Below are 57,671 nucleotides of genomic sequence, written 5' to 3' on the forward strand. Positions count from 1 at the left end.
CCGCAACATAACAACCACGCAAGCCGTCAATTACCCTAGTAATTGATGCGGTCGCCGTTATGATGCCCGTATTACCAAAAAACTGTCTTATAAAAAACTGTCTTGTTAAATAATGTCTTATTAAATAATGCCTAATTAAATAATAATGAAATACCAAAGTGAGCACTAACTGTCAGTTTGAATATTAACTAAAGTATGAGATTGTAAAAAGAAAAAAATGACCCGTCAATCTACACTTGTCATATTAACAATATTGTAGTTTTTTTAAAAATATGGCTCATTAAGCCTCACATCATTACTGTTTATTTTTATTTAACAAAGTGAAAATATTTCTCAATCCAAGTAGTCACACAAATCAAACAAGTTAGCTTACCGCTGTCATTTAAGCATGCTAAAATTCTTAAAAAACCCTCGTTGTTTTTGATGCAGTTACTTTTACCAAAGCAGTTACTTTTACCAAATAAGTACCGCACTTAGCTACAATCCCAATTTAAAAAATAGTGAAATCGCTGAAGACTTTCGACTAAGTAATCCAGTTAAACTTATACCTTAATGATGAATCAACTCGCTCAAACCCCCCTTGCCCAACGTGTCCGCCCAAAATCGCTTGACGAGGTAATCGGACAAACCCATTTGCTCGGTGCCAATGCACCGATTCGCCGTATTGTTGAGCAAGGTTACTTACCCTCGATTATTTTGCATGGCGAAGCAGGCATCGGCAAAACCACCTTAGCCATGCTATTAGCCGATGCGGTGGGTCGTCCTTTTCGCCCGCTCTCGGCTATCAATGCAGGGGTGAAAGAACTGCGTGAAGTACTGGCAAAAGATGATGGCTTGTTTGGCGAGCCGCCGGTGGTATTTGTCGATGAGATTCATCGGTTTAACAAAGCCCAGCAAGATGCACTCCTCGGCGCGGTTGAGTCAGGGGACATTACTTTAATTGGTGCGACCACCGAAAATCCCTCGTTTAGTGTCAACAATGCGCTATTGTCCCGTTGCCAAGTATATCGGCTCAGCCCCTTGAGCGAAGATGAAATCAGCCAAGTACTACAACGTGCCATTGACGATGATGTAGTTTTTAAACAATTTAAGATTGAAATACAATCAAGCCAAGCGATTTTTGCTCTATCGCAAGGCGATGCGCGTAAGGCGTTAAATTTACTTGAACTCGCCATTCAATCGAGCCCCAATTTTAAGCCAGGTAGCCAATCACCGATTGTGGTGACTGATGACAGTGTCATCGCCGTGGCAGGTGCAAGCCTGGTACGCTACGACAAATCAGGTGATGGTCATTATGACCTAGTGTCAGCGATGATTAAATCAGTCCGCGGCAGTGACCCTGATGCGGCACTGTATTGGATGGCGCGGATGCTGACAGCGGGCGAAGACCCTGCCTTTATTGCGCGGCGGTTGGTGATTTTGGCAAGTGAAGATATCGGACTTGCCAATCCCAATGCGTTACTACTTGCCGATACCGCACTGCGAAGTGTGCAGAGCATCGGTATGCCTGAAGCGCGGATTATTTTGGGGCAAGTGGTGGTGTATTTGGCGACATCGCCGAAGTCCAATTCTAGTTATCAGGCCATCAATAAAGCGATGCGACTGGCTGAAAATGACCAATCGCCTGTACCGCTACATTTGCGTAATGGCGTCACCAAGCTGATGCGCGCCGAAGGTTATGGCGCCAATTATATCTATCCTCATGACTACCCCAACCATTACCACCCACAGCAGTATCTGCCTGATAATTTGATGGGCACACGGTTGTTTGACTTTGCTGATAATGCCAAAGAACAGCAAACATATGCCTTTATACAGTGGTTAAAGAGCGGCGACTAAAGGGCAATCATTGAAGGGCGATGATTAAAGCGCGCCGGCTAAAAAACCCGTCAAAGCAGACAATGGATGATTTAGCGCAGCCAAATGAACCCTATTCTGTAATACCCAGTATATCACCAGCAATAAAAACACCAACAAAAACCCAAGCTGAATCCACAAAAAATAGCGATGCTTAAAGCCCAAGCGGCGCAGCTTGGCATGGTTATAACTGCCCTTATCAAAGTTGGTATGTTGATGCCTTTGCCATTTGCCCGAACGATAATAGTTTTCTACATCCGCAAGTAACCTTGGTACACTGGCGCTATCAAATTGCGCAGTTTCAAAATAGCCTAGCAAGGGGCTGATATCATCGATATCATCCATATCGTTGACGTTATCTAAATTGATGCAGTGCATTTTCCAGTGCCCAAACAGCGCATTGGGCGCCTGTCCCTGTTCAATAACGTGAATATTTTTGTGTCTTTTATCGGCTTTGATTTTGTCAAATAGCTGGGTGATAGTGCGCTCACTACCTTCCATATATTGTAGAAAGTTGCCTTGCTTGAGAAATAGTACGCTATTGACATTTGCCTGGGTGTTGCACGCGAATGACTGACGATAGATATCAGGCAACGTCATCGTATGCAAACTTGCTTGCAAGGTAATTTTGCTCGTGTAGATAAGATAAAAGACTGACATCACAGGATCCTTAGATAAGTAAATCGGTTAGACGTCTATGACTTTTTAATAGCGTTTTTAAAACGTATTAAGAATGTAATTTTTATTAATTATTAAGTAATAATATACCAGTTTTTTTTAATTTTTGCTCAAAAATTATACAAAATCACCCCTTTTTGTTAATTTTTTCAACCAATTTACCCTAACCTTATATTTGCATGCGCTACCAACGCGTATGGCTATCAATATTTCGCTGCTTAGACTCACTGAGTTAATGCTATAATAGCGCGCAAATAAGAAATGGGCGCCCATACTAGCTTCACCCAATTTGATGAGGTGATTGTTAAGGTTGGTTTGGACAATAGTTTGAAAAATACTAGCTGATAGCGCTTATTTTCTGTCCCTATTTTTCAATCAGTTTTTTAATCAATGTTATTCCAATAAATCGCTAACAAAGGCACTCTTATGGCATTTAATACAACGGCAGAAATTATCGATGACATCCGTGCAGGCAAAATGGTCGTTTTGATGGATGATGAAGACCGTGAAAACGAAGGCGACTTGGTGATGGCAGCCACCCATGTGCGCCCAGAAGATATTAATTTTATGATTACCCATGCGCGTGGCTTGGTGTGTTTGACCATCACTGCTGACCGCAGTGAACAGCTCAATTTACCGCTCATGTCGGATAAAAATGGCGCTAAATTTAGCACCAACTTCACAGTATCGATTGAAGCGGCAGAAGGGGTCACCACAGGTATCTCAGCAGCGGATCGCGCCAGAACCATCCAAACAGCGGTGTCTTCGACTGCCAAACCCGAAGACATCGTACAACCGGGACATGTATTCCCGATCGTGGCACAAAATGGCGGTGTGCTACACCGTGCCGGTCATACTGAAGCCGGCTGTGACCTAACACGCTTGGCAGGACTTGAACCTGCGGCGGTGATTTGTGAAATTATCAAAGAAGATGGCGAAATGGCGCGCCGTGATGACCTAGAGATTTTTGCCAAAGAACATGGCTTAAAAATCGGCACCATCGCTGATTTGATTAATTACCGTATTGCCAATGAGCAAACGGTAGAAGCCATCGCTAATTATCCTATGCAAACTGAGTTTGGTGAGTTTACTGCTTATCGTTTTAAAGAAAAAAATTCAGAGGATACCCATTTGGCACTGGTCAAGGGCAACCCACAAGAAGGCGTGAGCACTGTGCGGGTGCATAGCTTCCAGCCATTGCGCGATTTATTCACCGTGCAGCTACCCAACAGCGGTAAGAGTAACTGGGATATCCATGCCTCACTCAAAGAAATTAGCCAATCAGAGCGTGGCGTGTTTGTCTGGATTGGGCATCAGCAAGCGATTGATATAGGCGAAGCACTCGATAACTTTATGGCTGACAAACCCAATTCACCGCTTAAACACCAACCCTACCGCAGCATTGGGGTTGGCTCACAGATTTTACGTTATTTGGGCGTGCGTGATATGCGTTTGCTGTCATCACCGCTCAAATTCAACGCGTTATCAGGATTTGACCTAAACTTGGTGGAAACCGTTGCTAACCCAGACCACAAAGCGTGATTTACGAGATAGCAATTTATCAAACAAAAAAAGCCACGAGCATTGCAACTTGTGGCTTTTTTAACAATTTTAGTAATAGTTAAACACTATAACTTTTAAACCGTATGACTTTCTAACTCGGCAAGTTGTTGGCGCTGACCATCAGAAATCGGTTGTTTATTTTTGCCGGTTTGGTCAAAAAACACAATGACGGACGATGCGGTAGCGACGACTTTTTGCTGGGCAGTGCTAAAGTAAACATAGTCATGGGTCAGACTGGTATTGCCTATTTTTTTGGCACGAATGCCAATCCAAAGCACATCGGGGAAAGTGACCGAATTTAAATATTGGCAAGATGACGAAGCGAGCACGGTGTAAGTTTTTAAGTTAAACATATCAACTTGTTGAAGGTAGTGGATACGTGCGCGCTGGGCATAATTGTAATACACCACGTTATTGACGTGATTGAACGCATCCATATCGCCCCATTCCACTTTTTGCTCATAGATAACAGCAAAGCCTTTTAATGGGTGATTGTCTTGTTGGGCGATGTCATGGCGAGTGGCATCACTAATTGGGGGATTGGACATATTTTTCTCTCTCATACGGTTACTGTTTAATACAAGGTAAAAATTATTGAATCACTAGCGCAGTCGCATTAGCCCTTGCTGCTGGGTTGTGGCGACCAATTTGCCATTTTGCCAAAATTGACCGTGGTTTAGGCTTTTTGACTGTGACGTGGTATCGCACCACATGTTGTAGAGTAACCAATCATTCATATCAAATGGGCGGTGAAAATGCATACTATGGTCGATACTTGCCGCTTGCAACCCTTTAGTCATAAAGCTAATCCCGTGTGGCATCAGCCCCGTACCAATCAAATAAAAATCAGAAGAAAATGCGAGCAGTGCCTGTTGCACTTGAATTGACTGTTTACCCAGCTGCGGAATACGTAGCCAGTTGGCTTGGCTAGGTTCCATGATTTTTGGATGAATGGGGTCACGCGGCTGTACTGGCTTGATTTCGATATGACGCTGGCGCATAAAGCGCGCTTTTAGGGCATCAGGTATTTTGCCTACCACTTGGTCTTTGAGCTGCTGCTCGGTCAGCAACACATCTGGCGCAGGATACGTTGGCATCGCTTGTTGATACTCAAGCCCTTCTTCAAACGGTGAAAAAGACGCCATCATGGTAAAAATAATGCTCGGTTGGTTATCGTCATCATATTGGCGTGCTGTCACTTGACGTGAAGCAAGGCTACGACCATCACGTAATTTCTCGACTTGGTAATATACAGGCTTATTGATATCGCCACCGCGCAAAAAATAGCCATGAAATGAGTGGCAAGGTTTTGCATGCTCCACGGTATGGCTGGCTGCCATCAATGCTTGTCCCAGTACTTGCCCGCCAAAAATACGCGCACCGACATAGTCGTGGCTTTGCCCAATAAATACACTGTCTTGATACGGTACGAGGGTTAAGGTTTCCAATAACTGCGTGACTAATTGCTGCCAACTCGCTTGCTGCTCAAGCTGCTGCGTTACGGCTGTTACGGGCACCTGGGGTTGGTGAGTGATATCAATGGTATGGGTATGGTTTATATCTTGCTGGCTTGCCATAGACACTCTTATGATTAAAGTTATTTTGGGTAGATAAAATGGATTAAAGTCACTCATTATACAAGAATTTTTGAGTGATAAGGTTTAGAAATTCATCAATCTATGGCATGATAAGACATATTTTAAACCTTGTATTTATCTTTAAAAAACTTACGAAAAACTCACGCAATCACTAGGCATACTATGAATCACGTAGGGAAAAATTCAGGCACTACCGAAGCGAACAGCAAAGGTACCCATCCTGCTGCGACCCCGCTGTTAAAAAATCTATACCGACAAGTCTCTGGCAAACTATTGGGACTCGCCGTCAAATCCAAACTTATCGGCGACATCCCCAATATTAGCGAAGCCAGGAACCAGGTTAGCGATGATAAGCTACCGCCAGCAAGCGATAGCGATACCTCAAGCCAGCGACTCACCTTTTATGTGCTCAAAGAGTATTCTCGTAGCAATAGTATTTTAATTGACCTAGAAACCAAACAATATGACCTACCCCCTGCCCTAGCCAATGTCATCGATCGGGCGCATGGTATTGATGAAAATACCGCAATGATTTTTTTGCATCATCATAAAACAGAAAAACTGTCTGATAACAGCGCCGTATTTTCACCTCGCCTACTACGTTTGATTGAAGCCGTCGAGCGATACCCAACGATACACATTGATTTTATCCCTGTCACTATCTTGTGGGGTCGCGCGCCAGAAAAAGAAGATTCGCTGTTTAACCTCCTCACGGCTGATGAATGGCAAGTACCAAGTATCAGCAAACAGCTATTTAATATCGGGGTCAAAGGGCGGGATACCTATGTGCAGTTTCACTCACCCAAAGATCTGCGTGGCATTATCGAAGATGAGATTAGCAAAAACCCTGCGCTGCAAGCCGATAGCGTGGCACCCACTGATACTGCTAGTAACGACCGCCATCATTTACACACCATCACTGCACGGGTACAGCAGCGTTTAGAAGGTTATCTAGATAAACAACAAGAAGCCATCTTAGGTCCTGACTTATCAGACCGTCGCAATGTGGTCGATAAAATTCTGTATACGCCTGCTATTCAGCATGCCGTGAATGTCGATAGCAAAGAAAACTCGCGTGAACTCGCCAAAAGCCGAAAACTGGCGCGTGGGTATTTGAACGAGATTGCCAGTGATTACTCGTATGCAACCGTGCGCTTTTTTGACCGATTTTTGACCTGGCTATGGACACAGTTGTATGACGGGGTTGAGGTGGCGCACTTTGAGCGGGTACGCCAACTGGCATCCGACCATGAAATCATCTATGTGCCTTGCCACCGCAGTCACATGGACTATCTGTTGCTGTCATACGTAATTTATAAACGTGGGTTACGGGTGCCCTACGTTGCCGCAGGCGAGAACCTAAACATCCCCGTGCTAGGTCAAATATTACGCAATGGCGGCGCTTTCTTTATGCGTCGCAGTTTTAAAGGCAATCCGCTTTACTCTGCGGTGTTTCGTGAATACGTGCATAGTATGCTGATGCGCAACACGCCGATTGAGTACTTCATTGAAGGTGGTCGCTCGCGCTCAGGTCGCTTGTTGCCGCCCAAAAAAGGAATGCTAGCGATGACGGTACAAAGCCATCTACGCCAAGCGGGCAAACCGATTGTCTTTATCCCGACCTACATCGGTTATGAACGCATTATGGAAGGCGGCACTTATGTGGGTGAGCTTAAAGGTAAACCCAAAGAATCTGAGTCGCTACTAGGTCTATTAAAAGCCAGCCGAAAAATCGAGCGTATCTTCGGTCATGTGCACGTCAGTTTTGGTCAGCCGCTTTATCTGGCTGATTTTATGAAAAAATTTGACGTTGCCCCAAATACCCTACCCAAAGACCGTACCGATAGTGATATGCCCGCCAATGTCACCCACATGATTGACAATTTGGGCATCAAAATCATGCAGCGTATCAACCGCTCTGCGGTGCTTAATCCAGTGACTTTGCTATCTTTGGTACTGCTCGACACGCCGCATGGCGCACTCGATGAGCAAAGCTGTCGTGAACAGTTGGCGCTGTATCAACGTATCGCAGAAAAAATCCCGTATGATGATGATGTATCAATCACCCAGCAAAGCCCAGAAGCCATTATTAACTATGGTGTCAAGCTTAAACTCATCGAGCGCACCCCACATGTGCTCGGTGACTTGATTCGTATTGCGGACGGTCAAGCGCCGCTACTGAGCTATTTTCGCAACAATATTTTGCATATTTATATCATCGCGTCACTGTGTGCCTCATTGATACAGCGTAATGGCACCATGAGCCTAAACACGATTGAGCGGGTGGTGGGTATCATGTATCCCTTCTTGCAAGCAGAGTTGTTTTTGAAATACCCCCTGCGCACCCTAAATGACACTTTGCGTGAGCATATTGATACTTTGGTCGAAGAAAACATCATCGTGGACAAAGGGGTGAATGCGGACGGTCATCGCATCCTGACCACGCCAGAGCCGAATACCCGTAGCTATCAGCAGTTGACAGTGCTTGCCAACTCAGTCGAGCAAAGTCTAGAGCGCTACTTTATGGTACTTGCGCTGCTGAGTCAGCAAGGCTCAGGCAAACTTACCAAAGATCAAGTGATTGATTTGGGTCATCTGCTCGGTCAGCGTCTATCCGTGCTATACGAAGATGATATGCCAGATTTTTTTGACCGTGCCTTGTTTACTAGCTTTATGGATGCGCTCGAGCGTCTAGGCTATATTACGGTGTCGGCTAGTGGGGTGATTGAGTTTGATGCTCGCATTCATACCATGGCAAAAAGCGCGCGATTTATCCTTAATATGGACGTGATGCATATCTTACAGCAAATTTCACAACTGACTGATGAAGAGATCAAACGCACCTTGACTGAACTGCAAAACAAAAAGCAACGCAAATTTAGTCGTAAAAAAGCTTAATTCTACCCAACAATAAAAAACCGTGTTGCGATAACACGGTTTTTTTACATGCAAATCAGCCTAGCGACGCTGCTCGACAATCAGTGAATCAATGCGGCTATTTTGTAGTTGGCGTTGGGCTTGTGCCGCCATCTCTGGGCTACTCATGGCGCGAGAGATGACTTGATAGACGGTTTGGTCATTATTTAAGCGTTTTTTGACGATTTGGGCATCCACCCCCGCCATTAGCACTTCAGCACGGCGTTTATCCGCATCATCGGCATTGTCAAAGCTATTGATTTGCAAGATATAAGTCCGCGTAGGCTCCTCATTACCAATGACAATGGCATCGGCACTGCTTTTGTCATCGGCAGCGGTGCTGGTATCTATCGTACTATTGTTGGCTGAAGTGCGTGGTTTGGTTCCGTTATCATCAGACAACAACGGATTATCGACCACGCTGACATTCGCTGATTTGGTCGCACTGGTGCTGTCAGCCTGGGTCAACACCACATCAGGCTGCGCCGAGACTGGCTGACTAGCAGCAGCCTCATCGGGGACTGCACTGACCTGCTGTTCTTTGAGTAAGTCATAGAACTCGTAGTTATTGGTTTTGGGTTTGTCTTGCACCTTTGGCTGCACCATCGGCGCTTCGTCGCTTGTGGTTTTGCCTTGGTTAAATGGATTCCACAAATAAACAAACAGACCAATCCCCACGGTCAATATCATGCCCACCAACATGGCAGCAAAAAACGACATCGTGCTTGGCGCTTTACGCGGGGTCGCTCCTTTGGGTCTTGCCATCATCATCTCCTACGACATGGGATACGGTAATATTACCGCGTTTTTAGCGTATCTTAATCATATCACATACTGGTTGGTGCCGTTAATCCGAGCAAAATTAAGCCATTTTGAATCACTTGGCGTACTGACTTTGATAACCGCAGACGCGCCTGCATCAAGTCAAGCTCATCTTGGGTTGGGGTTTCGCCATCTTTGGGTAAGATACGGTTATCGTTGTACCAACCGTGGAACAAACTTGCCAAATCTTTGAGGTAATTGGTCAATAAATGCGGCTCATAGTTGACCGCAGCACGGCGTAGCACTTCAGGGTAAGAAGCCAGCAAGCTCAATAAATCCGTTTCGACAGATTGGGTCAACAGATGCTGGTGGGCTTTGCCGGCTTTGTCATCGACCTTGATACCGCGCTCTTCAGTACGCTCAAGCACACGGCAAATACGCGCATGCGCATATTGAATATAATATACCGCATTATCTTTGGTATGGGATTTGGCAAGTTCTAAGTCAAAGTCAATGTGCTGTTCTGGTTTACGCGCGACATAATAAAAGCGCGCGGCATCATTGCCGACTTCTTGACGCAGCTCACGTAAGGTCACAAACTGACCTGAGCGTGATGACATCTGGATTTGCTCTGTACCACGCCATAGGGTGACAAACTGCACCAAAATCACATCCATACGCTGGGCATCGTAGCCCATCGCCGTCAATGCCGCTTTCACGCGTTTGATGTAGCCGTGGTGGTCTGAGCCCCATACATCAATAATTTTGTCATAGCCGCGGTCAAGCTTGTCTTTGTGGTAGGCGATATCCGAGGCAAAATAAGTAAATTGGCCATTGGCACGGCGGACAACACGGTCTTTTTCATCGCCAAATTCGGTGGATTTAAACCACAAATTACCGTCTTTTTGGTATAAAAACCCCCGCTGCTCTAATAACTCTAAAGCAGGCACAATGGCATCTTGGATTGATTTTTCGCTAAACCATTGGTCAAAATGGACGTTAAAATCCGCCAAATCATCTTGGATATCTGCCAAAATGGTACTAAGTGCGGCTTCATGAAAAATCTGATAATTATCGCCCAAATTGGCTTTGGCATTGGCAATCAGCCCGTCAATATGGGCTTCTTTATCACCTGAGACACATACTTTTTCGCCGTTGGCATCGATTTGGTACTGGGCATCGGCAGGTACATTGAGTAGCATATGTTCCCAAGCGGTTTTTAGGCTATCGCCATGCTGTTTTTTGATGGGTTTGGCAATATCTTTGACATAATCGCCTTGGTAGGCATTGGTGGGAAATACAATTGGCTCACCGCACAGCTCAAGGTAGCGCAAATAGGTACTGGTTGCCAAAATATCCATCTGACGACCCGCATCATTGACATAATATTCCCGCCCGACTTGGTAGCCAACCGCCTCTAGTAAATTGGCCACGCTCATGCCAAACGCAGCGCCTCGACCGTGACCCACGTGTAGGCTTGAGGTTGGGTTGGCAGAGACAAACTCAACTTGGATTTTTTGACCGGCAAATTCTTCGGATGTACCAAAGTCGCCTTTTTGCTCCATAATGGTGTCTAAGATAGCAAAACGCGCGTTATCATCTAAGAAAAAGTTAATAAACCCCGGTCCTGCAATCTCAACTTTGCTAATCATGTCCGAGGCAGGCAACATCGCCACGATGGTTTGCGCCAGTTCACGCGGGTTTTTCTTGGCAGTCTTGGCAGCTATCATGGCAAGGTTACTAGCAAAATCGCCGTGCGCTTGGTCTTTGGTGCGGCTGATGGTACTGTTATCAACCCAATCGATTGGCAAAATTTGCTGTTGTTTTAGTGATTCCACCACTAATGCTAAGGCTTGCGAAATGACGGGTTGTTGTTCTGACATGGAAATTCTCTTTGTTGGCTCACAGGTTTTGTTGCAGGATTGATAGCTAAAAAAGCACGATAAATCAATGAATCACCATCGATTTGAGGCTATCACTCGCTCACAATCGAGGGAGATTGATTTTGGCGTTCAATATACCAATTTTTGATGGCTTTTTCATTATAATCCTGTCAAAAGATACATGCCATTACAAGGAAACGCGGTTTTTTGGCGTATAATACGGGCTAAAATTTTGTAATGTCTGATGACAATCATAGGATAATAACATGTTTGTTTTAGTCTCTAGTGAGTTAATCACCAAACTTGGCATGTATGTGCTGCTGCCTATCTTTATCGCGTTTTTATTTTTTATCATGTACGATATTTCAAAGAAAAACAATGCAGGCAAGCAAGGCACATTTTGGATTTTTTTGGCACTGGGCGGCGGTTTTTTTGGCTTTCTTATCAAAATGGTCTTGGAGTGGTATTTTAGTAGGACGCTTTAAACTACCCGGCTCTAAACCTTGCTAGCCTAAAACGCCATTACCCCAAACCGCACTACCCATGTTACTTGTTCATGTTACCGTTACGGTCGTTTGGCTATCATCACCGCACGGGTCGGGCGTTGATAGCCCTCGATGGTTTTGCTGCTATCATTGGGGTCAAGAAAATCGCTTAAAGATTGATAATCCATCCAGTCGGTTTTGCGTTGTTCATCCGTCGATGTCACATCCACATCGACACAGCGCACCGCCACAAAGCCTACTTTGTACAGCCATAGCGACAGTGCCGCAACCGAGGGGATAAAATACACGTTATTCATCTGTGCATAGCGCTCGCTTGGCACTAACACGGATGTCGCATCCCCTTCAATCACTAGGGTTTCTAGTACCAATTCTCCGCCTTTTGCTAGCTGATTGTATAATTGCTCAAGATGCTCAAACGGTGACGCGCGGTGATACAGAACGCCCATACTAAACACGGTATGAAACAGACCTGCTTGCCCGCTAGTCAAGCTAGGATTGGGCAAGGCTTCAAGTGGTACAGGCACATAGTGCACCCTGTTGCGTCCAAAATCGTTACGGTCAGCCTGCCCCACAAAATGGCGAATCGCCATAAACTGGTGATAAAACAGACACGATGGGTCAATCACAATCACCGTGCTTGCCCCTGCGCCCGCCATACGCCAGCCGTGATAACCCGAACCGCCACCCACGTCTAGCACGCGTTTGCCGTGAAGTGGGCTGATATGTGGCAACACCCTATCCCATTTCCAGTCACTGCGCCATTCGGTATCAATATGGATTTGCAGGTCACCTCCGCCCAGTAAAAAACCGCCTTTGCGCCACGGCATCAAACGTTTGAGTAGCGCATGGGTTTTTTTGTATTCACTGTCTTGCCAGTCAAACGCTGCGGTGATACAGGGTTGATTTAAGTCTACTTGCACGTTGTCAACCACGGGCAAGCGCTCAATAAGCGATTGATAAAATGGCGCATGGGCGTAGCGTGATTTGTCTTTGATAGTAGCCAGCCAGTTGGGCAACTGGGCAAGCCATTCATTGGCAACTGGGTATTTTTCCGCCAATTGCAGCAAGGTAAGATAGACGTCGGTTTCGGCAGTTTTGATGGTAGCATTCATGGTTGACTCTTTTAGCAATGACAGGTTTTTATTGTTTAAGGGCAATCATCACTTAAACGCAATAATCGACGCAAAGTTTAAAAACTGAAACCACGTCAAATGGCGGTCAAACCCCACTGTTGCTAGCCGCTGATGATGAAAATCGAGGGTATCGGTGATAAGTACATTCTCCAGTGCATTGCGTTTACCACTGATTTCCATCTCACTATAGCCATTGGCGCGTTTAAAATCATAATACCGCTCAACGCGCCAGGCATCGTCCGCTTCATCGAGCAAGTGGGTTTTTTCAGTCAAAATCAAAATACCGCCTTCAACCAACGCATCATAACAGCGTTTGAGTAACTGCTCGCGCTTGTCAGGAGATAAAAACTGCAAGGTTAAATTAAGCACAATCATATCGCACCGCTCAAACGCCACCTCACACACATCAGCGCAAATCAGCTCGATATCATGCTCAGGATAATGCGGTATCAGTACACTTTGCGCTTTGGCAATCATCGGCTCTGAGATATCAATGGCTTTGATTTGCAGATCTTGCGGCGCAAACTCGCCTGCGAGCGCAAAACTCACCGCCCCGAGTGAACAGCCCAAGTCATAGACGCGGCTGACTTTATTGCCGTCGCTATTGGTTTGGCGAAACTGGCAATGGCGTTTGGCAAAAATCGGCAACATGGCGAGCATCTGCCCATAGCCAGGCACACTACGACGAATCATATCGGGAAAACAAGCCACCACTTGCTCATCAAAGCTAAACCGCGCATTGGCATCTAGCGGCGTGGTAAATAAGGTATCGTGGGGTGGTTTGGCTTGGGGCTGACTCATGCGGCTGACTCACTATGGCTGATTGAGCGTTACTAAGACTCAGTATCGCTGACTTAGTATCGCTGACAGTTTTATGATCGCTTCAACAATAAAATGCTTAAGGAACGCTTAAGAAACGCTTAAACTGTCAGGTTTTTAAATAGCGGAAACTTGGTTTACATTGCCTAACTTGAATGGCGAGTAAACTTTGCTATTCTAACATTTTCACCCGTTTTACTTTTAATAATTTATTTTAACCCTTATATCAAACCAATGAAATAACCATAAAAAGGTACTATTATGCAAACGATTATTTTAGGCGGTGGCTGTTTTTGGTGTACCGAATCCGTATTTAGTCATGTCAAAGGTGTGACCGATGTCACATCAGGCTATATGGGCGGTGATGAAGTAAGCGCCAACTACAAAGCCGTCTGTGGCGGCGATACCGGTCATGTCGAAGTGATTAAAGTCGATTTTGATGAGACCATTATTCCGCTTGAGACGGTATTGGATATTTTCTTTGCCACCCATGATCCAACGACACAAGACCGTCAAGGTAATGATGTCGGCAGACAATATGCCTCTGTGGTGTTTTACACCGATGAAGCGCAGCAAAAACCGACCATTGACCGTGTGATTGGTGAGCTTCGTGATGAGCAAGGCATCAAGGTGGTGACCGAAGTGCATCCTGCTGCGCAGTTTTTCGTTGCCGAGGACTATCACCAAGATTATTACGCCAACAACCCGACCCAAAGCTATTGCAATTTTGTGATTCCGCCCAAGCTTGCCAAGCTTAAACAATATTTTAGCGGTTTTATGATTGAACAATGACCCGTATCGATACCATGTTGATACTATATTAATGCTTTCAAAATTGGGCTTTACACCGTTAATGCCCAATTTTTTCGCGTTAAATAATTGGACTTACTATAACCGTGCAAAAATTAACGCTTTATCACCCAATGTGAAAAAATGTAATTAAATGCATTTACTCCTTTCACTAAGTGGGCTTTTTTTATACCCTTGAATCAGTCAAAATTCATCCCGTTTGTTGATGTTTTTATCTGTCACTATTCAAGGTTTGTTATGCGTTTACTTCCGATTTTTATGGCGCTGGCAGGCGTGGCGATGATTAGCCAAGCCAATGCCGCACCGACACCGCCTAATCTTAGCAATGCCCAGTTTCAACAGTGTTTATCCAATCTCAAAAACAGCAGCACCTTTCGCGGTGTAGCCAGCACTTTAGAACAATATCGCCCAACTGAGCCTGACCCTAGTGTGATTGTCTCGCTCAACTATCAACCTGAGTTTCAAAAAGAAGTGTGGGACTATCTCTCAGGTCTGGTCGATGAAGAACGTGTGCAAGATGGTATTAATGCCAAAAACCAACTGCAAAGCACGCTAAACCGCATCGAGCAGCGCTATGGCGTGAAAGGAACGGATGTACTCGGCGTCTGGGGAGTAGAGTCAAACTTTGGTAAGCAGCTGGGTAAAAAAGATTTAATCCAGTCGTTAGCGACCTTGTCTTGCTTTGACCGTCGTCAGTCGTACTTTCGCACGGAATACGCCAACGCGCTGCGTATCTTGCAAAATGGTGACATCCGCCGTGATGATATGACTGGCTCATGGGCAGGGGCGTTTGGGCAAACCCAGTTTATGCCAAGTACCTTCTTACGCTTGGCGCAAGATTTTGATGGTGATGGACGTAAAGATTTGGTCAACAGCCAAGCTGATGCGCTCGCGTCAACGGCCAATTTCTTGGATAAAGCAGGTTATCGCACGGGCGAGCCTTGGGGATTTGAGGTCAAGCTGCCCGCAGGGTTTTGGGCAGATAGCAACCGCAAAGCCAAAAAACCGATGAGCTACTGGCGCAGTCAAGGTCTGACCCTTGCCAATGGTCAGCCGCTACCCTCTAGCCTTGATAGTGCAGGTTTGTTATTACCTGCAGGTAGCAAAGGTCCTGCGTTCTTAGTGGGTAAAAACTTCGATGCGTTTTATAGTTACAATGCGTCAGAGAACTACGCGCTAGCGATTGCGCATTTGTCCGATATGATTAGCCAAAACCGTACTAGCAACGTCGGCTTTGTCACACCTTGGCCCACGGATGATGCCGGTATTAGTCGCCGTCAAGCCCGTGAAATCCAGCAAGCACTGCTTAATCGTGGGTATGATATTGGTCAAGCTGATGGCATGATTGGCGATAAAACGCGCTATGCCATTCAAGATTTTCAGCGTCAGCAAGGTGTCAACCCTGATGGTCGTGCGGGTATGAAACTCTACCGTATGCTAATGACTCAGCCAATAGGCAATGCTCAGTACCCAAACCAATACCCGACCCAAACGCCCGTTCGATACCAGTCTGTACCGAATTCAACGATTACTGCCACGCCGACTAAAGTGGTACGCGACGCCAATGGGCGCACGAGTTACTATCGTATCGACAATGGGCAAGGTGGGGTGACAACGCCCTAGTCATTGAAACCTTAGTGTTTCAGTGTTAGGCATTAAACCTTAAATGATTTAAACCTGAGTTATTTAAGCCGTAGTCATCTACAATGTTCATCAATTTTTCATTACCCAATAAAAAACCCTTAATGCTGAGATTAAGGGTTTTTTGTTGATAGTGACAGGGTTTTGTTAATATCCCCACATGGGACAACCTTATACAATAGGTGGCGGGGTGGGCTCTTCACCATCATCCATTTGGATCGGTTTGACTTCGCCTTTTGAATTGCTGCCCCAATTGTCCTCTTCGTCTTCATCCCACTTTTTGAAGTTATCGCGTGGGTTGATACCACGGCGTTTCATGTCTTCGACTTGCTCTTCGAGGGTGCGAAACTGCTGTGCTTCGTGCATGGTATCTTCAAGTTGGTTGATTTTGTTTTCAAGATCTTCCGCTTGTTGGGTCACATGATTGCTCATAATTTTATCCTCTTTTTATTCTCAATGTTATCGTTATGTATGCTGTGAGATTATCATAACACAAACAAATGTGACGCTAGTTAGCAGGTCTGTATAACATTATCATGACATGAGTAAATCATGGCTTGGTCAAAGCTGATATAAAATACTTGGGTAAAACGCGCATAAAACCATAAAAAAGGCGTGTTAGAAACGATGGATTAAGCTTGTACAATGATGTTAATCTGCCACAGCTCGCGGATACTTTGCCCTTCTTTGACCGAGAACAACCATCGTTTTTTCACCAGTTGGCTTTTTATCCATTGATAATCGATACTACTGATTTGACAGCGCGAGACCGCATGGATATTGGGTGAGATTTTGAGCGCTTCTGCCATTGCAGCATCTTTGAGGGCATCATTAATTTGGGTCAACATCATATTACTGGTAAACGGCTGCGGTAGTGCTTGTAGCATTTGCACAATATTGCCCCAGCTAAATGTATAAGCCGCGCTGATTTCTCGCAAGTTGCCGCCTTCAAACGCGTGTGCGGTGTAATTGACCAATAACGCTTCATTGAGCGCTTTTGGCGTGACTTGGGTGGGTCTAACTTCAAGTTCAGGCGGCTTTTGATCGCGCTCTAGACTACTGGCAGTTAAGCCGGGTTGCACGCTATTACGGATATGAAATCTATCCGAGACAAAAACCGACTTCAAATCGCCACTAGCGCCTGTCGGTAACGCCCTTAATGGAAGGGTGTCTTTGACCCAACCTGATCGCGGAAACTTGTCTTTGATTTCCTCAAGCATTCGCACACAGTCGGGCACACCATCCTGGGTCTGATCGAAATGAATGGCCCGCGAACCTTGTTCTTTAATCACCAAATTAAACAGATCCAACCGTTGACGTAATAGCTCATGTTGGCTCGGCTGGGTATTGACTAACGCAATCATCGGCACACGTTTTGAAGACGCATAGATATAAGATAAGTGCAGATAACTGACACCTGATAGGCTTAAATGACCGTAATCATTGCCCAAAATAAAAATCATATAATCACATTGGTCAATTTGTTGGCGGCTGTATTCAACAAAATTGGTATGGGTCGCAAGCAAATCCCAAGTCAAAAAATAATCCGTCGATAGCGCATACTCTAGGGCATTCTCTAAGTTGACATTTTCATTTCTCACCAAAGAGATATGAATATGATAACGTTTCTTTTGAGACATGCTATCTTCTCCATAACGCTCTAATGAACGCAATTAATTAAAAAAGGTAAAGGATTAAAAGCTCAATCGTTAAAAGCTAAATCGTTAAAAACTAAAAGGGTAAAAAGCCATGCTAACTAACCAACAAGCTCAATTCACTGCACGATGTTGAGTCACACACAAGGTAAAAAAATCAATCCCCAACTCTGGCAAAAACCGCTGCAACAAACGCGTTGCGGCCTGCTTAGTAGTGGGTAAGTTGGCGGTGGCATAAAACTGTAACCGTGGTCGCTCTTTATGAGAGGCAAGCTGATTGGCTTGCTCAAGCAAATCATGCACCCGTTTGGCAATGGCATCCCCCGAATCAATCAATGACACTTGCCCCATAGCTTGGTGAGTCATCAGCTCGTCGATACGCTGTGCCAAATAGGCTTTAAAAAAAGGAAAATGGGTACAGCCCAGTACCAATTGGTCTACCTTTTTAGCCTGTAACTCACTTAGCAAGTGATCTAAATCAGTCACCGCTGGGTGATGGCTTGGCATACCCAACTCTACCCAAGGCACTAGGCTGTTAAAGCTATATTTGTGCACAGTCACTTGCTGCGGTTTAGCGACTTGTTCAATAACTTCATTGAGTAAATACCCGTGCAAGGTCGCTGGGGTTGCCAACACCGCGACTTGCTTGGTGACCGACTGCATCACCGCAGGTTTTAATGCAGGGACTAAGCCGACAATCGGCACTTGAGGATACTGCCGCCTTGCCGCCTGTAATCCATGCGCAGAGGCACTATTGCAAGCTATCACAATAAGTTTACAGCCTTGCGAGTGTAGCCAGTCCACTGCCTGCAAGGTAAGTTCACGAATCTGTACTTCACTGCGTGAGCCATAGGGTACATGCAGGGTATCGGCAAGATAGATATAACGTTCAAATGGCAAGCGTCGCTGCAAATGGGTCAATACCGACAATCCGCCCAACCCAGAATCAAATACGCCTATCGGCGCGCTTGCTAACTCTACCATAGCCTAATCAGTCCAACTCGCAGGGTGTTGCTATTTTAAACCGCAAAATAACTGTACCCATAAAATAGACCACTATCTTATACCAATTTTTAGACGCTCACTACAAAAAAATGCAGTTGCTGAATTTGACAGCAAATTCGTCACCTTGCTGGTTCACAAGCTATCAAAATTTGGCTAAAGCGGCTGGTTAGAGGGTCATCGTCAAGGTAAAAGTGCTATCACCACTGTGCAAAATCAATGACGTCCCCTCTTCACCCTCTGCCAACTCACCCAACTTAATCAAATGGTAAAACACATTGCGATGAATGAGTCCGTATAGCGCTGAGTCACCATTTTGCCGCACTAACAGATAAGGCTGGCTGGCTTGTTTTTGCTGTAAACCAGCATCATGATGGCTAGCATGGGTAAATGGCAGACCCAAACGAATCGGATGCTGCTCGTCAGCAATCACCACATCGCCTTGCGTGGTGGTGAACTGCAACACCGGTTTGCTAGTAGCGCCAAATTGCTTGTTAATGACGTCCACTTGATTCACTAGCAGTGGCACGTCTTCTACTTGGATTTGCCATTTTTCAACAGGGGTTTTTAAAAAATACTCAATGTGGTGGTTGTCATCAACCTCTGACCACAACACTTTGGCAAACAGATCAATGAGTAGTGGACGGGTGATTTGACTGCCTTCATGCCACCACTCGCCATTGGCTTTGACCACCATATCCATCGCACCGCTGAGTTTGGGTTGCCATTTTTCAAGCGGTGGAATTTGGCGTGTCGGATGATTTGCGGCTGCTACGGCTTGCGAAGTAACCGATTGCTCGATTTGTTGGCTTAGCTCGCTTATATCAAAGCTAGTATCAAAATTAATATTAAAACTGGGTTTAGATGCTACATTATTAGTATCAGTATTAGTCATTTTATAGCTCATATTATGGTAGTTTTTATTTAGATTAGGATTTAGAGGATTGTATGGGTTTATGAATGCCATGATGCGCTGTGTTGACATCACTTTGTGGTACATAGTAGTCAATTCAACGCTGGGTTTCAAATAGTCGCTGTTAGTACCTGTGTCGATTTATTGTATATAAAGGTGACAGATAGCATAAGACAAGTCAGATTGGATGCGATAAATTAAGCCCAGCAGTCATTTTCTCCTGCAAAAATATTAGGTGGTTAAAGGGTTAATCTATTATACTAAGTAGTATTTTTTCTGAATTCATATAACGATTCATTATATGTTAAAATCAAGAAAACCATTGATAACATTGCCAGCCTGCGCCAGCAATTATTTGATGAACTGATAATCAAAGGCTAACCTTCCCAATCACTAGCCTTGCAAAAATCATCGTGATGCAACTTATGATAGGCTGTCAGATGTAAGCTGAAGAAGCGCATTGTTTAACCCAATGCGCACAAGTTTAAGTAAGTTGTCATCACTGAATTTTATTTTTCTAAGGAGTTTGTATGCAAGACATCGAACGCGAGCAAATGGAGTTTGACGTAGTTATCGTGGGTGGCGGACCTTCAGGTCTATCTGCGGCAATTCGTCTACGTCAACTTGCCATTGCTGCTGGCAATCCTGATTTTAGCGTGTGTATCGTTGAAAAAGGCTCAGAATTTGGTGCCCATATCTTATCAGGTGCGGTCATGGAGCCTAATGCACTGACTGAACTGATTCCTGATTGGAAAGAAAAAGGTGCGCCCGTTCGCGTGCAAACCAAAGGTGACCGCGTCTACATGCTCAAAAATGAGACCAAATACCGCGAATTGCCAGAAAAAATCGTCCCAAGCTTGATGCACAACCATGGCAACTACATTATCTCATTGGGTAACCTTGTACGTTGGTTAGCCACCCAAGCCGAAGAGCTTGAAGTGATGATGTTCCCAGGTTTTTCTGCCGCTGAAATTCTGTACAACGAAGATGGTTCTGTCCGTGGCGTATTGACGGGTGACATGGGCGTCAATGCCGAAGGTCAACCAAAATCAGGCTATGAGCCAGGCTATGAGCTACTGGCAAAATACACCATTTTTGCTGAAGGGTGCCGTGGTCACTTAGGTAAACGCTTAATCAGCCGTTTTAACCTATCAGAAGGCAAAGACCCGCAGCATTACGGTATTGGCTTAAAAGAGCTTTGGGAAATTGACCCTGCCAAACACCAAGAAGGCATGGTGCTGCACGGTTCAGGTTGGCCACTTAGCGAGACGCATAGTAACGGTGGTTGGTGGTTATATTTTGACGAAAACAACCAAGTGTCATTTGGTATGGTGATTGACTTGTCTTATCACAACCCTTACCTATCGCCATTTGATGAGTTACAACGTCTAAAAACCCACCCGCTCATTCGCAATATTTTAGAAGGCGGTAAACGCTTATCTTACGGTGCGCGTGCCTTGACCAAAGGCGGTTTAAACTCATTACCAAAACTATATTTTGCCGGTGGTGTGTTAGTGGGGGACGATGCAGGTTTCCTAAACCCAGCAAAAATCAAAGGTACTCATACCGCCATTAAGTCAGGTATGTTAGCCGCGGAAGCCGTGTATGAAGCGATTGCTGCCGGTCGTCAACATGACGAAGTGCCAACCTATGAGCAAAAATTCAAAGCATCATGGCTCTACAACGACATGTACCAAGCGCGTAACTTCGCAAATGCGATGCACCGCATGGGTATCTGGATGGGCGGTGCGTTCAACTTCCTAGAGCAAAATATATTTAAGGGTAAAATGCCACTGACTATTCGTGATAGAATGCCAGACTACGATGTGCTTGAGCGCGCAGACCACGCTTATATCCCTGAGTATCCAAAGCCTGATGGTAAGCTGACCTTTGATAAATTATCTTCCGTGTTTATCTCCAATACCAACCACGCTGAAGATCAACCTTGTCACTTGAAGTTAACCGATCCAGAGGTGCCAATTAAGCGTAACCTCAAAATCTTTGCTGAGCCTGCACAGCGTTATTGCCCAGCAGGGGTATATGAAGTGGTACAAAGTGACAGCGGCGCAAAATTTGTCATCAACTCACAAAACTGTGTGCACTGTAAAACTTGTGATATCAAAGACCCTTCACAAAACATCACATGGGTCACCCCAGAAGGGGGTGGTGGTCCAAACTACCCAAATATGTAATGATGTATCAAAAAAAGCCGCTAACGTTAGCGGCTTTTTTATTGGGTTTTGTCAAAGTTGTTTAAACCAAATAAGGCTCACCCACTTTGACACGCATTGTTTTACCAATACTGCTTGAATAAGTGGGCTTGGTGATATCGCTGACAAACACCCAGTCGCTGGTGCATTGCTCAGGGGTCACTGTCACAATCATATAACCGCGCTGAGAGGTGTCACACCATTTTAACGTACCACCTTTGATCAGCATAGGTAACCCCAGTGCTAACTGTTTTGGGTCAACTGTTGCTAAGTATTCTTCAAAACCTGGCGATGTCACTGACTGTACCGCAAACTCCACCCCAACGGGTTCGCCTTTGACATTGACTAGATTATTTGCCCAAGCGTTATGGGTATCGCCTGCCAATACCACTAAGTTTTTTTGCATAGCATTGGCAATACCATAAATCATCTCGCGTGCCACCGAATAACCATCCCACGCATCTAGGTTATAAGGAATGAATGGGGCTTGCTGCAACTGTTGTACCATACTCTGCTCTTGCGGCGTCAAGGTCGTGGGGGCGGTCTGCGCTTTTTGCATTAGGGTCAGATAAGTGACGGCATCTACGCCCAAGGCAGGATTCATAAAATTGAGCAGTACGGGTGCAGGAATAAACATCTGCCCCATCACCACTTGCTGACCCAAAATTTGCCAAGTCGACTTTGACACTTGCAATTGACCTGCTAGCCAGTTTTGTTGTGGCAAACCGATCATTTGGCGGCTGGTATCTTGCATTGCTGCGGTGAATTTTGCGCTATCTAAAGTGAGCTGACCATTGGCGTCTTTAATTAAAAATTTATTGTAATCTAGCTGTTTGTCCCGGGCAATGACACGGGTGTCTAGCATATGTAGACTGAGTAAATTACCAAAATCAAAACTACGATAAATTTGCGTCATCACACTATTACGCGTGGGCATCCATTCATGATAGGCTTTCATCGCGTCCATCTTGCGCTGATTCCAGTCGCCTTCATTAGATTGGTGATTTTCGGCACCTTCTTTGTAGGTGTCATTACTAATCTCGTGGTCGTCCCACACCGCAATCATTGGCATGGCGGCATGTACCGCTTGCAAATCTTTATCGGTACGATATTGGGCATAGCGCAAGCGATAGCCAGTAATGGTGAGCAATTCTTCCACTGGGATGACTTCGCGCTTGAGCTGTGCGGCCTGGCTTGAAGCATAGGCAGGTACCGTTTTACCTTGGTCATCGATGGTATGACGACCATATTCGTAGATATAATCGCCTAAATGCAGCAGCACATCAACGTCGCTGCGCTTGGCAATATCGGCATACGCATGAAAATACCCTGCAGGATAGTTTGAACAGCTCACCACCGCAAGTTTCACTTGATTGACATTCGTGACAGGTAGGGTTTTGGTTTTGCCAATCGGACTGGTGACACCACCACATATAAATCGATAAAAGTAAGGCGTATTTGGCTGTAAACCCGTGGCATCCACTTTGACCGTATAATCTTGCCCACCGTTTGTTTTGCTCGTGCCTTTATTGATGATGGTGTTAAACGTATTATCACTGGCAATTTGCCAATCGACATCAAGGCTGCTGCCACTGCTCACCGGTGTCACGCGAGTCCATAAAATCACTTTGTCAGCAAGCGGGTCGCCACTGGCCACGCCATGTAAAAAGCTAACCTGCGCTGTGTTATCATTATCATCATTGTCATTATTACAGCCGGCTAGCAACATCGATGCACCTGCGGCAGTCGCAAGCGATGTTGATTGTAAAAAACGGCGACGGTTGATACTTGGGGTTGATGGCTGGGTGTCTTTAAGCAAATTGTGGATAGGAGAAGTTTGCTCAGCGGGTTGGTCAGTCATGGGGTTTCCTCTAGATAAGGCAAAGCAACAATATGAAAAGTCAAATCGTGATAAAAAGATACGCTATCGCTAGGAAACATTAGCTGACTAAGGTGACAACCGTATGACGATTGAATGAACAATTAACGGCAAATTTTAGCCAATAAAAAAGCTGACCGAAGTCAGCTTTTGCGCAGTCAAAAATCTATGTCATAAAACATACAGGCAATAAAACTAGGCATAATACCTAGTCGCTTATCAATACTAGTAGCTAAATACCTGCAGCCGCTTTAAATGCAGCTTCATCAAAGTCGTCACCATGGGTCACAACGATGGTACCATTAGGGTTAATGTTGACAAATTTGACCCCTTTGATGTCTTCGGTTTTTTTGATGATTTCATCAGCAGTGGCTTGGTCTGCGATAGGTAAATCGTATTTAGTTTGTGGCATAACAGGTATCCTTCATATTGATAATTCTATATTAATAAATAACAGTAATATTGCGCAATGGATAAAAAATTAATTAAAACCAATAGTTACGATAGTTAAGTCAGTGTTAATTAATCAATAAGTACATAGGGTATAACATAACAAAAAATTGCAGGTGTGAATAGTCGCTTTATCCGTAAAAACAACGCTCTATCAGAATTCAAGCGCCTACTATGCGCTATCACGCGTTAATGTATTTGATGGCATCGGGTGTCCAATGGCTGATATATTGCTGCACTTGTGATTTGCGATTTTCATCAGCAATTAGGTACTTAGCAATCGCTTGCGCCACGATTAGCAAGCTTTCATCTCTGGCTAGGTCACTGACATAGTAGCTATCAAATCCTGTCTGCCGTTTACCCAAAAGCTCGCCTGCACCGCGTAGTTCCAAATCTTTTTGCGCAATCACAAAGCCATCATTGCTATCTCGCAACACATTGAGCCGCTCGATACCCGTTTCTGACAATGGCGTTTGATAAAGCAATACGCAAAAGCTTTTTTGGGTGCCACGCCCCACGCGTCCGCGTAGTTGGTGCAATTGCGATAACCCTAATCGCTCAGCATTTTCAATCACCATCAGCGAGGCATTGGGCACATCGACCCCGACTTCAATCACGGTGGTAGCCACCAGCAAAGCGGTTTTACCCGCTTTAAAATCCGCCATGACTGCTTGTTTGTCATTCGGTTTCATTTTGCCATGCACCAAACCAATGTTCAGATTGAGCCTGTCATTCAAATCGGCATAAGTCGCTTCAGCGGCTTGCGCATCAAGCATGGTTGACTCTTCGACCAGTGGGCACACCCAGTAAGCTTGTTTGCCTTGCTCGCAGTTGGCAGCAATACGTTCAATCACTTCATCACGTCGGTCACGGCTTATGGTGACGGTGGTGATGGGGGTGCGGTTGGGCGGCAGCTCATCAATGATGGACGTATCCATATCACCAAATGCACTCATGGCAAGGGTACGCGGTATGGGTGTGGCTGTCATAATCAGCTGATGCGGTGTGGTATGCGCCAAGCCTTTATCTACTAGCGCCATTCGCTGCTCCACCCCAAAACGGTGCTGCTCATCGATAATCACCAAGCCCAACTTGGCAAAATTGACATGTTCTTGAAATAGCGCATGCGTACCGACCACGATTTGTACCTCGTTGTCTTGTACTTGTTGCAAGGCTTTTTCACGCGCTTTGGCTGTTTGCTTGCCCACCAGCCAACCCACACCGATGCCAAGCGGTTCAAACCAGCTTTTAAAGTTATTAAGATGTTGCTCCGCCAAAATCTCTGTCGGTGCCATCACCGCCACTTGCCAGCCGCTATCAAGCGCATAGCACGCCGCCAAAGCTGCTACCAAGGTTTTGCCTGCGCCAACATCGCCTTGCACGAGTCGCAGCATGGGCACTGACGTTGACAAATCTTTGACGATTTCCGCTACTACCCGATTTTGGGCATGGGTAGGGGTAAAAGGTAAATTAGCTAACAACTGATTAGCAAGCTCGCTTGTGGCATCGCAGCGCGGTGCTTTATGCTGATAAAGTTGTTGTTTGCGGTACAGTAGACTCAGCTGGTGCGCGAGCATTTCTTCTATAATGAGCCGCTGACACGTCGGATGGCTGCGATTTTTTAACGCCGCTAATACCAACATTTGCTTGTTCAAATCGGTATAAATGGGTGGCTGATGGATAAAGCTAATGGCTTCTAGCAAGCTAAATTCGCCAAATGGGTTGTGGCTACCTGCCAGTAACGGAAACTGCTTACTCAGCGCACTTTGTACGATTTGCCACTCAGCATCACTGATAGTAGCCATCACAGGATTGGATTGTTTGACCGTTTGCAGCGCAAGTCGAATCAAGCTGCGCAGTTTATTTTGATGTAGGTACTTGACCGTTGGATAAATAGGTATGAGCCCTGTATTGGTCAGGGGTTGATGTCCAGTAATAATTTCATATTCAGGGTGGCTGATTTGGGTGCCATACTTACTGATACTGATTTCACCAAACACACGCAAGGTATTGCCCACTGCCATGGTTTCGGTCAATCCACGATAGACTTTGAAAAAGCGTAATGTTGTTTGCGCTGTCCTATCTTGTAATGTCACGCTCAGGCCCATCTTTTTGTTGTCGACGCGGACAACGGTACCTTGTAGCAATGCCGATTGTCCATCGACGACATCACACATGTTGACCAGTCGGCTGCGATCTTCATAATCACGCGGCAAATGTAGCAACAAATCAAACACGCGCTCAATACCAAGTTGGTCAAGCTGTTCAGCGATTTTGCTACCTACGCCAGCAAGCGCGGTGACGGGGAGATTAAAGATGTCAGGTTTTAGCGTCATATTATAAAGTTAGCTTATCTGCCTATAATAAAAATAGCATGAAAAAACACCAAATTAAGTTAGAATACATAGCGACACAATTTACGCTTTATAACCGATGAACTCAACAAATTTATCATTTAATAATATTGCTGTTTTGATTGATTAGGCTTACTATGAAACCGTTTTCTTTTTTTGCCCTGATAACTACTAGCATTTTTTTTACGGTTACCGCTTGCACTAAAACGCCATTGATACCCACACAACCTACTAAACCATCCGTTCAACCATCAGCAAAACCCAAAATCGCCCTTGTATTAGGCGGGGGCGGTGCCAAAGGCTTTGCCCATGTCGGCGTCATCAAGGTACTGGAAAAAAATGGCATCACCCCTGACTTAATCGTCGGTACCAGTAGCGGCAGTCTAGTCGGTAGTTTATACGCCAGTGGCAAGTCCGCTAGCGAACTTGAAGACATCGCGACCCATGTTAGCAATAATGAATTGCTTGATTATAGCTGGAGCAAACAAGGCTTTATCGAAGGCATCAAATTACAAAACTGGGTAAATATTCAAGTCGATAATCAACCGATTGAAAAACTCCCCATCCGTTTTGCCAGCGTTGCCACCGATTTAACCACCAAGCAAAAAGCCGTCTTTGATAAAGGCAATACTGGTCTTGCGGTGCGTGCGTCCAGTAGCGTGTATGGCGTTTTTGTACCGCCACGCATCAACAATAAACGCTATGGCGATGGCGGTCTGACAAGCCTTGTGCCTGTGCAAACTGCCAAACAAATGGGCGCAGATATTATCATCGCGGTAGATGTTTCAAGCCCGCCAAAAAATAGCCATCCACAAGATTTTTGGGCGCTACTGGATAAGACATTTGCCGTCATGCCCAATCAAGCAAACGCTGCTGAAATCAAATGGGCGGACGTGGTGATACGCCCAGCCGTTGGTGATATTGGCACCACTAATACCATAGCCAGAGAGGCGACGATAAAAGCAGGGGAAGTCGCAACCTTAGCAAAGCTCAGCGATATTGAGCAAAAAATCGGCAAGTTTCAAAAATTGTAATTAAAAAAACCGCTCAATCATTGAGCAGTGCTATGCTTCGAGTGGTTTTATGCGTTGAGCCCTTCTAGGCATTGAGCGCTTATTATTTTACTTTTAAACGATATTTCACCATCGCCACTTCATTAAGACCCAAACCTGGTACATCCCACTGTATGGCTTTATAGTAAGCCATCGGTAGGTTCTGTAGCACGCCATTCATGTTGGTTTTTAGTGGCATATATTGAAAATTGGCACCGTCCATACTACCGAACGCGCGGGTTGGCTCTACATCGCTCGTGCTCACTAATTCCATATTGGCTGGGATGTTCATGGTCACTTTCATGTTGCGGATACGGTCGGGGCTGTTATTGGTTAAGTAGCCGCGATACTCTACGACGTTGCCTGATGCAAGGCGCGTTTGTGCATTGACGGGGCTTAACACTTCTTGACCTTGTGGATCCTGACCAACAACAGAGGCTAAAATGCGGGTTTGAACTTGACCAGCAGCGGGTGCTGAGATAGGCGCTGCTTGATTATTATCAACAGGGTCTAATGCCACCGTTGGTAGCACAGCCATTGCGGCGGCTGATGCCCCAAGTGAGGCGGTCATTAGCGCGAATACTGAAAGCTTTTGCATGAATATTCTCCATTAAATCATGATTTTCAAATGTTCAAAATTGTTGTGTCAGCGGGTGTTAGCGTATTCTCTTTTTTTGGCAGGTTGGCATACACCGCTGATTGGGTGGTCAAATAGGTTAAGGCTCAACTATAGATTAGCATAACAAACTTTACAATTTAACTCACTAGCAAGTTGAAAGTTGCGGGATGAATTTACTAAATACAAACAGCGCAGCCAAAATCAGTAAGATTAACTATTGTATTTTGTAAGGTTTATTGATAGCCTTATCGTTAGTCTCTGAGCGATGCGTCGCAATAAGCTGTGTGAAGAATGTTGCACAGTGCATTGCCCATTCGCTGTTAAGTTTATATTCGCTGTTAAGCTTACATGTATGTTTAATTAAAAGAGACAAAAACTTTATCGTGCGCTGTCTGTACGTCTACTTTTTTTATCATGTCTACTGTTATCATGCCAACTTCAACCGACACTTCAGCAAGTTTTACCCATGGCAATGCACCGCTTGCCGATGGCGAAACGATGACTGATAATAACCCTATACTTGCCTATCACGCTATGATTGATTTACCCAATACTGCCCAACAAAATGCCGCTGCCACAACCCCTGCGTATGTTACCCCACCTTATGTATTATGGTTTCGTAACTTTGCGCCCTATATCAACACCCATCGTGGCAAGACCTTTGTCATTATGTTCAATGGCGAAGCGGTCAATCACGACAATTTTAGCCATTTGATTCATGATTTTGCGCTGCTGCATAGTCTTGGCATTAAGCTCGTACTCGTCCACGGTGCGCGTCCGCAAATTGATGCCAATCTTGCCGAGAATCATATCGAAACACCGATGGCAGATGATGTGCGCATCACTACAAAAGAAGCCATGCCGTACATCCTAAAAGCCGTTGGCTCAATTCGCCTGCAAATTGAAGCGCAGCTATCGATGGGACTTGCCAACTCGCCGATGTATGGCTCTCGTATTGATGCCATCTCAGGCAACTTCGTCACCGCCCGCCCTTACGGTATCCGTAATGGCATCGATTATCAATTTACTGGGGAAGTGCGCGCGATTGATGCCGAAGCCATCCACAACAATTTAATCCATGATCATGTGGTAATTTTGGGTAGTATGGGCTATTCTGCGACCGGCGAAGTATTTAACCTTTTGGCTGAAGATGTGGCACTACAAGCGGCGATTAGCCTAAAAGCGGATAAATTAATTTTCTTGGGTGAGCAAACAGGTATCTATAAAGATGGCACTCACCTGCTTAAAGAAATGATTCCGCATGAAGTGACACGCTTCTTACGTGATGTTCCTGAAAGCTCAGAAATCGCGCGTTTCTTACGGGCAGCCAGCGATGCTTGTCAATACGGCATCCACCGTACCCATATCATCTCCTATGCCAAAGATGGTGCACTACTTGAAGAGTTATTTACCCGTGACGGCTCAGGGACGCTAATCTCCCATGACCCGTATGAAGAAATTCGCCGTGCCGATATCGACGATGTGGTAGGTTTGATTGAGCTACTAGAGCCACTTGAAGAACAAGGTATTTTGGTCCGTCGTTCGCGTGAGCGTTTAGAGAGCGATATCGAAAACTTTAGTGTGATTGAGCGTGATGGTATGGTATTAGGCTGCGCGGCTTTATACCCACTCAACGACCAAGCCGCGGAAGTGGCTTGTGTGGCTGTCCATCCCGATTATCGCAATGGTAGCCGTGGCGCAGATTTGATAGCATTCTTAGAGCAACAAGCGCGTAGCCGCGGCATCCATGAACTCTATGTATTGACTACTCGCACCGCACATTGGTTTGTCGAGCATGGGTTTATGGAAGTCCCTGCTGAATCGCTACCGGCTGACCGCTATGCCTTTTATGACAATACTCGCAACTCTAAAGTATTAAAAAAGGTACTTTAAAGGTATCGTCTTTCAAGCCACTATAAAAAAACGCTCAATAGGAATATGAGCGTTTTTTTATAGCCAACTGGGGAAAACTTTAAGCTGGGACAAAACTTTAAGATAGGAGAAAACTTAAAGTTTAACGGGTTGGGTCACAGGTGGGTTGACTTGTAACAGCTCAATATCAAAAATCAACACGCTGTTGGGTTCAATATCGGCATTACCTGCTTCGCCATACCCCAAATTAGCGGGGACAAACAGACGGTATTTACCCCCTTCTTTCATCAACTGTAGCCCTTCTGTCCAACCTTTAATCACTTGGTTGAGTGGGAAAGTCACAGGTTCGCCACGTTTATAAGAGCTGTCAAAAATGGTACCGTCAATCAAGCGACCTTCGTAGTGGACTTTGACTTTGTCCGTCGCTTTAGGCGATTTGCCTCTCCCTTGTGTTAGCACTTGGTATTGTAGACCCGACGCGGTAGTCTTCACGCCTGATTTTTTGCCGTTTTCTAGCAAGAACTGTTTGCCTTTTGCTGCATTACTAGCTGCTAACGCTTGTACTTCTTTGGCATAGGCAATTTCTTTGTTTTTTTGATAGTCTAGCAATACTTTTTGCATTTGTTTTTTGTCAAGATTGGGCGACTGCGCTGAGTATGCATCTCGAAATCCCTGAAAAAACGCATCAAGATTTAAATCATCAATACTGTCTTTGTTGCTCTCACCCATCAGATAGCCAAAACTATAGCCGACTTGTGCCAATGCTGGGCTAGTTGCCGTCACTGTGGACTTTGGTACATACACAGAGGACGCAACTTTGTTTGTGCCAGTGCTGGCGGGTGCGGCATTTGCACTGATTGACGTAACTGCTAATAGCATGCCAGTAGCGATGCCAGTCACTAAACTTACTTTTTTATATCCTAAACTCATTGGGATGTTCCTTTGCCATCGTGTCGATGAGTAGGGCGAGCGAACTCGATAGTTACGCTTGCCCGGCTGATTGAGATCACCTATCTGACGCCAACCCCACCTATTGAGCAGGTTGAGAAGCTGACTGCATGGATTCAATTTGTTGTTGTAGTTGGGCTTGGATATCTGCTGCGGCAGGCTGTGCGGCATCAGCCGGTGGGTTGACTTTTAGCAAATCAACATCAAAGATGAGCACACTATTTGGCTCAATACCACCTTGGGGGGCGCCTTGCTCACCGTAAGCGAGTTTTGATGGAATGTAGAAGCGATATTTGCCGCCTTCTTTCATTAACTGTAAGCCTTCGGTCCAACCTGGGATAACTTGGTTAAGCGGGAATACCGCAGGCTGACCGCCATGCTGTGCGGTGCTATCAAACACTTTACCGTCTAACAATTTACCTTCATATTGTACCGCTACGATATCTGTGGCTTTTGGCTGCGCGCCGGTACCTTCTTTGAGCACTTCATACTGTAAGCCAGACGCGGTGGTTTTGACACCCGCTTTTTTAGCGTTTTGCGCTAGGAAAGCCTCGCCTTTGGTTTGGTTGTCTTGTAGGCGTTTTTGGATTTGATTTTGCTCATAGGTTTGTACCGCTTTAATCATTTCTTCACGGGTCATGGTCGATTCTTTACCATTAAAACCGTCATTGATACCTTGATTGATATCAGCAGGATTGAGGTCTTTGGCGTCTTTTTTGACGTTTTGACCCATCATATAACCTAGGCTATAACCTACCTTTGCCACTTCACTGCTTTGGGCATTGATAGCGGCTGAATTACCCGCCAACTGACGGCTACCGATGGCGGCTACTTGTGGGTCGTTGCCAAAACTTTTGATAAAAACGGGTGATAATGCCAAAGCACCTAACACAACTGCTGCCAATACGGGAACTGTATTATTGCTCATAAAATTTCCTATCTGATATGTCCAATTAAGGTCTAATAACTATTAAAAAATCGTCTCAAAATTGTATCTATCATAGCAGAAATAGTTTGTAAAACCTATGGCATCGTCAGGTTTAGGTTTTTTTGTGGGCAAATAGCGGCGATAGCAAAACGGTCTTTACCTCGATACCCTTTTATTGACCGTATCGGCAGCAGAAGGACTTTCATACCGCATTTTTACCCTTTTTTTACCCTATCAGCCCGCTAATGATAAATGGGATGAATGTGACAGCAGGCTTGTTAAGCCGTTGGCATAAAGCTACCTTAACTAAAAGTAGCTCAACATAAAAACAGCATGAGAAATTTATGGGGTAGCTAAGACAGTTAGCCATGCAAATCTTGTAACGGCTGTGACATTTTCTCAAAGTATTTGCCTTTGACGCCGCGATAGTTTTCTAAAATTTTGGGTAAATCGGCGTCATAGTCGCCTGTTGGGTAAAACAAGGGCATAAAGCGCATTTGTTTGGTCTTATAGTCCATCGCAATCGGTAAAATCGGTACGCCCGCCCCTACGGCAATATGATAAAACCCTGTTTTCCATTTTTCGGTATAACTGCGTGTCCCTTCAGGTGCCAACCCTAACCAAAGCTGCTCTTGTTGGTTAAATTGTTCAATGGCCGCCTGCAAAGTCGAACCTTTTTTCTGACGATCAATCGAAATCATCCCGCCCCATTTTAAGAAAGACCCGATGAGCGGGAGACGAAACAGCTCTTTTTTACCCATCAATTTAAAATCAATGCCAACCGATAAAATGCCCATGACCGCATTCCAGCCATCTTCATTGGAGGTGTGAGGGGCAGCGAGCATCACTAGTTGTTTGACATCAGGTACGTCACCGACCACTTGCCAACCTGTTATTTTTAAGTATTTTGCGGCAAGTTTGGCGATTTTTGGGTCATGACGGCGCGGCACGTTAGACCCAAATTGGCTAGGGTCTACTGGCGTTTGGTTGATATCCATGAATATACTCTTTGAGATACTAGATTGAATTAAAATACTAGGCTAAAATTTTCAGTTTACATTAGTTCACTGAAATTAGCAAATTTGTTGATTGAAGAGAGTTATAACAAACTTTTGGGCTGAAGGATGATAATACTTGCACCCAACAATATTACCAAACCGCCAATGCTGTCCCAGTGCGTCAGAGAAACGCCATCGACAAATTTTAGCCATACCAAAGCCGTCGCAATATATATGCCACCATATGCGGCATACACTCGCCCTGTCGCTGTGGGATGAAGGGTCAATAACCATACGAACACGGCGAGCGTGATGGTCATAGGTACAATGAGCCAAAGCGGTTTGTGCTGTTTGAGCATCAGATAGCCAAGATAACAACTGACAATCTCGGCAATGGCGGTGATAAAGAATAAAAGCAGGGTAATCAACAGTTTAGTCATATTCGCGGATTTGCCCCATGTTAGATGTTAGGCTGAAGGAGAAAGTTGATAAATCGCATCACGAGCGTCATTTTCTTTTGAAAAGTCTAAAGCGTCATAGGATTTATCTACTTGATAATGTTTAAATGTATCAGATAGCCATGCACTTTCAAAAGTACACGCTATCAGTGTAGGCTTAACGTCAATCATTTTTGCCTAGCCATTAAACCCCAATTTCCGCCAAATCGCCTTTTTGCTCAAGCCATACTTTACGGTCGCTGGCGCGTTTTTTGGCAAGCAGCATATCCATCACGCTATCGGTTGCCGTTGGGTCATCAAGGTCTAGCTGCACCAAACGTCGTGTATCAGGATTCATCGTGGTTTCACGTAGCTGTTCGGCACTCATCTCGCCCAACCCTTTAAAACGGGTAATTTGCGGCTTTTTATTTTTTGCCACTTTTTTCAAGATTTGCTCAAGCTCTTCATTATCAAGGGCGTACTCTACCTCTTTGCCAATATCAATGCGGTATAGTGGTGGCATAGCAACGTACAAATGCCCTGCATCGACGACTGCTTTAAAATGTTTGACAAACAGCGCACACAGCAGCGTGGCAATATGCAATCCATCCGAATCGGCATCCGCCAAAATACAGATTTTATCATAACGCAGTTCGCTCAAATCGTCTGAATCAGGATCAACACCAATGGCAATGGCGATGTTGTGGATTTCTTCACTGGCAAGCACCGTATCGGGCGACACTTCCCACGTGTTCAAAATCTTGCCTCGCAAGGGCATAATCGCTTGAAAATGGCGGTCACGTGCCTGTTTTGCTGAGCCACCTGCCGAGTCCCCTTCCACCAAAAACAGCTCTGCGCCATCTCGCAAATCACCGCGACAATCCGCCAATTTGCCTGGCAGTGCCGGTCCTTGGGTGATTTTTTTACGCTCAACTTTTTTGGCAGATTTTAGCCGTTTGCCCGCTTTGTTAATCGCCAATTCAGCGATTTGTTTGGCAATCTCTGAGTTTTGATTGAGCCACAAGCTAAAGCCATCTTTAGCAAAGGCTTGCACCACGCCCGCTGCTTCTCGGCTCGATAAGCGCTCTTTGGTCTGTCCGCTAAATTGCGGTTCGGAGAATTTTAGCGATAAAATATAATTAACCCCATCCCACACGTCTTCGGGAGCGAGTTTGACGTTGCGCGGCAGTAGATTGTGCAGTTCACAAAACTCTTTTAATGCGTCAGTAATACCTGTGCGTAGTCCATTGACGTGGGTGCCACCTTGAGCCGTAGGAATCAGATTGACGTAGCTTTCTTGCACAGGCGTACCACCCTCGCTAAGCCAACAAATGGCAAAGCTTAACCCTGCTCGTTCGCCTTTTTTGGCGTCGTAATTAAACACGAATGGCTGTTCTGGGAGGGTGATTTCTTCGACCAGTTGCTCGGTGAGATATTGCGATAGCCCATCGGTAAATTGCCAAACGTCTTTGTCACCGTCAATTTCATTGATAAAAGTAATGGTCAGCCCTGCCGATAACACGGCTTTGGCTTTAAGATGGTGTTTGAGTTGTTTGATGTTGAATTTTGGTGAATCAAAGTATGTTTCATTGACCCAAAACCGCACGAGTGTGCCACGTTTTTTCTTGTTGCTAGCTTGAGCAATGGCAAGCGGAGCAACCGCATTACCATCAACAAATTGCATGGTGAATGCTTCGCCATTTCGCCACACCGTGACATCGACTTTGTGCGATAAGGCATTGACGACTGAAATCCCCACGCCATGCAGACCGCCTGAGACTTGGTAGTTGTCGGTAGAAAATTTACCGCCTGCGTGTAGGCGTGTCAGAATCAATTCAATGCCCGATTGCTTAAATTCGGGGTGAATGTCGGTCGGCATGCCGCGTCCGTCATCTTCGACCGACAACGAACCATCGGTGTGTAGAATGACAGTAATGTTTTTGGCGTGACCTGCAAGGGCTTCATCCACCGAGTTGTCGATGACTTCTTGGGCAAGGTGGTTGGGGCGTGTGGTGTCAGTGTACATACCAGGGCGACGGCGTACTGGGTCAAGACCTTCTAATACTTCAAGTGAGGTGGATGTATAATTGCTCATTTTTTTCCCATTAAATAACACTAAACTTTAATTTGACCAACATTTTTTATTGAATCAACGGCAAGCCAAACAAAAATTGCACAATTTGCGGTAATTTGGTTTCAAAATCACTCATCACATGGTCGCCACCGTCTTCCACGATGATATGACTTTGGGCAGTGCTTTTTTCCAAAGTGCTTTGACTAAAATAATTGACCGCATCTTGGAAATTGAGCAACTCATCGCCTTTTTTCAAAATTACCAATAAATTTTGCGGATTGAGCGATTGTTCGGGGCGATTTGCTACCAACCACTCAATATCTTTTTTGCTAATATGCCAGCCATCGGGGGTCACGTGACCAACATAGTCATCGGGCAAACTGTCAAAATCTTCCCCAAAAAAACGCTTGAGACTTGTGCCACTGTGCACACTTGGATTGAGCAATACCGTTTTTTTACCTGTCAAATTTGCCAAAATATTGCCATAAAATCCACCGAGCGAACTACCGACCAAACCTGTATTGGGGTCTTTGGCAATAATTTCTTGGATTAAAGCAATCGACTCATTGGGTGAACGATTCAAATCGGGCGCAACAACTTTGATTTGCGGGAAATTTTTGGCACAAAAATCTTTGAGTTTTTGCGCTTTTTCGGCGTTTGGATTGCTATCAAGTCCGTGAATATACACAATTTGCATGGCTTTATCTCAAATTTTTAATTATAGTAAATTATCATATCGACTGTTGTTGGTTTGGCTAACATTTAATCTTAGCATTGCTTGGCTAAAATAGCCATGATGCGAGGTTTCAACACGTTAAAATTTGTCGTGTTAGTTAGATAGCCGTGTTTGGGGGTACGTTTTTGTCTGTGTTATTTGATTTTCCGCCCAGTTAACCCTATCTCTGCATAGGTGGATTACTCATCCATTTGCATGGCGTAGTCAGGAGTTATCACCGCGATGGAGCAGCAAGAGTTATTTGAGATTGCCAGTCCTTGTATTCAAGTCTGCGAGCTAGATAAACAAGGGTATTGTAAAGGCTGTTTGCGCAATCGTACCGAGCGTGACCTTTGGCTTATGATGAATGACTCACAAAAGCGGCAAGTACTTAAGTTATTGACTATCCGACGACTCAAACGACTGCGTGCCGAGCGTTTGGCGCACCAAACCCCCACTCAAACTGCGCAAGATGATGAGATAAATTTGACATTGTTTGAAGATAATGAAAATAATGTTGGCGACTAATTGATTAAATGATTGTAATGTCTACTAAAAAAAATTAGGTTGAATGCATGAATAGTTCTTGGTTTAAGCAGGTTTGGCGACTTGCATTAACAGCGATTACGGTATTGATTTTTTTTATGGCAATTCGTGCGCTTTACCGTTTGACCAAAACTGTGCACTATCAAGACGTTCTAGACGCTATCGCGCATATTCCTACTTTCCATCTTTTTATCGCCGCCATCGTGGTTGCTTTTGGTTATTTAGTACTCACCATTTATGATTTTATTGCACTACGCCAAATCGGCAAAAAACTTGATTACCCGCATGTCGCCCTCACCTCTTTTACCGCTTATGCCATTAGCCACACCATTGGGCTCAATCTTGTCACCGCGAGTGGTATCCGTTATCGTAACTATCGCCGTTTTAATCTGACTCATAATGAAATTGCCAACATCATCTGGATGGTGTCAATGGCATTTACCTTTGGTATTACCACGTTGATTGGTGCGTCTTTGACTAGCCATCCTGAGATTACCATTCAACTATTATCCGAACTGGATAAATCCCTTGGCATCTTTGAGCATACTTTCTATGTACGGATGCTTGGCATCATCATGTTAATCGTTATTGCAGCGATTATTGTGTACGCTGGCAAGCAAGGCAAACATGTGGTGATTCGCGGTTGGCGCTTTGACTTACCGCCCGCCAAAATTGTGCTGCAACAGATTGCGATTGCCATTTTAGATTTAAGTACCGTGGCGTTGGTACTGTACTTACTGTTGCCGCCTTCTGAGCATATCAGTTATTGGGCGACCTTTTCTGCTTTTATTCAATCAATGGCAATCGGCATCTTAAGTCATGTCCCTGGGGGATTGGGCGTATTTGAAGTGGTCATGATTACGGCTTTGCCAAAAGTCGATCGGACGCAGATGCTGGCGGTATTATTGATTTTTAGATTACTGTATTACATCATGCCATTTTTGGTTGCCTTACTGGCATTGCTGGCGTACGAGGCAAAGCTATATTTGAATGAAAATTCTGATAAAAAAAAATAACCTTTTAATTTTTAACACTTTGCATCAAACAAACGTGTTTTCATATATTAAAAGGTTATTTTAAGCGTATTCGATAAAACCATACCCAGTTAAATCGACCTATCTTAACTTATTAAAACGTTGTAAAACTTTGCGATTTTGCAACGTCGGATTTAAACTTTTCGGCTAATAAAGGCGACAATGAATAAAATCACCGCCACTGCCAAGAACACATATGCCAAGTTTGCTGATAGACCTGCGACACCACCAAAACCTAAGAAACTAGCAATGAGTGCGATTACAGCAAAAATAATAGCCCAACGAAACATGATAACTCTCCTTTTTTTTATTGTTTTAAATGTCCTGTTTTTGCAGTTAGACATTTTGCATTTAGATACTTTAACGCTTTACATTTTAGTTTTAGTTAAAGTCTGTTAACCTATGCTTTATTGCATGAGTACATATTAAAATAACTCTATAGCGTTGTAACGAGCACTTTTGTAAGGTTTGTGGCTTTCTCATAGCCTGTGTATAACAAAGTGCAAAAAAAAACCATGCATGGTTAATGATGTTCATGCTTCTGGTAAGCATTAGTAAGTATTGCAATGCTGTGTTAATATAGCTGTAGCTTTGTTATTGCCGTCAGATTACTTGTCTTTTGCCCCCACCCTATGCCTAGACCATAGAATTTAGCCTACAATAAAAATTTACCCCTTTGCACTGACAATCTCACTGATTGTTAACGCCACCGAATAACTTCCTTAATGGCATTAGGATTTATTTACGTATTCTCAACATTTTGTCCCTAATCCTTACATTGTTGCGGCCGATGATTGTTTTATAATGGCATCTAGGCTTTTAGTATTCCCTTGACAATCATTCTCTTTATAATACTGTCATATTCGGGAATTATACTAACTACCTATATAACTATAGACACAAGTATAGTAATCAACAATGAGGAAAAAATTATGAAAAAGTTAGCCACAACACTTACTGCATTAGTCATAGCAACAGGTCTTACCGTGAGTGCTCAAGCAGCGACCAAAGTAACGACTACGACCAAATCGACGACCACACACAAAAATGTAGCCACGGCAAAAGCAAAACCACAAAAAGCCACTACTCAAAAATCAACAAAAGCATCAAAAAATAAGCACAGCGCAAAAGCTTCAGCCACGGCTAAAAAAGGCACCAAAGCGACTAAAAGAACGAGCGAAGTAAACATTGATATCCCAGCTGAACTAAAAATCGACGAAAGCAGCAACAAATCTGTTGTGCCAGCCGCACCTAGAAATGCCCAATCAAATCCTAGGGTGGTGCCTGTAGCGCAAGTTACCCAAACAGGTCCTGCGGTTCAATCGATCACCGTGCAACCGGTTGATGACAATACAGCGATTGCCTCAACAACGACAACTGTACCTGTTGACGTACAAACTGTACCCGTTGTAGTAAACCCATAATCGCTAATTGTTAAACGATTTTTATAAAAAAAGATGCCTACGTGGCATCTTTTTTTGTGGCTAATTAGTGGATTGATTATTTGGTCAATAAAAAAGACACTTTAATACCCTTTTTTATTGTTATATAGCTCAAAATCTGTAGCAGCTTTTAGCGATGATAAGCGTATTTGGGATCCGCTGCTGCAGTGAATAACACGTCCGTTGATGAGTTGAGTGCTGTCTCAACCGAGTCTTGTATTACCCCAATAATAAAGCCAATTGCGACTACCTGCATGGCAATGGTGTCAGGAATATTAAAGAAACTACAGGCCAATGGTATCAATAGCAATGACCCCCCTGCAACACCCGATGCCCCCGCCGCAGCTAAGGTAGATACCACCGCTAACAACAGCGCAGACCCGAAGTCCACGTGAATACCTAATGTATGTGCCGCTGCCAATGTCATGACATTGATGGTAATCGCCGCCCCTGCCATATTAATGGTGGCACCTAGTGGAATAGTGATTGAATAAGTATCTTCATGCAAACCTAACTTATGCGCAAGGTTTAGATTCACAGGAATATTGGCGGCTGAACTGCGAGTAAAGAAGGCGGTGATGCCACTTTCTTTAAGACAGGTAAACACCAGTGGATAGGGATTTTTGCGGGTTTTGACAAACACAATCAATGGGTTTACAACCAACGCGATAAATGCCATAGAGCCGACCAACACTGCTAACAAACGGGCATAACTTAATAACACCGACAGACCAGTTTCAGCGATGGTTTGTGTCACCAAGCCAAACACGCCCAATGGCGCAAACCAAATTACCCATTTGACCACGCTTGAGACCGCCTCCGCCAAATCGTTAATCATTTGCTTGGTATTGTCTGAGGCATGGCGCAAGGCAAGACCCAAAATCGCCGCCCACGATAACACGCCCATGTAGTTAGCATTGACGATTGATTTGACGGGATTTTCCACCATGTTGGTCAAGAGTACTTTTATCACTTCTGCTAAGGATGACGGTGGCGTCTGACTGACTTCACTAGCTTTTAAAATCAATTCGGTTGGGAATAAAAAGCTTGCTACGACGGCTGTCAAAGCTGCCAAGAACGTACCTGCCATATACAGCACCAAGGTTGAGCGGACATTGACCTGAGTGCCTGATTTATGCTGACTGATAGCGGCAATGATTAAGATAAACACCAACAACGGTGCAATCGCTTTTAACGCACCGACAAACAACGCACCCAAAATTGAGATGGTTTGCGCCACACTCATGGATAAACCGCCGATGATAGTCGGATTGGCTAATGAACCGACTAAAATACCAAGTATCAGCCCTATCACAATCAAAGGCACCAACCCCACGCGCTGATACGCTTGGATAAGCTTTAACATAATAACCTCTTAATATTTCACCGCAAAAATGGCTGATATATTAACATTTTTTAACAATTTGCATAAATTATTTTTAAAATCGTCAACTTGTCAACTTAACTCTATCAAAGTGTTGGGTAGAGAGGTTATCGGATTTGAAAAACTTGGATGGCAGGTGCGCTGTTGGTTGCTAGTGATTGTAATTGTGCTTGATAAACGCGGTATTTTTGACGACCACTTTCAACCTGTTCGGGGGCAGCGTCGATAACTTCTAGCAGGCGGCTAGCTTGGGTATCTACAATCGCCTCATTGGTGAGATTGATGACGACGCCATCAAATTGGGTGACAAGTTCGATATTATCGGTAAGTACCACACTGGCAGGGAGTTTTTGGTGATAAAAGGCATCAAGTTGCTGGATAATTTGGTGGGGAATAAACGCCACATCACTCAATGACCATAGTCGGTCATCAAGTGGGGGTAATAGCTCGGATGCTGCCACTACGATAATGCTATCATCGCTTTTGGCTAGCACGGTTGAAATCAGCTGGCAGACAAACGCCAGCTGTTTTTTTTGCGGGGACAAAATATAAAAACTAATTTGCGAGGCCATCATTAGGGGTCAGCGTCCTATCACCTAGACTGCATCTTGGGCAGCTTGGCGATAAAGATAATGCATCAATAACGGTACTGGACGACCTGTTGCGGTTGGCTCTTTACCCGACTGCCATGCCGTCCCTGCGATATCCAAGTGCGCCCAAGGGATATCTTCAACAAACTTGGATAAAAAACACGCCGCTGTGACTGACCCTGCTGGCATACCACCAATGTTTTGCATATCTGCCATGTTGGATTTAAGCTGCTCTTGGTAGTCATCATCCAGTGGCATGTGCCAAACACGGTCATACGCTGATTCGCTAGCTTGTTCAAGCTCAAAAATCACATCTTCATTGTTACTGTATAAACCTGAGCGCACATAACCCAGCGCCACGATACACGCCCCCGTCAAGGTTGCCATGTCAATAATCACTTTTGGCTGATAGCGCTGCACATATACCAAGGTGTCACAAAGTACCAAACGACCTTCTGCATCAGTATTGAGGATTTCCACGGTTTTACCATTCATGGCGGTGACGATATCACCAGGGCGAGTCGCTGTTCCTGATGGCATATTCTCCGCACAAGCGAGTGCGCCAACGACTTGTAGCGGTAGACGCGCTTCACATAGCGCTTTAATCATGCCCATGACTGCAGCTGCACCGCCCATGTCGTATTTCATCTCGCCCATGCCCAGACCTGGTTTGAGTGAGATACCACCACTGTCAAAGGTGATGCCTTTACCTACAAGTACAATCGGTTGCTCTAGGCTTGATTTTTTGCCTTTGGTTTTGCTGTTTTTGTCTTTTTTGGCGGCTTTGCCATTGTACTCAAGTAATACTAGCTTAGCTTCATGTGCGGAGCCGCGAGCGACTGCCAAAAAGCAGTTCATCCCTAATTGCTGCATGTCTTTTTCACCCAGTACTTTTACCGTCAATAGCTCTGGGTATTGATTTGCCAAGTTTTGCGCTTGCTGTGCAAGATAGGCAGGGAAACACACATTCGGTGGCTGATTTGCTAAATCTTTGGTGAGTGATTGGCCTTGCGCAGTCGCCTGCTGCAGCTGTAGCAGGGTGTCAAACGCGGCTTGGTTGTCTGCGCTGACCAATAAGGTCACGTCTTTTAGCGTCGGTTTATCCGCTTTTTGCGATTTATAAATATCAAAGGTATAGCTTTGATTTAGCAGGGCTAATGCTAGCTGACCAAAACTCACTTCATCAATACTATCGCCTAAACTAATCACGGCAGATTTGGTAAGACGGCTCAAACTTGCATAAATTGCTTTGGCAATTTTTTGCAGGCTACCGCCGTTTAATTTGTCTTGACTGCCCACGCCAACCAACAATAAACCCGTATTGTTGTCAGCGCCATAACTGATGGCGGTGTCGGCAAGCTTACCCTTAAAACGACTCGCTTCAATTAGGCTACTGACAGCGGTTTGTAGCTCACTCGTTAGTTGCCCCATAGTTTGGCTATTGTCATCTACCAATACCACGTGATAGCTATTCTTGACCGTTTTTTTAAGCGCGGTCGCTAGTGTCAATGTCAAACTCATTTAAGCTCCTTAATTATTGTCATCAAGAAATAACTATTATCATAGCATACCTATTATCGTATTTGGGTTATAGCATTTGGCTTATAATATTGGGCGATGGGATAGCAGGCGTCATTGTGTAGGGTAGAATGCGGTTGTAAAAAGTCTTTGTAAAAAATGGCTTTGATAAAGCGGCTGTAAAAAGTGGTGGTGAAAAGTCATTGTGAAATGTTACCTTACAGTATTCATATTCATAATCTGTCGGTGACGCGCTAAAATAGCCGATTAACAGATGCGCCGAATGGTATGATGTCGTACAATATTGGCATTTACTTCCCTAGCTGTTTGAATTGATTAATTTTTGAGTAATATTAGGTGGTTACTTGTGATATTACGACGCTATATGACGCAACAAGTCGCCGCTAATACTGCGATTGTGCTGTTATTTCTGATGGCGCTGATGCTTGGCGGTCGCTTAATCCGCTATTTTGGTATCGCTGCAGAAGGCAGGCTGGATGTGGGTTTGCTATTTGCTATTATTGGCTATAACATTCCAACCTTTCTTGAGCTGATTTTACCGCTGTCATTTTTTATCGCACTGATGCTCGTGCTCGGTCGTATGTACGTGGATCAGGAGATGAGCGTCCTGTTTGCCAGTGGCATCAGTCGTGGCCGTTTGACACGTTTGATGATTCCGCTGATTACTGGGTTATTTGTATTTCAGATGGGGATTAGTCTTTGGGCAAAACCATGGGGACTGTCTAACAGTAAGCAGATTTGGCAAACCCAGTCGCTCGGTAGTTTGCTTGATTTAGTGCGTCCAAAAACCTTTATCAGCAGTGGTAACTACCACTTGTATGTCGATGAGTTTGATAAAGAAAAACGTGAACTCAAAAACCTATACGTGGTGCAGCAGCAAACCGATAAAAGCGGCAAAATCGCCAAAAACGATGTTATCATCACCGCCACGCGCGCCTATCAAGTACCCAGTAAAGACACGGATAGCTCAATGCAGCTAGATTTGTTTCAGGGTCGTCGCTATGAGCTTGGCACCAACAACGCCAAATACAACCAAGCCAGTTTTGAAAAATATCGCATTACCCTAGAAAAACCTGCTAGCGAAAAAATTACCGAAACCAATGTCGAAACCCAAACCACTGCCAAACTGCTCGCCAATACCCAAAAACCCGAAGTCAAAGCCGAGCTGGGCTATCGCTTTACCATGCCGTGGCTGATTATCATTGCGGCAATGCTTGCTACCCCGCTTGCACAGGTTCGCCCCCGTCAAGGACGCTGGCTTCGTTTGTTACCTTCAGTGCTCATATTTGCTAGCTGTGCGATTAGTATCATTTCGCTACGCACTGCCATTGCTAAAGAAAGCATTAGTGAATACGCGTATATTTGGCTAATCGTTGGTTTTATCGGATTTGCATTGTTGTTAAATTGGCAAAGCCGCGTGGTACATCGTGTCCGCTATCGTCGCCACAGCCGTCAGTTATCACCAGGCGGTCAGCCATGATTTTATCTCATTACGTTAAAAAACAAGCGCTTTTTGCCATGACAGGGGCTATCATTGGTCTTTGGCTACTTAAAGTCGTCTTTGATTATCTGGCAGAGTTGCAGGATCTCAATGACCATTACAATTATTTAGATGCCTTGCGTTTTATTGCCTATAGTGCACCCCGTGATTTACTCGACTATATGCCATTTGGCACACTATTAGGCGCAGTGGTAGGGCTAGGCTTGCTTGCCAACACCAGTGAGTTGACGGTGATTCAAGCAGCAGGCATCAGCCGCTTTAAAATAGTCGGTTGGGTGATGCAACCAGCGATTATTTTTGTCATTATCCGTTTGTTGCTTGGGCAGTATGTAGTGCCAACTAGCAATCAGTTAGCGCACCAAGTCAAGCATGACAAACCTTTGCTATCAAGTGCCATCAACGGTTATTGGGACAAACAAGCCAACCGCATCATCAATATTGACCATGCCAATACCAAAGGCGAGCTCAAAAATATCAAAGTTTGGCAGCTAGACGACACTGCCCATATCCAACAAGTGCTGCAGGCCGATACCGGCAGCTTTGTCAGTCAAAATACCGCTGATAAGACATCGGGCTGGCAGCTGCAACAAATCAAACAATTAACCATCGCCGCCGATGGTCACAGTCAATTGACTACCATACCGACTATGACGCTGCAATTACCCATTGAGCCGTCAGCGATTTATCTGTTAACACGCAGCCCTGATAACATGTCAGTGACCGAATTATGGCAACACCAACAGCTCTTAGCCAAAGACAAACGCCGCTCACTGGAGCATGAAGTTGCCTTTTGGAAAAAGCTATTGGCGCCTCTTGCCATGCTATCGCTAGTGTTGGTTGCTTGTTCATTTGTATTTGGCTCCTTGCGTAACCAAAGCTTGGGCTATCGTATTGTGATCGCTCTTTTATTTGGCTTGGTATTTAGTTATCTGCAAGATTTGGTCGGGTTTGTCAGTCTAAGCACGGGATTTTCACCTTTTTTTATGGTGTTATTACCGATTATTGCCAGTGCCGCGCTTGGCGTGTATTTAATTAGAAATAAAAACTGATATGTCTGCTGATTTATTGACTGACCCGCGTGTCGAAGCCCATCCGTTTGGTAACTTCTTTTTTGCTGATACCAAAGTCTTGATGATGGGTACCATGCCGCCCACACCTGATAAATGGTGCATGGCATTTCATTATCCCAATTTTTATAATGATATGTGGCGTATCATGGGTAAGGTGTTTTTTGATGATATTGATTATTTTCGAGTCGGTGATGAAAAACGCTTTGATGCCGAAAAAATCAAAGCATTTTTACAGGCTTATAACATCGGTGAATGTCCTTCAGTCACTCACGTCATCCGCGAAAAAGGCAATGCGGCTGACGAACATTTGACCGTGGTTGCGACGGTTGATTTGGGTAAAGTTTTGGCACAGCTTGAGCAGGTCAAGTGGATTTACACCACCGGTGGCAAAGCCACAGAAGTGCTGATAGCGCTGGTGAACCAAAGTATCAGTGACCCCGCGTCACCCTATTTTAATCCCAGCCAAACACCCTATAAACTGCCAAAAACCAATCAGTTTCTTGAAGTTAACGCTTTTGGGCGAGTATTTGGTATTTATCGGTTGCCATCGACCTCGCGCGCTTACCCGCAAAGCTTGGAGAAAAAAGTAGCCGCTTATCGCGCGTTTTTTACTTTGGCGGGGATATTGCTCGCAAGCGGCAGTTAGCACAATCGCCAGTTAGCACAATCAGCAGTTAGCAAATGATAAGCAAGCTGCCATGACACAATTGATATAGTCACTGTGATGACCCTACTTTATACTCTTGCCTAAGACTGATAATCAATGCTGACAGTCAACGCTTACCGTTAATGCTTACAATCATCATTTCAAAACACACCGTATAAAATCAAGGCATGGGAGCCGATGCATGTCCAACCTCACACCATCAATCTTGCTTGTCATCGCAGTTATCAGCATGATTGGTTGTGAGCAATCTGATTCTCAGCAGCCAGCACCCCCTACCGCTGCCGCCGTGAGCGCGCCCCAAGAATTCGATGATAAACCATTGCCCCAAGTATTAGACACACAGGCAATCAATAAAAACATGCTTACCGTCAGTCAACTGGCACAAGGTTATGTGATGCCTGACTCAATTACCATCAATGACTATCAAGAAGCGTATTTTACTGTCATCAAGCAGCCAAGTATCGATGCGGCTGCAGCCAGTGAACCAACCGCCCTTAATCAATTTGACTATATACCCATCTCGCCTGATATGATTTTTGTCAAAGCTATGCTGAGTCATTTTGATGAAACCATCGCGCTTGCCAGTATTGAGCAGCGATACGGCAAAAATCCTGAACTGCTAGGTTTAGCCCGAGACATTATTAGCTCACGCCAAAATGAATCACAAATATTACAGAATTGGCTTGCCATGCAACTGATTCAAAACACCGCGGACCCTAATCAGCCGATGGCAGATAGTGTAGCAGCCCAGCAAGAAATCGATAGTATTATCGATGATATGCAGCAAGAAATGGTGGACACGGTCATGACTAAAAACGCCGACCAAGCGTTTGCCCAAACCGTGCTGATTCATCATAAAGGCGCGATTGCGTTCTCACAAGTGGTTGCCAAATATGGTAACGATGACAAAGTGCGTAGCCTTACCAATACCCTAATCGATACCCAACAAGCCGAAATTCAACTTCTACAAAATTGGCTCCGTAACCATGGGTACGCCCAATAATCGTTTGCTGTAGCAAATAAAAAGGGCGGATTATAGCGCGATAACCCACCCTTTTTTAGGATTAAATTCACCCAAATTGATGTTGGCTAACTTGATGCTTGCTAGCTGTCATCCACATCATGAACCATTCGCGTGAGCGTGATTTGCCGCTGTAACTGTCGAAGCGGTCTTAGCTCGTCAAGCAGCGATAGTATTAAGCCAATCGCTTGCGGACTGGCATCAAAATCACGGCGTAGGCGTGAGGCAAGGCGCACTGTGGTCAGTTGTGCGCTATTAAAATAGGGCTGGCTGTCGATGGCAGGCGTTTCAGCATAAATAATATCTTCATCCATTAGCGCTAATACCCAGCTTTTATCCCAACTACTCGCCATAATCAAGTCATCTAGGGTTAACCGTAATGATAAATCCGTATTGGTGGTTTGAGCCATGTTGCACTCCTGTTGTGTATCTATAGTTATGTTTGGTGCTTGTTTGTCATTTTTTTTTATTGTACTGCCTGTTTTTTTTGCTTAGTTATTAATAGCGCTTAATTATCAATAGATTAGCGCGTTGGCACAAATGAGGCAAATGCCGATTTGAACGCTTCAAACGCTTGGATATCTGCGTCTGTATCGATTTTTGGCAACACGATATTTAAACTTAAATATAAATCACCGGCTTCTTTAGCTGGGATACCTTTACCTTTAAGGCGAAGATTGGTACCAGTACGGCTATTTTTTGGTACATTGACATTGACCTTGCCAGCAGGCGTGTTGACCGTGATTTGACCGCCCATGGCTGCTTCCCAAGGCGCAACATCTACCGTTTGGAACACGTCTTTGCCTTCTACACGGATATTGTCTGGGTGATTAAATTTAATTTTTAGGTACAAATCGCCATTATCACCGCCATATGGGCTTGGATTGCCTTGTTTTGCCAAGCGAATTTGTTGTCCTTCGGCAATACCTTTGGGGATTTTGACTTCAATGGTCTTGGTTTGATAATCCAGCCCTGTCGCGGTTTGTATGGGTAAATTTAGGCTAATTTTACGGGTATCGCCTTCATAAGTGGCTTTCAAATCAATTGATAACTCGGCGTGCTGATCGTCGCCTTTGGTCGAGCGTTGCGACTGTCTGCCACCAAATCCGTCTGAAAACCCGCCTGCACCGCCCCCGAATGTCGAGAAAATATCATCAAATCTAAAGCCACCCGCGCCTTGCGACTGACGACCGCCAGCCCCACCGCCAAACTGACGGAGGATTTCATCCAAATCCGCTTGGCTCATATTGGCATTAAAGCCCTGACCGCCGCCAAAGCCTTGACCCATATAAGGATTGTCGAGCATCAGATCGTATTGGGCGCGTTTTTCAGCGTCCTTGAGCGTTTCATAGGCGTTATTGATTTCACCCATTTTGGCGTCGGCATCGGGTGAGTCGTTGATATCAGGGTGATATTGTCGCACCAGTTTGCGATAGGCTTTTTTAATATCTGCTTCATTGGCTTTTTTATCGACGCCTAAAATGTCATAATAGTTTTTTTCTGCCATTATTATTGTCCTTACGATTTTGCGAATAGTGCTATTCGCGCAGCAATGTGATGATATTAATATAATGGCTATTTTGGTATTTTTCAAAACTTCTTTGGTAATTGACGATGATGAGCGCCAAGTGATATCAGCGCTTAATCGCAGTTTTGGGCTTTTTTTGACAACAGGATAACAGATGACAAAGGTTGCATTGCTAGATTATGGCATGGGTAATTTACATTCGGCGGGTAAAGCCTTGACGGCAGTGGGCGCTGATGTGTCGATCACGCGTGACCCTGCAGTCATTGCGGCGGCAGACAAAATGGTCTTCCCTGGTGTAGGGGCAATGCGCGACTGCATGGCAGAGATGCAGGCAGCGGGTATCGCTGATGCTGTCAAAACGGCTGTATTTAATAAGCCTGTAATGGCGATTTGTGTGGGGATGCAGGCGTTGTTTGAGCGCTCAGAAGAAAATGATGGGGTAAACTGTCTAGGGGTACTGGGTGGTGACGTCAAACGCTTTGATGATCATTGGCTAGATGATAAAAACGAACGCATTAAAGTACCGCATATGGGCTGGAATACTATCACCCATATGGATTTGGCGCATCCGCTATGGCAAGGGATTGAAGATAATACCCATTTTTATTTTGTGCATAGTTTTTATTGTGTGCCGTCTGATACTTCGATTGTGGCGGCAACCTGTGATTATGGCGTTGAGTTTTGTGCCAGCGTGATTAAAGATAATTTGTTTGCGACCCAGTTCCACCCCGAAAAAAGCCATACCGCAGGGTTGCAACTATTGAAGAATTTTGTGGAGTGGAACGTTTAAAAAAGGGACATGTATCCCTTTTTTAAATCGCAAGCTTTTCTTGAATTGCTAATTCTTCATTAATTACGAAAAGATTATTGGGATTTATAGCCCATAGTTTTAACACTTTCTTAAATCTTGCTCTAAATTTATCGGTAATAGGTGGTAAATGTTTTTTTGGAACAGGTTTTATGACGAGTCTAAGATGAATATCTATAGTTTCCCAATCAATATTTTTATGATTGTCGGCTAATTCATTATAGACTTGCTGATTCCTTCGCAAACATCCCATTAACTCCAATAGTAACGCATTTTCAAATTTCTCTAAAATTTCTTGCCAAAAAGCTTCATAATCTGAAGTTGATTCTGGTTTTGGTATAGATGACTTTGCTTCAATAAAAAATAATACATTACTTCTTAAATAAGTAAATTCAACAATTTTAAAACCATCACCCAATCCTTGATGTCCTGCGGAATTCTCTATTTTATAAATATCTTTTTCATCAAAATGTCCAAATGTCACGCCAGATTCTTTTATTGTAATCATTCTAACTTAAATTCCTTGAAACTCTTGCTCAAATAACCGAATAGACTCATTGATAATTTCAGTCTCTGGTAATCCATCTTCAAGAAGACAAGTTTGCTCCCATTCACCATTTTCATTGGCCATTAGTGTGGGAATATGCATTTGATTTTTATTAGCAATTAACAATAGCTTTTTAATGACATAATAAGAATGAGTCGCTAAAAAAAACTGAATCCCTGCTTGAGACAGTACATAAATAATATCAAGCAACTCAACAATAGCAGTAGGATGCAAAGCAGATTCAGGCTCATCAATAAATACGATTGAATCTTTATCTAAATATCTATTTCCCAAAAGTGTATCAAGAATAGCAACCTTTTTAATACCTTCTGCAGTTGTCATTATGGAAAACTTACTATTTCCTTTTTTATAAATCCAACTTTGACCTTTAGCATCAAACTCTACCTTCCCTGAAAACATTTTTTCCAGTTGCTTACGAGAGCTTGCAAAAGCATCTAAATTCCGCCCTTTTTGAGTTGGTATTTTTAGTGCTTTAACTAAATCAACATAGGTAGCATCAAAACCAAAAAGTTTATCAATAACAGCAGATTTGTAAATTACATCTATCAATGACAAAACTTCTTTAGGTGGTAAAAAAATAGAATTAGATTCCCTTTTGGTAAGATTATTCTCTATATTAGCTACTTTTACACTAGTATCTTTGCCAAAACTGAAAAATAGCGAGCTTTCATCCTCTAAAGTAATGGTTGTTGACAGTTTCTTACCATCACCTTTTGTGACGATATCACCAATTTTTTCAGTTTGAAAAGTCCAATATAGTTTATCACTTAAAACTTCAGAAAAATCTTGATTAGAATTACCTCTGTTAGATTCTTCATGGCTACGAAGTACACTATATAATGCCTTGAGTAAAAAAGTCTTACCTGTACTATTTTTGCCAAGAATTAGATTAATTTTTCCTAGTCTTTTTCCATGAACTTCATTAATTGGTCCATAATTTTTTAATTCAAAATCCTTAAGCATTCTGATCTCACATCATTAAATTTTATGAAATTGATAAACTAATATAACTTAATAAATCAATCAATTAAATCGATTTTGTACTTTATAAACTTCCCTCACCACTTCCCCAATCGTAGCAATCCCTTTTTTCAGCGTCTCATCATCTTGCGCGATGCTTAAGCGAATGCACTCATGGGCGTGTTTAAAGTTTTCAGTATCCACGCCAACAAAGAAATGCTCGCTAGGGATAATCAATGTGCCTTTGGCTTTTAATCGCTCATATAGCTCAACCGTGGTTATCGGCAAATCTTTGAACCACACCCACAAGAAAATCGCGCCTTCAGGCTTGTGGATTTTCATCGCATTGTTATAGGGGCTTGGCAAGTCGCCCAACTCTTGTTTTAGCAGCTGCACCGCTAATTTGGCTTGTCCTTGATAAAACGGACGAATATGATTGTCTGACAAATCTTTTAGCCGGTCATCTTGTAGTAGTGGCGTCGCAATCGCCGCACCAAAACGGGTCGGTGCTAGATTGACAATGGCGTTTAGGCTGCTAATCGCTTTGACCACCTGCGGATTGGCGACCACAATCCCTGTACGCACCCCAGGCAAACCGATTTTTGATAGGCTAAAGCACAAAATAATTTGCTCATTCCAATTGAGTGTGGCTTGGCTATAGATGATATTGGGAAACGGCATCCCATACGCATTGTCGATAATCAGGGGGATATCAAAGCGCTTGGCAATCGCTTCAAGGCGTGCCATTTCGTCATCGGTCAGCACGTTGCCTGTTGGGTTGGTCGGGCGTGAGCAGCAAATTGCCCCGATTTCGCCGTTGTGCAATTCAGCCAAATTTTCTAGCGTGTCAAAATCGACTCGGTATTTAAAAAAGCCGTCTTCACCTTGATGTTGCACAAATTCGATGCTGGGTGGCACTGCGATAAAATGCTGCCCATCCACATGGGCATCGGCATAACCCACGTATTCTGGGGCAAGTGGTAATAGAATTTTCTTATCCAGGCTGCCTTGTGTGGTATCGTCAAACTGCCCACCAAACAAGTTAAATAAATAAAAAAATGCGTTTTGTGAGCCATTGGTCAGGGCGATATTGTCTGTGGTAAGTCCCCAATCATAATGGCGATTAAAAAAATCTACCAATGCGGCAATAAACTTGGCATCGCCCTGCGGCGTTGAATAGTTTCCGATATTTTCGATGGCCATTGAGCCCATATCACCTTTAGCTAAGGTTTTAAACACCGACCAATAGGTTTGGTTAACTTTATCAATACGTGCTGGATTGCCACCGCCGAGCATATTAATCGGTTGCTCACTGTTAAGCGCGTTGCCCAAATCATCCATTAACTGCAAAATACCGCTATTTTTGGTAAACTTTTCACCAAACTTTGAAAACTGCATGATTGCCCCTTTAATTTTGCCAAGCTATCTGCGTATTATAACAGGATGCCAGTGCCGTTGCCCGTTTTGACTTAGCTGTACAGCCACCATCAGGATACCCCAGCATGAAACCGCATTTACCCAAACTTAAAGGCTATAGCCACACTTGGCAAACCACCTTGATGGTGATGTTGATGGTACTGGTGAGCGTGGCGTTGTCGCTGTGGTTTTTTTGGCGCAGTCTGTATTTACCAGAGCTACAAAACCATGCAACTTATCTTGCCAATCAGCTGTTGATGATTGATAAAGCGGATAAAGATTTTAAAAACAATCCCGAGCTTAAAAATTGGATTATTGATGCCTCGCATATTAACGTGATTACTGACCCACAACAGATACCTTCTTTTCAAGAAAAAACCTTGGTAGATTATTTTACCCAGCGGATGGCAACACAGATGGAAACCGTGATGCAGCGTCCTGTATCGGTCAATTTTAAATTCAAACCCGTGCCGATTTTGTATATTCAAGACAGTGCGCATCCGGATGTTTGGCTGCAAGAGCCTGTCAAGTTTTATGCCAAATATAGCCCAACGTCGATTTATTTTTTCTTATTGGGGATCCCGCTTGCCACGTTGCTGACTATTTTGTTTTTGGTAAGACAATTAAATCGCCCGCTCAAACGCCTACAAAAAGTGGCAATTGATTACATCACCCTTGGGCACGCCAACAATTTGGCGACCAATGAAGGCTCAACAGAGATTCGTCAGGTGAATTTGGCATTTAACCGACTGTTTCATAACCTGATCCAAACCCAAAAAGAACGCAATATTATGCTCGCTGGTATTTCCCATGATTTGCGCACGCCACTGACGCGGATGCGACTCACAGCTGAGATGCTACCCGATGAGTTTTTGCGGGAAGGGTTGGTGTATGATATTGAGGACATGGACGCGATTTTGGAGCAGTTTATTTCATTTATGAAAGATGGCTCAGATGAAGCGGTACGATTGACCAATATGCGTCCCATCATTAACGAGATTGTGGTGCAGTTTGCCCCTACCCCATTTATTATCGATATCCAAGACGATTTGCCTAGTGTGCCATTACGACCCTTATCCATCAAACGTCTCATTGTTAATTTGGTCAATAATGCTTGTCGCTATGGTCAGCCGCCCATTCATATTGAGATTAGCATTGATAATGCTCTACAGCCTACCGAGCAAGTGGTCACCGATGAAAATCTAACGCCAGAGATAACCTCTAGACAAAAATACTTAACCATTAAAGTTAGCGATGAGGGGCAAGGCGTTGCCGAAGATCAGCTTGAGCGGATTATGCAGCCGTTTGAGCGGGGCGAAACGGCACGTACCACGCAAGGGAGTGGACTTGGGCTTGCGATTGTAAGCCGCATTACTCACCTGCACAATGGTAGCGTCATCGCTCGTAATCAGCCCAATGGCGGCGGTTTAGTAGTGGTGGTTAATATTCCGATTATAGAATAAAGATGACAAAAGACTAATTGGTTGCTTAATAGGTTAGGCTAATCATGATTCCTTAGTAACTTTGGTGTTGATAGCTTCGGTTTTGATAACTTTGGTTTGGGTAGCTATTTTTACTTTTTAGTACCAATCATGGGGGGTAGTTCATTTGACACATTGGTGGCTGTGACAGGGTGAACCAAGGCTGCGCGCGCCTGTGAGACGGACTGGCTTTCAGTAGGTTTGCGCAAAAAACTATAATAACCAAAAACCGCCATGTTGAGTACCACCAAGGCTAAAAATAGATAACGCATGCCATCCTCGCTTGTGATGATTTCGCTCATCGGTTAATTGATGTGCGCAAATTTTGCTAAACCATTGCATAACTCACTAAAATTTAGCCCAGTCTGAGCAAATTTGCAAGCATCACTGGTAACGAGCTTATGACCCTTGCGCTTGCGTGTATTTTTTCTCGCTACTCTTTTGGGTAATTTCATCGGCTTCAATACTTGAAGCTAGCTGGCTTTTCGGCCACTTCATGATAAATCGCGCCCCACCCAAGGTAGGGCTTTCATCTACTGACATGCGACCATTAAACCAAAACGCAATTCGAGACACGATTGATAAGCCGAGACCATAACCACCCGAGGCACGGGTACGACTATCATCCAAACGCGCAAATGGGATAAAGACTTTTTCACGGTCTTTTTCTGGAATACCCTGTCCATCATCTTCCACACTGATAAAGGCTTCATTTTTTTCTAAGCCTGCTGAGATGATAATGGTGCTTTCGGCATAACGGGTGGCATTACCTGCCAAGTTTTGCAACACGCGGTGTAAATAGCGTCTATCGGCTTGTGCAAACGCACCTTTTTGCATGTTGCCTACTTTGACGGTGATAGATTTACCAAGCGCATTGGTCTCACGGACAATCTGCGAAACGAGTTCTTGCAAATCGACATCTTCCCAGTCCATTTTAGGTGAGCCTTCCTCAAGCTTGGCATAGGTCAAAATTTCATCAATTAAGCCATTGAGCGATTCAATATCCTGATCGATATAATCACGCTGACTCATCCGATCTTCATAATCATCCGTATCAGCTAGCATATCCACGGCAAAGCGAATACGTGCTACTGGGGTGCGCAGCTCATGAGATACGGCACGGGTCAACTCGCGCTGTGATTCAATCAAACGGCGGATGTGCTCAGTCATACTATTAAAGGTTGCGGCTAGATGGGCAATTTCATCTTCGCCCACGACTTTTACTTTGGTATTGAGCTTACCTTCGCGCACTTTAGTGATACCACTTTGAATGAGCTGCAATTTACGCTCTAATGGGAAAATTAGCGCATACACCCCTAAACTAATCAAGAACATACTAATGAGCGTGATACTAATAATCAGATTAAGCGGAAACCAGTTAAATAGCGGAATAGGTCCCAAATCCACCACGGTATCTTGGATTTCAGTCGGTGCTAGTACCCGAATCGATGAATTCTCTACACTGGTATTGTCACGGAACATAATCACGATATCTTTGCGATACAGGCGCGCTTTTTGGTCGGTATCAAGCTGCAATTTATTAATAGATTGCAAAGTGAGCTTAAAAGGGAAAAATTTTTGAATTTGTTGCAAGCGTTGCTGTTTTTCTGCCAAAGTACGATAGTAAGACAAATCATCGAGTAGCAACACGCCTACTCCTTTGATTTGTTGCTCACTGAGCTTATTAAAACTCACATGCAACACGTTATTTTCACCCGAGACTTTATGATAAATCTCAGCCGTATTGGTATCGCTATTAAAACGTACTACGGCTTGTTGTTTATTGAGTCGATTGATTTCGCTAGTTCTAAAGTCCGCTTTTGAGGTCGGTTCAATATTAAACTTGGTGTCAAATAAAGTACTGACATCAGAGAGCCAAAAATTACGCTCTTGGGCAGTGACTTGCCGCGATAAGCCTGAATCAATGAGATAAAATGCCGCTGATGCCATATCCTCGCGATAAGTCTGTACCCGCTCTGCATTAATAGTGGTGATAAGCAGTTGCGCAAAAAATGCAACCAATAAACAGATAAATAACAGACCTGCATAAATTCGCAGAAAAATAGACTGGTTTAAGGAGGATAATAGCGGCATAAAAATCTAGGGTTAAGGTCAATAGATAATAGCCGTATTATTACCTAGCAAAATTAATATTACAATGTAAAATTCATGAAGCGACTGTCTAGTAACGTAGTAAATTGTTGTCCTAAACCTTTCAATTGCTAAGTAGCAAAATAAACAGCAATAAAAAAAGCCAGCTTGATGCTGACTTTTTTATCGATACTGTGTTTATCAATACTATGTTAGTTTTCTTTGACAAACAGATAACCTTTACTGCGAACTGTTTTGATACGTTTTGGGTTTTCGGGATCATCACCAATTTTTGGACGGATACGAGAAATACGTACATCAATCGAGCGGTCTTGACCGTCATACTCGATACCACGCAGACGTTCAAAAATATCTTCACGCGATAAGATACGACCCGCATTTGATGCCAACAACCACAACAAATCATATTCCGCACTGGTAAAGTCAACAAGCTCATCGTTCAAAGTAACCGAACGACCGCCGTTATCAATAACTAAATCGCCAAACTCAAGACGCTGCGGCACTTCATCGGTTGGCGCTGTATCAGAGCGGCGCAATAGCGCACGAATACGCGCTAATAACACACGCGGTTGAACCGGTTTTGCCACATAGTCATCCGCACCCATTTCTAGACCTAATACTTGGTCCATATCTTCGGTACGCGCAGTTAGCATTAAGATAGGGTTATGAAAATGAGGACGTACTTCACGGCATACCGTCAGACCGTCACTACCTGGCAACATCACATCAAGCACCACCATGTCAGGCTGCTCAGCCACGATACGACGAATGGCACGGTTACCATCAGTTTCAATTGCCACATCTAGACCATTTTTACGCAAATAATCTTGGGTTAAGGTTGCAAGACGCTCATCATCCTCTACAATCAATACTCGAGGTATCAACTCTTCTTCTGACATAATTTCCTCCAAAAAATTTTATACATACTCTTAATACTTATATCAGAATATATCTTTATTTATCTATCAGAAATAGGTAATGAAAGTTTACGCATTACCTGTACTACTACAATATAATTGAATTAATTTAGCGAAAAAATAGCCAATTTAATATTGTTAAAACGTAACTAAACATAAAAAAAGTATAAATACCACATATAATAAGCTTTAAAAACATACCATATAAGGTTATCTGTTTGGTAACGGATAAAATTTTTTGCTACCTTTGGTTTAAAAGATAATTAGCAAATTTTTAAGTACCCTTTTTTAATCACGCTTTTTTTAAGCACTTATATTTTCAATCACCCATAAAAAAAACAGTGGTCATAGCCACTGTCTTTAAACATAGTACCATCAAAATTAGGCACGGTTTTTGAATTTTTGTAAGGTTTGCAATTGTGCCAAAGATTCTGCCAATGCTGCCAAAGCCGCAGAGGTGTCGATATCGGCTTTTTGATTTTGCAAGCTTTGTTCTGCATGACGACGTGCTTCCAAAATTTTGGCTTCATCTAAGTCATGCGCACGTACTGCCGTATCTGCCAATACCGTCACTAAATGCGGTTGTACTTCTAAAACACCACCTGATACATACACCATTTCATCATTGCCATTGCTGGTTTTGATCTGCATGGTGCCCGGCTTTAATAGCGTAATAAAAGGAATATGTCCTGGCAAAATACCGACTTCACCTTCTACCCCAGTAGCAATTAACATACTAATCTCACCAGAGTAGATAGTTTCTTTCGCACTGACGACATTACATTGTAAAGTTGCCACAGTTCTCTCCTATGGTA

General features: G+C 44.1%; 53 protein-coding genes. 18 read left to right on the forward strand and 35 right to left on the reverse strand.

All coding sequences use genetic code 11. The features are described from left to right. The first annotated feature begins 555 nt into the window (after positions 1 to 555). Positions 556 to 1,839 carry a replication-associated recombination protein A gene (locus tag RTR63_RS00855; RefSeq protein WP_312522171.1) on the forward strand — a complete coding sequence of 428 codons (1,284 nt, stop codon included), beginning with the start codon at positions 556 to 558 and terminating at the stop codon, positions 1,837 to 1,839. Positions 1,840 to 1,863: 24 nt separating this feature from the next. Here the strand turns inward: RTR63_RS00855 and RTR63_RS00860 are convergent, their stop codons facing one another. Beyond that, positions 1,864 to 2,517 carry a BLUF domain-containing protein gene (locus tag RTR63_RS00860; RefSeq protein WP_312522173.1) on the reverse strand — a complete coding sequence of 218 codons (654 nt, stop codon included), beginning with the start codon at positions 2,515 to 2,517 and terminating at the stop codon, positions 1,864 to 1,866. A 444-nt stretch (positions 2,518 to 2,961) separates the two neighbouring features. On the opposite strand from RTR63_RS00860, the gene ribBA reads away from it, so the two are divergent. After that, positions 2,962 to 4,077 (forward strand): bifunctional 3,4-dihydroxy-2-butanone-4-phosphate synthase/GTP cyclohydrolase II, encoded by a 1,116-nt coding sequence (gene ribBA, locus RTR63_RS00865; RefSeq protein ID WP_312522175.1) that lies wholly within the window; start codon positions 2,962 to 2,964, stop codon positions 4,075 to 4,077. Positions 4,078 to 4,172: 95 nt separating this feature from the next. On the opposite strand, the gene RTR63_RS00870 is transcribed toward ribBA, so the two are convergent. Then, on the reverse strand, positions 4,173 to 4,646 hold the full coding sequence (locus RTR63_RS00870; protein WP_095356473.1) for an acyl-CoA thioesterase: 474 nt from the start codon (positions 4,644 to 4,646) through the stop codon (positions 4,173 to 4,175). A 54-nt stretch (positions 4,647 to 4,700) separates the two neighbouring features. After that, a complete protein-coding gene (locus tag RTR63_RS00875; RefSeq protein ID WP_312522179.1) occupies positions 4,701 to 5,675 on the reverse strand; it encodes an acyl-CoA thioesterase in 975 nt (324 codons plus the stop codon). Between the two features lie 183 nt (positions 5,676 to 5,858). On the opposite strand from RTR63_RS00875, the gene plsB reads away from it, so the two are divergent. Beyond that, complete coding sequence (gene plsB, locus RTR63_RS00880) at positions 5,859 to 8,594, forward strand: glycerol-3-phosphate 1-O-acyltransferase PlsB (RefSeq protein WP_312522182.1); 2,736 nt, start codon at positions 5,859 to 5,861, stop codon at positions 8,592 to 8,594. 60 nt (positions 8,595 to 8,654) lie between these two features. Here plsB and RTR63_RS00885 read toward each other — a convergent pair whose 3' ends face one another. Continuing rightward, positions 8,655 to 9,377 carry an SPOR domain-containing protein gene (locus RTR63_RS00885; protein WP_201665081.1) on the reverse strand — a complete coding sequence of 241 codons (723 nt, stop codon included), beginning with the start codon at positions 9,375 to 9,377 and terminating at the stop codon, positions 8,655 to 8,657. A gap of 62 nt (positions 9,378 to 9,439) precedes the next feature. Continuing rightward, on the reverse strand, positions 9,440 to 11,257 hold the full coding sequence (argS, locus tag RTR63_RS00890) for an arginine--tRNA ligase (protein ID WP_312116155.1): 1,818 nt from the start codon (positions 11,255 to 11,257) through the stop codon (positions 9,440 to 9,442). 266 nt (positions 11,258 to 11,523) lie between these two features. Here argS and RTR63_RS00895 point away from each other — a divergent pair, with 266 nt between their 5' ends. Further along, positions 11,524 to 11,742, forward strand: coding sequence for a DUF2788 domain-containing protein (locus RTR63_RS00895; RefSeq protein WP_007117392.1), 219 nt, complete (start codon positions 11,524 to 11,526; stop codon positions 11,740 to 11,742). A gap of 80 nt (positions 11,743 to 11,822) precedes the next feature. On the opposite strand, the gene cmoB is transcribed toward RTR63_RS00895, so the two are convergent. Together cmoB and cmoA are read right to left on the reverse strand one after the other, a co-directional pair. After that, positions 11,823 to 12,875, reverse strand: coding sequence for a tRNA 5-methoxyuridine(34)/uridine 5-oxyacetic acid(34) synthase CmoB (gene cmoB, locus RTR63_RS00900; RefSeq protein ID WP_312522186.1), 1,053 nt, complete (start codon positions 12,873 to 12,875; stop codon positions 11,823 to 11,825). A 48-nt stretch (positions 12,876 to 12,923) separates the two neighbouring features. Beyond that, a complete protein-coding gene (gene cmoA, locus RTR63_RS00905) occupies positions 12,924 to 13,697 on the reverse strand; it encodes a carboxy-S-adenosyl-L-methionine synthase CmoA (protein WP_312522188.1) in 774 nt (257 codons plus the stop codon). Between the two features lie 279 nt (positions 13,698 to 13,976). Between cmoA and msrA the strand changes: the two genes are divergently transcribed. Further along, the gene (gene msrA, locus RTR63_RS00910; RefSeq protein ID WP_050325183.1) at positions 13,977 to 14,507 is read left to right on the forward strand and encodes a peptide-methionine (S)-S-oxide reductase MsrA; all 531 of its coding nucleotides are present in this window, start codon (positions 13,977 to 13,979) and stop codon (positions 14,505 to 14,507) included. 255 nt (positions 14,508 to 14,762) lie between these two features. After that, entirely contained in the window at positions 14,763 to 16,148 is a 1,386-nt protein-coding gene (locus RTR63_RS00915) for a lytic murein transglycosylase (protein WP_312522190.1), read from the forward strand. Between the two features lie 189 nt (positions 16,149 to 16,337). On the opposite strand, the gene RTR63_RS00920 is transcribed toward RTR63_RS00915, so the two are convergent. The 4 genes from RTR63_RS00920 to RTR63_RS00935 all read right to left on the reverse strand — a co-directional run bounded on the left by RTR63_RS00920 (position 16,338) and on the right by RTR63_RS00935 (position 19,718). Next, positions 16,338 to 16,598 carry a hypothetical protein gene (locus RTR63_RS00920; RefSeq protein ID WP_203171302.1) on the reverse strand — a complete coding sequence of 87 codons (261 nt, stop codon included), beginning with the start codon at positions 16,596 to 16,598 and terminating at the stop codon, positions 16,338 to 16,340. Positions 16,599 to 16,798: 200 nt separating this feature from the next. Next, positions 16,799 to 17,806 carry a DUF4062 domain-containing protein gene (locus RTR63_RS00925; RefSeq protein ID WP_312522192.1) on the reverse strand — a complete coding sequence of 336 codons (1,008 nt, stop codon included), beginning with the start codon at positions 17,804 to 17,806 and terminating at the stop codon, positions 16,799 to 16,801. Positions 17,807 to 17,935: 129 nt separating this feature from the next. Next, positions 17,936 to 18,805 (reverse strand): glutamate racemase, encoded by an 870-nt coding sequence (murI, locus tag RTR63_RS00930; RefSeq protein ID WP_312522195.1) that lies wholly within the window; start codon positions 18,803 to 18,805, stop codon positions 17,936 to 17,938. A gap of 187 nt (positions 18,806 to 18,992) precedes the next feature. Next, the gene (locus RTR63_RS00935; protein WP_312522196.1) at positions 18,993 to 19,718 is read right to left on the reverse strand and encodes a DUF1285 domain-containing protein; all 726 of its coding nucleotides are present in this window, start codon (positions 19,716 to 19,718) and stop codon (positions 18,993 to 18,995) included. 548 nt (positions 19,719 to 20,266) lie between these two features. Here RTR63_RS00935 and RTR63_RS00940 point away from each other — a divergent pair. After that, entirely contained in the window at positions 20,267 to 21,928 is a 1,662-nt protein-coding gene (locus RTR63_RS00940; RefSeq protein WP_007115862.1) for an electron transfer flavoprotein-ubiquinone oxidoreductase, read from the forward strand. Positions 21,929 to 21,989: 61 nt separating this feature from the next. Here the strand turns inward: RTR63_RS00940 and RTR63_RS00945 are convergent, their stop codons facing one another. The 3 genes from RTR63_RS00945 to recG all read right to left on the reverse strand — a co-directional run bounded on the left by RTR63_RS00945 (position 21,990) and on the right by recG (position 26,611). Then, positions 21,990 to 23,807, reverse strand: coding sequence for an alkaline phosphatase D family protein (locus RTR63_RS00945; RefSeq protein ID WP_312522199.1), 1,818 nt, complete (start codon positions 23,805 to 23,807; stop codon positions 21,990 to 21,992). Between the two features lie 250 nt (positions 23,808 to 24,057). Next, positions 24,058 to 24,237 (reverse strand): hypothetical protein, encoded by a 180-nt coding sequence (locus RTR63_RS00950; protein WP_101964595.1) that lies wholly within the window; start codon positions 24,235 to 24,237, stop codon positions 24,058 to 24,060. Between the two features lie 220 nt (positions 24,238 to 24,457). Continuing rightward, positions 24,458 to 26,611, reverse strand: a complete 2,154-nt coding sequence (recG, locus tag RTR63_RS00955; RefSeq protein WP_312522201.1) for an ATP-dependent DNA helicase RecG — start codon at positions 26,609 to 26,611, stop codon at positions 24,458 to 24,460. Positions 26,612 to 26,766: 155 nt separating this feature from the next. Here recG and RTR63_RS00960 point away from each other — a divergent pair, with 155 nt between their 5' ends. Beyond that, positions 26,767 to 27,663 carry a patatin-like phospholipase family protein gene (locus RTR63_RS00960; RefSeq protein ID WP_312522203.1) on the forward strand — a complete coding sequence of 299 codons (897 nt, stop codon included), beginning with the start codon at positions 26,767 to 26,769 and terminating at the stop codon, positions 27,661 to 27,663. Positions 27,664 to 27,745: 82 nt separating this feature from the next. On the opposite strand, the gene RTR63_RS00965 is transcribed toward RTR63_RS00960, so the two are convergent. Next, complete coding sequence (locus RTR63_RS00965; RefSeq protein WP_065253570.1) at positions 27,746 to 28,279, reverse strand: hypothetical protein; 534 nt, start codon at positions 28,277 to 28,279, stop codon at positions 27,746 to 27,748. 555 nt (positions 28,280 to 28,834) lie between these two features. Between RTR63_RS00965 and argA the strand changes: the two genes are divergently transcribed. Continuing rightward, the gene (gene argA / locus RTR63_RS00970; RefSeq protein WP_065262875.1) at positions 28,835 to 30,193 is read left to right on the forward strand and encodes an amino-acid N-acetyltransferase; all 1,359 of its coding nucleotides are present in this window, start codon (positions 28,835 to 28,837) and stop codon (positions 30,191 to 30,193) included. A 114-nt stretch (positions 30,194 to 30,307) separates the two neighbouring features. Here argA and RTR63_RS00975 read toward each other — a convergent pair whose 3' ends face one another. The 7 genes from RTR63_RS00975 to RTR63_RS01005 all read right to left on the reverse strand — a co-directional run bounded on the left by RTR63_RS00975 (position 30,308) and on the right by RTR63_RS01005 (position 36,254). Further along, positions 30,308 to 31,102 carry a BamJ family beta-barrel-assembly machinery protein gene (locus RTR63_RS00975; protein WP_312522205.1) on the reverse strand — a complete coding sequence of 265 codons (795 nt, stop codon included), beginning with the start codon at positions 31,100 to 31,102 and terminating at the stop codon, positions 30,308 to 30,310. Between the two features lie 100 nt (positions 31,103 to 31,202). After that, entirely contained in the window at positions 31,203 to 32,048 is an 846-nt protein-coding gene (locus tag RTR63_RS00980; RefSeq protein WP_050325169.1) for a BamJ family beta-barrel-assembly machinery protein, read from the reverse strand. Positions 32,049 to 32,410: 362 nt separating this feature from the next. Then, entirely contained in the window at positions 32,411 to 33,046 is a 636-nt protein-coding gene (locus tag RTR63_RS00985; RefSeq protein WP_312522208.1) for a lysophospholipid acyltransferase family protein, read from the reverse strand. A 101-nt stretch (positions 33,047 to 33,147) separates the two neighbouring features. After that, on the reverse strand, positions 33,148 to 33,486 hold the full coding sequence (locus RTR63_RS00990; RefSeq protein ID WP_065253566.1) for a YnfA family protein: 339 nt from the start codon (positions 33,484 to 33,486) through the stop codon (positions 33,148 to 33,150). A gap of 27 nt (positions 33,487 to 33,513) precedes the next feature. Continuing rightward, complete coding sequence (locus RTR63_RS00995; protein ID WP_312522210.1) at positions 33,514 to 33,675, reverse strand: hypothetical protein; 162 nt, start codon at positions 33,673 to 33,675, stop codon at positions 33,514 to 33,516. 13 nt (positions 33,676 to 33,688) lie between these two features. Then, the gene (gene parE / locus RTR63_RS01000) at positions 33,689 to 35,578 is read right to left on the reverse strand and encodes a DNA topoisomerase IV subunit B (protein WP_312522212.1); all 1,890 of its coding nucleotides are present in this window, start codon (positions 35,576 to 35,578) and stop codon (positions 33,689 to 33,691) included. 46 nt (positions 35,579 to 35,624) lie between these two features. After that, on the reverse strand, positions 35,625 to 36,254 hold the full coding sequence (locus RTR63_RS01005) for a YqiA/YcfP family alpha/beta fold hydrolase (RefSeq protein WP_076775427.1): 630 nt from the start codon (positions 36,252 to 36,254) through the stop codon (positions 35,625 to 35,627). A 261-nt stretch (positions 36,255 to 36,515) separates the two neighbouring features. On the opposite strand from RTR63_RS01005, the gene RTR63_RS01010 reads away from it, so the two are divergent. Together RTR63_RS01010 and RTR63_RS01015 are read left to right on the forward strand one after the other, a co-directional pair. Further along, on the forward strand, positions 36,516 to 36,800 hold the full coding sequence (locus RTR63_RS01010) for a DUF1289 domain-containing protein (RefSeq protein ID WP_159373971.1): 285 nt from the start codon (positions 36,516 to 36,518) through the stop codon (positions 36,798 to 36,800). Positions 36,801 to 36,847: 47 nt separating this feature from the next. Continuing rightward, positions 36,848 to 37,834, forward strand: a complete 987-nt coding sequence (locus RTR63_RS01015) for a putative bifunctional lysylphosphatidylglycerol flippase/synthetase (RefSeq protein ID WP_312522216.1) — start codon at positions 36,848 to 36,850, stop codon at positions 37,832 to 37,834. 152 nt (positions 37,835 to 37,986) lie between these two features. Here the strand turns inward: RTR63_RS01015 and RTR63_RS01020 are convergent, their stop codons facing one another. Further along, the gene (locus tag RTR63_RS01020; protein WP_065253562.1) at positions 37,987 to 38,142 is read right to left on the reverse strand and encodes a DUF1328 domain-containing protein; all 156 of its coding nucleotides are present in this window, start codon (positions 38,140 to 38,142) and stop codon (positions 37,987 to 37,989) included. A gap of 642 nt (positions 38,143 to 38,784) precedes the next feature. On the opposite strand from RTR63_RS01020, the gene RTR63_RS01025 reads away from it, so the two are divergent. After that, on the forward strand, positions 38,785 to 39,276 hold the full coding sequence (locus RTR63_RS01025) for a hypothetical protein (protein WP_312522217.1): 492 nt from the start codon (positions 38,785 to 38,787) through the stop codon (positions 39,274 to 39,276). 148 nt (positions 39,277 to 39,424) lie between these two features. Here RTR63_RS01025 and sstT read toward each other — a convergent pair whose 3' ends face one another. The 3 genes from sstT to RTR63_RS01040 form a co-directional block, all read right to left on the reverse strand. Further along, positions 39,425 to 40,660, reverse strand: coding sequence for a serine/threonine transporter SstT (gene sstT / locus RTR63_RS01030; RefSeq protein ID WP_312522219.1), 1,236 nt, complete (start codon positions 40,658 to 40,660; stop codon positions 39,425 to 39,427). A gap of 125 nt (positions 40,661 to 40,785) precedes the next feature. Beyond that, on the reverse strand, positions 40,786 to 41,253 hold the full coding sequence (locus RTR63_RS01035; protein ID WP_312522221.1) for a DNA polymerase III subunit chi: 468 nt from the start codon (positions 41,251 to 41,253) through the stop codon (positions 40,786 to 40,788). 21 nt (positions 41,254 to 41,274) lie between these two features. Continuing rightward, on the reverse strand, positions 41,275 to 42,789 hold the full coding sequence (locus RTR63_RS01040; RefSeq protein WP_312522223.1) for a leucyl aminopeptidase: 1,515 nt from the start codon (positions 42,787 to 42,789) through the stop codon (positions 41,275 to 41,277). Between the two features lie 382 nt (positions 42,790 to 43,171). On the opposite strand from RTR63_RS01040, the gene lptF reads away from it, so the two are divergent. The 4 genes from lptF (at position 43,172) to RTR63_RS01060 (ending at position 47,048) form a co-directional block, all read left to right on the forward strand. Continuing rightward, positions 43,172 to 44,287: an LPS export ABC transporter permease LptF gene (lptF, locus tag RTR63_RS01045; RefSeq protein WP_409418178.1), complete on the forward strand. Its 1,116-nt coding sequence runs from the start codon at positions 43,172 to 43,174 to the stop codon at positions 44,285 to 44,287. After that, positions 44,284 to 45,357, forward strand: a complete 1,074-nt coding sequence (gene lptG / locus RTR63_RS01050) for an LPS export ABC transporter permease LptG (RefSeq protein WP_312522227.1) — start codon at positions 44,284 to 44,286, stop codon at positions 45,355 to 45,357. Before lptF ends, lptG begins: the two co-directional genes overlap by 4 nt. Before the next feature lies 1 nt (position 45,358). Then, positions 45,359 to 46,024, forward strand: a complete 666-nt coding sequence (locus RTR63_RS01055; protein ID WP_007115837.1) for a hypothetical protein — start codon at positions 45,359 to 45,361, stop codon at positions 46,022 to 46,024. Between the two features lie 202 nt (positions 46,025 to 46,226). Further along, positions 46,227 to 47,048 carry a DUF305 domain-containing protein gene (locus RTR63_RS01060; protein WP_312522228.1) on the forward strand — a complete coding sequence of 274 codons (822 nt, stop codon included), beginning with the start codon at positions 46,227 to 46,229 and terminating at the stop codon, positions 47,046 to 47,048. Positions 47,049 to 47,149: 101 nt separating this feature from the next. Here the strand turns inward: RTR63_RS01060 and RTR63_RS01065 are convergent, their stop codons facing one another. Next, positions 47,150 to 47,476, reverse strand: a complete 327-nt coding sequence (locus RTR63_RS01065; RefSeq protein ID WP_050325155.1) for a chaperone modulator CbpM — start codon at positions 47,474 to 47,476, stop codon at positions 47,150 to 47,152. A gap of 113 nt (positions 47,477 to 47,589) precedes the next feature. After that, positions 47,590 to 48,573, reverse strand: a complete 984-nt coding sequence (locus tag RTR63_RS01070; RefSeq protein ID WP_099833316.1) for a DnaJ C-terminal domain-containing protein — start codon at positions 48,571 to 48,573, stop codon at positions 47,590 to 47,592. A 175-nt stretch (positions 48,574 to 48,748) separates the two neighbouring features. Between RTR63_RS01070 and hisH the strand changes: the two genes are divergently transcribed. Continuing rightward, the gene (gene hisH, locus RTR63_RS01075; RefSeq protein ID WP_282842148.1) at positions 48,749 to 49,384 is read left to right on the forward strand and encodes an imidazole glycerol phosphate synthase subunit HisH; all 636 of its coding nucleotides are present in this window, start codon (positions 48,749 to 48,751) and stop codon (positions 49,382 to 49,384) included. Positions 49,385 to 49,406: 22 nt separating this feature from the next. On the opposite strand, the gene RTR63_RS01080 is transcribed toward hisH, so the two are convergent. From RTR63_RS01080 to RTR63_RS01090, 3 genes are read right to left on the reverse strand one after another with little or no spacing between them, the layout of a single operon-like run. Next, positions 49,407 to 49,910, reverse strand: a complete 504-nt coding sequence (locus RTR63_RS01080) for a hypothetical protein (protein WP_282842149.1) — start codon at positions 49,908 to 49,910, stop codon at positions 49,407 to 49,409. A 6-nt stretch (positions 49,911 to 49,916) separates the two neighbouring features. After that, entirely contained in the window at positions 49,917 to 50,933 is a 1,017-nt protein-coding gene (locus tag RTR63_RS01085) for an AAA family ATPase (protein ID WP_203171275.1), read from the reverse strand. 60 nt (positions 50,934 to 50,993) lie between these two features. After that, positions 50,994 to 52,328, reverse strand: coding sequence for a valine--pyruvate transaminase (locus RTR63_RS01090; RefSeq protein WP_282842150.1), 1,335 nt, complete (start codon positions 52,326 to 52,328; stop codon positions 50,994 to 50,996). 104 nt (positions 52,329 to 52,432) lie between these two features. Here RTR63_RS01090 and RTR63_RS01095 point away from each other — a divergent pair, with 104 nt between their 5' ends. Beyond that, complete coding sequence (locus RTR63_RS01095; protein ID WP_312522232.1) at positions 52,433 to 53,809, forward strand: ATP-binding protein; 1,377 nt, start codon at positions 52,433 to 52,435, stop codon at positions 53,807 to 53,809. 110 nt (positions 53,810 to 53,919) lie between these two features. Here RTR63_RS01095 and RTR63_RS01100 read toward each other — a convergent pair whose 3' ends face one another. From RTR63_RS01100 to RTR63_RS01115, 4 genes are all read right to left on the reverse strand, one after another. Beyond that, positions 53,920 to 54,129 carry a hypothetical protein gene (locus tag RTR63_RS01100; protein WP_312522234.1) on the reverse strand — a complete coding sequence of 70 codons (210 nt, stop codon included), beginning with the start codon at positions 54,127 to 54,129 and terminating at the stop codon, positions 53,920 to 53,922. A 97-nt stretch (positions 54,130 to 54,226) separates the two neighbouring features. Then, entirely contained in the window at positions 54,227 to 55,921 is a 1,695-nt protein-coding gene (locus RTR63_RS01105; protein WP_312522235.1) for an ATP-binding protein, read from the reverse strand. Positions 55,922 to 56,130: 209 nt separating this feature from the next. Then, on the reverse strand, positions 56,131 to 56,838 hold the full coding sequence (locus tag RTR63_RS01110; RefSeq protein WP_007115827.1) for a response regulator: 708 nt from the start codon (positions 56,836 to 56,838) through the stop codon (positions 56,131 to 56,133). A 399-nt stretch (positions 56,839 to 57,237) separates the two neighbouring features. Beyond that, complete coding sequence (locus tag RTR63_RS01115) at positions 57,238 to 57,654, reverse strand: F0F1 ATP synthase subunit epsilon (RefSeq protein ID WP_060995382.1); 417 nt, start codon at positions 57,652 to 57,654, stop codon at positions 57,238 to 57,240. Positions 57,655 to 57,671 lie beyond the last annotated feature (17 nt).

The organism is Moraxella sp. CTOTU47724 (genome assembly GCF_032014955.1).
GTDB lineage: Bacteria > Pseudomonadota > Gammaproteobacteria > Pseudomonadales > Moraxellaceae > Faucicola > Faucicola tetraodonis.

Coding starts and splice junctions, on each gene's coding strand:
- RTR63_RS00855 (WP_312522171.1), top strand. CDS start 556: ATGAATCAACTCGCTCAAACCCCCCTTGCCCAACGTGTCCGCCCAAAA.
- RTR63_RS00860 (WP_312522173.1), bottom strand. CDS start 2,517: ATGTCAGTCTTTTATCTTATCTACACGAGCAAAATTACCTTGCAAGCA.
- ribBA (WP_312522175.1), top strand. CDS start 2,962: ATGGCATTTAATACAACGGCAGAAATTATCGATGACATCCGTGCAGGC.
- RTR63_RS00870 (WP_095356473.1), bottom strand. CDS start 4,646: ATGTCCAATCCCCCAATTAGTGATGCCACTCGCCATGACATCGCCCAA.
- RTR63_RS00875 (WP_312522179.1), bottom strand. CDS start 5,675: ATGGCAAGCCAGCAAGATATAAACCATACCCATACCATTGATATCACT.
- plsB (WP_312522182.1), top strand. CDS start 5,859: ATGAATCACGTAGGGAAAAATTCAGGCACTACCGAAGCGAACAGCAAA.
- RTR63_RS00885 (WP_201665081.1), bottom strand. CDS start 9,377: ATGGCAAGACCCAAAGGAGCGACCCCGCGTAAAGCGCCAAGCACGATG.
- argS (WP_312116155.1), bottom strand. CDS start 11,257: ATGTCAGAACAACAACCCGTCATTTCGCAAGCCTTAGCATTAGTGGTG.
- RTR63_RS00895 (WP_007117392.1), top strand. CDS start 11,524: ATGTTTGTTTTAGTCTCTAGTGAGTTAATCACCAAACTTGGCATGTAT.
- cmoB (WP_312522186.1), bottom strand. CDS start 12,875: ATGAATGCTACCATCAAAACTGCCGAAACCGACGTCTATCTTACCTTG.
- cmoA (WP_312522188.1), bottom strand. CDS start 13,697: ATGAGTCAGCCCCAAGCCAAACCACCCCACGATACCTTATTTACCACG.
- msrA (WP_050325183.1), top strand. CDS start 13,977: ATGCAAACGATTATTTTAGGCGGTGGCTGTTTTTGGTGTACCGAATCC.
- RTR63_RS00915 (WP_312522190.1), top strand. CDS start 14,763: ATGCGTTTACTTCCGATTTTTATGGCGCTGGCAGGCGTGGCGATGATT.
- RTR63_RS00920 (WP_203171302.1), bottom strand. CDS start 16,598: ATGAGCAATCATGTGACCCAACAAGCGGAAGATCTTGAAAACAAAATC.
- RTR63_RS00925 (WP_312522192.1), bottom strand. CDS start 17,806: ATGTCTCAAAAGAAACGTTATCATATTCATATCTCTTTGGTGAGAAAT.
- murI (WP_312522195.1), bottom strand. CDS start 18,805: ATGGTAGAGTTAGCAAGCGCGCCGATAGGCGTATTTGATTCTGGGTTG.
- RTR63_RS00935 (WP_312522196.1), bottom strand. CDS start 19,718: ATGACTAATACTGATACTAATAATGTAGCATCTAAACCCAGTTTTAAT.
- RTR63_RS00940 (WP_007115862.1), top strand. CDS start 20,267: ATGCAAGACATCGAACGCGAGCAAATGGAGTTTGACGTAGTTATCGTG.
- RTR63_RS00945 (WP_312522199.1), bottom strand. CDS start 23,807: ATGACTGACCAACCCGCTGAGCAAACTTCTCCTATCCACAATTTGCTT.
- RTR63_RS00950 (WP_101964595.1), bottom strand. CDS start 24,237: ATGCCACAAACTAAATACGATTTACCTATCGCAGACCAAGCCACTGCT.
- recG (WP_312522201.1), bottom strand. CDS start 26,611: ATGACGCTAAAACCTGACATCTTTAATCTCCCCGTCACCGCGCTTGCT.
- RTR63_RS00960 (WP_312522203.1), top strand. CDS start 26,767: ATGAAACCGTTTTCTTTTTTTGCCCTGATAACTACTAGCATTTTTTTT.
- RTR63_RS00965 (WP_065253570.1), bottom strand. CDS start 28,279: ATGCAAAAGCTTTCAGTATTCGCGCTAATGACCGCCTCACTTGGGGCA.
- argA (WP_065262875.1), top strand. CDS start 28,835: ATGATTGATTTACCCAATACTGCCCAACAAAATGCCGCTGCCACAACC.
- RTR63_RS00975 (WP_312522205.1), bottom strand. CDS start 31,102: ATGAGTTTAGGATATAAAAAAGTAAGTTTAGTGACTGGCATCGCTACT.
- RTR63_RS00980 (WP_050325169.1), bottom strand. CDS start 32,048: ATGAGCAATAATACAGTTCCCGTATTGGCAGCAGTTGTGTTAGGTGCT.
- RTR63_RS00985 (WP_312522208.1), bottom strand. CDS start 33,046: ATGGATATCAACCAAACGCCAGTAGACCCTAGCCAATTTGGGTCTAAC.
- RTR63_RS00990 (WP_065253566.1), bottom strand. CDS start 33,486: ATGACTAAACTGTTGATTACCCTGCTTTTATTCTTTATCACCGCCATT.
- RTR63_RS00995 (WP_312522210.1), bottom strand. CDS start 33,675: ATGATTGACGTTAAGCCTACACTGATAGCGTGTACTTTTGAAAGTGCA.
- parE (WP_312522212.1), bottom strand. CDS start 35,578: ATGAGCAATTATACATCCACCTCACTTGAAGTATTAGAAGGTCTTGAC.
- RTR63_RS01005 (WP_076775427.1), bottom strand. CDS start 36,254: ATGCAAATTGTGTATATTCACGGACTTGATAGCAATCCAAACGCCGAA.
- RTR63_RS01010 (WP_159373971.1), top strand. CDS start 36,516: ATGGAGCAGCAAGAGTTATTTGAGATTGCCAGTCCTTGTATTCAAGTC.
- RTR63_RS01015 (WP_312522216.1), top strand. CDS start 36,848: ATGAATAGTTCTTGGTTTAAGCAGGTTTGGCGACTTGCATTAACAGCG.
- RTR63_RS01020 (WP_065253562.1), bottom strand. CDS start 38,142: ATGTTTCGTTGGGCTATTATTTTTGCTGTAATCGCACTCATTGCTAGT.
- RTR63_RS01025 (WP_312522217.1), top strand. CDS start 38,785: ATGAAAAAGTTAGCCACAACACTTACTGCATTAGTCATAGCAACAGGT.
- sstT (WP_312522219.1), bottom strand. CDS start 40,660: ATGTTAAAGCTTATCCAAGCGTATCAGCGCGTGGGGTTGGTGCCTTTG.
- RTR63_RS01035 (WP_312522221.1), bottom strand. CDS start 41,253: ATGATGGCCTCGCAAATTAGTTTTTATATTTTGTCCCCGCAAAAAAAA.
- RTR63_RS01040 (WP_312522223.1), bottom strand. CDS start 42,789: ATGAGTTTGACATTGACACTAGCGACCGCGCTTAAAAAAACGGTCAAG.
- lptF (WP_409418178.1), top strand. CDS start 43,172: ATGACGCAACAAGTCGCCGCTAATACTGCGATTGTGCTGTTATTTCTG.
- lptG (WP_312522227.1), top strand. CDS start 44,284: ATGATTTTATCTCATTACGTTAAAAAACAAGCGCTTTTTGCCATGACA.
- RTR63_RS01055 (WP_007115837.1), top strand. CDS start 45,359: ATGTCTGCTGATTTATTGACTGACCCGCGTGTCGAAGCCCATCCGTTT.
- RTR63_RS01060 (WP_312522228.1), top strand. CDS start 46,227: ATGTCCAACCTCACACCATCAATCTTGCTTGTCATCGCAGTTATCAGC.
- RTR63_RS01065 (WP_050325155.1), bottom strand. CDS start 47,476: ATGGCTCAAACCACCAATACGGATTTATCATTACGGTTAACCCTAGAT.
- RTR63_RS01070 (WP_099833316.1), bottom strand. CDS start 48,573: ATGGCAGAAAAAAACTATTATGACATTTTAGGCGTCGATAAAAAAGCC.
- hisH (WP_282842148.1), top strand. CDS start 48,749: ATGACAAAGGTTGCATTGCTAGATTATGGCATGGGTAATTTACATTCG.
- RTR63_RS01080 (WP_282842149.1), bottom strand. CDS start 49,910: ATGATTACAATAAAAGAATCTGGCGTGACATTTGGACATTTTGATGAA.
- RTR63_RS01085 (WP_203171275.1), bottom strand. CDS start 50,933: ATGCTTAAGGATTTTGAATTAAAAAATTATGGACCAATTAATGAAGTT.
- RTR63_RS01090 (WP_282842150.1), bottom strand. CDS start 52,328: ATGCAGTTTTCAAAGTTTGGTGAAAAGTTTACCAAAAATAGCGGTATT.
- RTR63_RS01095 (WP_312522232.1), top strand. CDS start 52,433: ATGAAACCGCATTTACCCAAACTTAAAGGCTATAGCCACACTTGGCAA.
- RTR63_RS01100 (WP_312522234.1), bottom strand. CDS start 54,129: ATGAGCGAAATCATCACAAGCGAGGATGGCATGCGTTATCTATTTTTA.
- RTR63_RS01105 (WP_312522235.1), bottom strand. CDS start 55,921: ATGCCGCTATTATCCTCCTTAAACCAGTCTATTTTTCTGCGAATTTAT.
- RTR63_RS01110 (WP_007115827.1), bottom strand. CDS start 56,838: ATGTCAGAAGAAGAGTTGATACCTCGAGTATTGATTGTAGAGGATGAT.